Consider the following 57,671-nt stretch of genomic DNA (forward strand, 5'->3'; position numbering starts at 1 on the left):
ATGAATCCAATAAAGCAAGAATGAATTATCCATTATACAAAACGATCGGTGCCGGACTGATTGGTTCCGGCGCTATCGAATCAGCACACCGAACGATTGTCCAAAAAAGGCTGAAGCAATCCGGACAAAGATGGAGCCGAAATGGCGCCCAAAATATGTTGCATCTCAGAGTAACAAAGAAGAATCAACAATGGTCAAAGATTGTAGAACTATCCAAAAGGGAGTTTGTTAAGGTCGCAGCATAGCGAAAATCTGAAATGCACCCACCTTCATTCCCCGGAACCTATGGAATTCCGGTTTTTCTTGGCTTAATTTGTATGTGCAAATACCCGGTTCTTATATCGTTCATTTTGACCTGGACTCCTTTTTTGTGGCGGTGGAGATCCTGTTGGACCCTTCATTAAAGGGCAAGCCGGTCATTGTGGGCGGTTCGGCCAGCCGGGGGGTGGTGTCTACCTGCAGCTATGAGGCCCGGAAATACGGCGTTCATTCAGCCATGCCGATGCAGCGGGCCATGCGGCTTTGTCCGCATGCCGTGGTGTTGCGGGGGAATTATGAAAGATACAGCCACTATTCAAAAACGGTTACGGAGATCATCGCCTCTAAAGTTCCGTTATATCAGAAGGCATCCATCGATGAATTCTATTGTGATCTTACGGGTATGGACCGTTTTTTTGGCGTCAGCCAGTACACCCGCGAGCTCCGGGAATACATCATCAGGGAAACCGGCCTCCCCATTTCCTGCGGCCTGTCATCGGCAAAGTTTATCAGCAAAATGGCCACGAACGAAGCCAAGCCCAATGGGTTCCTGGAGATCCCCCACGGTAAGGAAAAAGATTTTTTGTGGCCACTGGGCATCGAAAAGATCAATGGGGTGGGCAAACAGACGGAGCAACGCCTGCGCAAACTGGGGTTGCATACCATTAAAGACATTGCCCTTACACCCAGGGACCTGCTGGTGGGACAGCTGGGGAAATGGGGGGAAGACCTGTGGCGGAAATCGCAGGGAATGGGAAGCGGCGAAGTGGAAGGCCGCTGGGATCAGAAAAGCATGAGCCACGAAACTACGTTCCATGAAAACCAGACGGATGTGGGGTTCCTGCATAAAAAGCTGGTAGCGCTTACAGAGCGGAATGCCTACGACCTGCGACAGGATCATAAATTAACCGGGTGTATTACGGTAAAGATCCGGTACAGCGATTTTGAGACCATCAGCAGGCAGGAGTCCATTGCTTATACGGCGCTGGACGATGAGCTGATCGGAAAAGCAAAAGCCATTTTTGATAAATTCTACCAGAAAGGCCGCCCGGTGCGGCTGATCGGTGTTCGCTTCAGCCAGTTGGCTGATGATGGCATGCAGATGGACCTGTTCAACCGGCAGGATGATAAACTGAACTTATACAAGGCGGTAGATGCGATCAAGAACCGTTTTGGAACAGGAGCCGTTTCCAAAGCGGCAACCAGCAAACGGCTGCCAAAAGATAAAAAATGATTTTCTGCCGGCGATTCTTTTCCTTTTAGCTGCTTTGCCCTATATTTGCGGCGGCAGGTCTCATACGGCCAGCTCCTACTGAACCTCCCCAGGGTCGGAAGACAGCAAGGATAGGTGGTTGTAGCGGCGCGATGTGAGTAGCCTGCCTTTTTTTCTCTCTCTATTTTTCCTAATTTTACCGTTGGTTTTCTGTTTTGATTTCTATTTGCAGCGTTCAATTGAAATCCTGTTATCTTTATGGATAAACAGGAAATTCTTTTTTTTAATATAAAATCAGTTTATAATGAAGTTTTTTATTGATACGGCCAATCTGGACCAGATCAAAGAAGCCAATGAGTTGGGGATCTTAGACGGGGTTACAACTAACCCTTCGTTGATGGCAAAAGAAGGCATTAAGGGCCATGATGCGATCGTAAAGCATTACAAGGATATCTGCGAAATGGTAGATGGTGATATCAGTGCCGAGGTAGTAAGTACCGAATTTAAGGATATTGTTGAGGAAGGAAAGAAGCTGGCGGCCATTCACCCGAATATCGTGGTAAAAGTACCCATGATCAAAGATGGCGTAAAAGCGATCAAATGGTTTACCGACAATGGTATTAAAACAAACTGCACGCTGGTGTTCAATGCAGGGCAGGCCATTTTATGTGCCAAGGCCGGTGCAAAATATGTGTCTCCCTTTGTTGGCCGCATCGACGATACGGGCTGGGACGGCGTTCAGTTGGTAGAACAGATCGTGCATATTTACGGTGTTCAGGGCTTTAAGACCCAGGTGCTGGCGGCCTCCATGCGCAGCCCCAATCATATCATCCGCTGTGCAGAGGTAGGTGCGCATGTGGTAACCAGCCCGCTGGAATCCATCCTGGGCCTGTTGAAGCACCCGCTTACCGATGTTGGGTTGGCGAAATTCCTGGATGATGCAAAGAAGCTTCAATAAATTAGCGGAAAAATAACAATCGCAGTTGAACACAGCTTCCTTCATTGCCCACCGGATCGCCTTTAATAAGCAGCGCTCCTTTTCGCGGTTCATTATCAGGCTGTCCATTGTGGCTACTGCTATCAGTGTGGCGGTCATGATCATTACCCTGGCTTTTGCCAATGGGTTCCAGCAAAAGGTGAGCGAAAAAGTATTCAGCTTCTGGGGGCATATCCGTATCCAGGAGATGACCCCCTATCAATATGTGGTATCGGAAGAAATACCCATAACCGCCAACCCCGCGCTTGTGGCGCAGATAAAAAAGAATCCGCAGGTAGCTACTGTTCAGCCCTTTGCTACCCGCTATGCTATCGTAAAAACAAAAGACGACCTGGAGGGGGTATTGGTAAAAGGCGTAGACAGTACGTACAATTTTGCGAACCTGCAGTCCTTTATGCAGCGCGGCCGCCCGCCCAGGTTCCCGGATTCCACTTACAGCAGGGAGATCATGATCTCCGCCTATACGGCAACACAGATGAAGCTGGACACAGGCAGCAGGGTGCTGATCTATTTCATCCGGCCGGATAATTCCCTGCGGCCGGACCGTCTTACGGTAACGGGGATCTATAAAACAGGTATTGAGGAATATGATAAGACCTTTGCCATTGGCGATATCAAGCTGATCCGCCGCCTGAATGACTGGGAGCCGGATCAGATCGGAGGGTATGAGCTCTTTTTAAAGGATTATAAAAAGATTGATGCCGTTACCAATGAGCTGGCCGGTTTGCCGCAGATGCCCGATGAATGGGATGCCCAGGACATTAAGAATTTTGCGCCCAATATTTTTGACTGGCTCAATATGCAGGATGTGACCCGGAATCTGCTGATCGCCATCATGGTGGTGGTTGCGGTTATCAACCTAATCACCTGCCTCATCATCCTGGTGCTGGAGCGCATGCGCATGATCGGTGTATTGAAAGCGGTGGGCGCTACCGACTGGACGGTTCAGCAGATCTTCCTGCGGCACAGCCTGCTGATCACGCTTACAGGTATTGTTGCCGGTACGGTAGTGGCGCTTGGTTTGTTGTATGCGCAGGTAAAGACGGGCTTTATAAAGCTGGATGAGAGCGCTTATTATCTCAGCCAGGCGGCGGTCAAAATTTCTTCCTGGGAAGTGGGCGCCATTTGCGCCGGTACCTTTCTTGTTTGTTTGCTGGTATTGATGATCCCCACTTATATTGTAAAAAAGGTCCAGGTGGTAAAAGCCATTCATTTCCGGTAGGAGGATGTTTGAAGTTTCAAGTTTCAGTCAGGTCCGTTTTTATACTTCATGACCCCCGTTCCCTGGTTTAGGTCAATGCATCTCACTGCTCACTAACCGCCGGCGGATGTAAGGGTTCCTGGTTAAGATCTTCTTGAACCTTGATGCGGGTGCTCCTTTCTTAAATTCAGCTCTCAAACCTGACCGCTACTTCAGATGCGACAACAAAATACCCGTGGCCACGGCTGCGTTCAATGATTCCGCGGCGCCGATCCGCTCAATGGTGATCTTATCAGTAAGCCGGACGGCTACTTCCGGCCGGATGCCTTTTGATTCATTGCCGATAACCAGGATGCCTCCGGCGGCCTGTACCCTGGTAAGAGGCGTTCCATCGAGCATGGCGCCATAGACCCGGGTATTGTTCCGGAGCGCCAGCCAGGCCGGCAGATCGGCGTAAGAAACGGGGATCCGGAATAAGCTGCCCATCGTGGCCTGAACCACTTTGCTGTTATATATATCGGCGCAGTCGTTGCTGCAAACGATACCGGGTATTCCAAACCAGTCTGCAATGCGGATGATGGTGCCGAGGTTCCCCGGGTCCTGTATCCCATCGAGGGCCAGCATCAGCTTTGACGGATCATACCAATCCGCATCCGGGGCTTTCCCTTTTTCAATAAGGGCAACCACCCCGCTGGGCGTTTTCAGCTGGGATATTTTTTCCAGTTCGAAAGCAGCTACCGCAATCATCGGCGTCCGGGGGTGCAAGGGCTGCATTTCCTGTACCCACCCGGCAAGCGCCCATATTTTTTTAACAACCGTTACCGGTGTTTTCAGGGCTTCATCCACTATTTTTGGCCCTTCGGCCAGATAGCAGTTTTCTGTGTCCCTGAATTTTTTTTGGAACAAACTTTGAATATATTTGATTTCAGATTTACTAAGCATCTTTTACTTAAATTAAAAATTTAAACCATATAATCCTGGTAAAAGCATTCAAAAATACATTTCTTCCGTTAGCCGTTGGTTTGGCGTTGCTGTTTTTATCTTCCTGCAGCGTTTTTACAGTGGTTAAAAAACATCCGGAGGGTGTGCCTTTTGTTTTTGAAACCAGGGTAAATGTAGAAGAAGCGCTCAGCAAGGAAGAAAAGAGCCGGCTGGAGGCCGGGCTCAATGAACAGCTGGATGACAGTATCCGTTCCAGGAGGGTTGACAAGATATTGTGGGCGGTTATCAAGGACCCGCCGAAGCTGGATACCAGTCAGATCAGCAAGACCATCCAAAGCATGCATTATTACCTGAATGCGCAGGGCTATTTCCGGGATTCGATCAGCTATACCACGGCGGTGAAGAACGTGGAAGATCAGCAACGGGCCACCATCCAGTTTGATGTATGGCCCAAAAAGGTCACCAAAATCGATTCCCTTGCGTATGTGCTTCCAAACGACAGCCTGCAGAAAGTGATCAGGGACAACCTGGAAAATGCATTCATCAAAAAGGGAAATCCGTTTGCCCAGGCACCGATATCGGCGGAAATGGACCGTATGGTGGATCTTTACCGCAATAATGGGTATCTGCGGTTTTCGCGAGGATTGCTGTTTGGTTTGTGGGATACGCTGGATGCCTCGCTGCTGGAGCTGTCTGTGGATCCGCTGGCGCAGGCTGCACAGCTGGAGCGCCTGCAAGACCGGCGCCTGAACCCAACGGCCAACCTGGAGATCCGGACAAGACCGATCGAGGACAGCACGGCTGTGCAGAAATATTATGTAGGCAATTTTACCGTCTACCCCAATAGCAACGACACCACAGGCGCCAACCGTAAAGAAACGGTGCTGGGTAATGTGACCGTTATCCAAAACAGGAATATTTTCAAACCCAAGATTTTTCCGCCCAATATCTATTTGAAAAAGGGGGATCCGTATGATCAGCGCCGCTACATACGAACCCTTAACCGCTTTAACGGCATCGGCTCCTGGCGCATGGTGGATATTACTCCGATGCCGCGAAGTGGTCAGGATACGGTGGATTTTGCCCTTAAGCTATTACCGGCTAAAAAATACAATTTTACAACAAATGTAGAAGGCAGTTTCAGCCAAAGCGTTCTTTCCGGGAATTTTGTTGGATTGGGGTTCAGCCTGGGGCTGCAGAACCGCAACTTTGCCCGCGCCGCCAACCTGATGAGCACAAATGTGAACTACCTGGTGGAGCTGGGACAGCTGACTGCGGGAGAGATCATACAGACGCAGCAGTTCAGCGCCACCAATACCATTTCCTATCCCCGTTTTATCTTCCCGGGAATGAAAGGGTTTAAAAATAATTTCCGCGGCAATTTCCGGTCATTGTTTACCCTGAGCGCAGCCAGTACCGAGCGGCGGTATCTTTTTAACCTCACGTCTTTCAGCAGCGCCTGGGGATATGAGTTTGGCTGGCGGGGCAGGGATTACAGCAGTAATAACCGCACCTTCAATCTTTCGGTAAAAGTGCCCAATATTGAGTATTCATACCTGATACGGCGGGACAGCCTGGACAGAATGATTGCCCGGAATCCGTCTATAAAGAACTTATTCTCTGATGGATTGATCACTTCATCGATCGTAAAGCTGATCATGCCCTGGGGCCGCATCAACGGGCGCAGCACCAACGTGATCCGGGCCAATTTTGAGGAATCGGGTTTGCTGACCGGGATGATCCGCAACAGTTTTTTTGACAAACACCTGTACCGCTTTGCAAAGCTGGATGTAGAATATGCAAAGCTGTATAAATGGACCAAGACTTCCCTGGTGCTTCGGGGATTTGCCGGCGTTGGATATGAGCTGGAATCGACCGCCAACCCGGAGAAACGGGCGCAGATGCCGTTCTTTAAACAATATTACAGTGGGGGACCCAACAGCATGCGGGCATGGCAGCTGCGGCGGCTTGGCCCTGGTTCTACCATTAAAAGTTTTGAAGGGGCCTACAGCTTTCCGGACCGCTTTGGCGACATGCAACTGGAGGCCAATATCGAATACCGGGTACCCTTATTTAAAATGGGGGGTATCCCCATTAACGGGGCCGTGTTTACCGATGTGGGAAATGTGTGGCTGCTCAAAAAAGAAGCGGGGCTGCCGGATGAGATCTTTAAGCTGAACCGCCTGGGCACCGATCTGGCCGTAGGATCCGGCGCAGGGGTCCGGGTAGACCTCGGGTTCTTTGTGATCCGGCTGGACTATGCATATAAAGTGAAGGACCCAAGCCCTTCTCCCGACAACCTTGCCTACCGGAACCGGTTTTTTGCATATCCGTTCATAAAAGGAAGTCAGCTGCAGATCGGGATCGGGTATCCGTTTATTTTTTAGCGATCGGGAGAATTTGAAAATGTGGGAATATGAAAATGTGGTGATGAGGGTTCAATATCCCCGTATGAAAATACGTTGGATATCAGACGATGGATGCCAATGGGCCGTCTCCCGCGATGAATTTCCATTTAATCGCGCTCATAATTCATAGAATATCAAACCTTAGATCAGCGGGAAGTAGTATATAAATGACCTCCTGCGGCGCCCGACCGGCCGAGACATGATTGGTTACCGGGGGCTTACCGGCGCAGCGCTTCGAGGAAAACCTGAACCGACTCAGGAAATTCCAGAGCATTTGAAGGTGGAAGTGGGATCCAACACCAGGCATAAAATTGATCTGACCTGGAACTTTGAACAGGGTTTAGTTATCGGCTTTGAGAGTTAAGGACCTAAATCGAGCGGTGAGCGTCGGGTATCAACCAGAACCTGCCTTGGAACTTTAAACGTGAAGCCCGGAACCTGCCCGTCAGGCGGGCTTTAAACATCCCCCTTTATGCCGGCAGTAAATGCTTCTATGGTAAGCGCATTTTCTACTAAGAAATCGCCGATACGAGTGCGGCGCAGACTACTGAGATAGGCCCCGCATCCCAGTGCCTGTCCAAAATCCTGCGCCAGGCTCCGGATATAGGTGCCGGTTGAGCAAACAACCTTAAAAGAGATCTCCGGCAAATGGGTCGCATCTACTTCAAAGCTGGAAATGCTTACCGGCCGGGGATCCAGCTGTACATCGATCCCTTTCCGCGCCAGTTCATATACCCGTTTCCCATCCTTTTTAATAGCAGAGTGAGCCGGTGGTACCTGTAAAATATCGCCTACAAATTTTTGAGTTGCGGCCTCTATATCAAAGATCGTAAGCTGATCATAAGGTTTAAAATCTACGGGTTCGCTTTCCAGGTCATAAGTAGGAGTAACGGCTCCAAGGGTAAAAGTGCCCGTATATTCTTTTTCTTTTGCCATATAGGCGTTGATCTGCTTGGTGAATTTACCGGTGCAGATGATCAGCAGGCCGCTGGCGAGCGGATCCAGTGTGCCCGCGTGTCCCACTTTCTTAATACGGACCAGGTTGCGCACTTTCCGTACGGCATCAAAAGAGGTCCAGTTGAGCGGTTTGTCGATCAGCAGTACAGCGCCTTCGGCAAAATCGATATTTTTTAGATCTTCTTTTTTCATCTGCCGCGAAAATAAGCATCCGGGACAAGAAATACGCAAAAGAGGTCAGAGATCGGAATAGGGAGCTGCTTTCAGAAAAACAACGTCAATATGGGCAACGTTTTCCTTATAAATTTCCAGCGAGTTCAGCCGCTTCCAGTCGGGGTCTTTGCCAAAGTTCTTCCAGTTCTGGTTGCGGGCATTCATATCCGCATGGGTGGTCAGGTACATCAGGTTGGGCATACGGGAGCCGGCCAGTACTTCGCCATAGAAAACAGCGTTAAATCCCAGCCGCTTAAAAATGCCGATCTCGTCGCCGTCATTAAACATTTTTACTTTATTATGAAACTGCTTTTCAGTGCTGCTTTCATAGCTGCGCAGTTCGTATACCCGCTGCGCCTTGTCGCCTTTCAGTCCGGGAACGTTCAGGACCGGTGCTTTGGCAAAGGACTTCAGCAGGATGGTTTCGATGCGGTCATAGATTCCTGCTTTATTGGGAGCATTGAGGTAATCTGCCGCAGCCTGCTGATACCGGCGGTCATTCTGCAGGCGTGTGCTGAGCCCCTGCCATTGCGCCAGTTCCCGGAAAGGGATCAGCACATATATTTTTTTATCGGATGCGGTATCGTTGCCAAGTGCCTGAAACACGCCGATCCGTTGTAGTCCGAAACGGTGCAGGGCGGGGAGCAGGGCCTGTTGCAGGTAATGGTCCAGCTGTTCCTGTTGCTGCAGGCGTGTATAATGAAAAACCTGCAACTGGAAATATTCTCTTACTGCTTTTTGAGGTTGTGCTGCAGGGCGGCCGGGAGCCAGCAGCACCAGCACAATGACGAAGATAGATACGCGTTTCATGAAAAAGTATTGTAAAAACGTAAAGATAACGGATGTGCGGTGTTATGCCTGCAATTAAAAAAACCGGTTTATAGTGTAACGGGATGATTGAAGATACGGTTGTCCGGTGGCCGACCGTCTGCTGCCGAATACGTACTTTTGGAGCATGAACGTGTTTTCGGGCTTTGATGATACAATTGCGGCGATAGCCACACCGCCGGGCATAGGAGCCATAGGGGTGATCCGGCTGAGCGGGAGGGATGCTATCTCCATAGCAGATGCCATCTTTAAGGGGAAAAGACTGTCCGGGCAGGAAACGCACACGGTTCATTTTGGGCATATCGTGGCTCCGGAAAACGGGGCGCTGATCGATGAGGTGGTGGTTACCTTGTTCCGCGCGCCCAAAAGCTATACGGGAGAGAATGTGGTAGAGATCAGCGGTCACGGAGCGCCTTATATTTTGCAAAAGATACTGGAAGCAGCAGTAGCGGCCGGCGCAAGGCTTGCCAAAGCCGGTGAGTATACCCAGCGCGCCTTTTTAAACGGCAAGCTGGATCTGGCACAGGCGGAAGCCGTGGCCGATCTGATCGCTGCAGACAGTCAGGCACAGCATCAGGCTGCCCTGCAACAGCTGCGGGGCGGTTTTTCGGGCGATCTTGCCAAGCTCCGCGACCAGCTGATCAACTTTGCAGCGCTGATAGAGCTGGAGCTTGATTTTAGTGATGAGGATGTGGAATTTGCAGACCGGGCCCAGTTCCGGACTTTAATCTCAAATCTCAAATTTCAAATTTCAAATCTCATCAATTCCTTCCGGTTGGGCAATGTGATCAAGAACGGTGTAAGCGTGGCCATCATCGGCAAGCCCAATGCAGGGAAAAGCACCCTGCTCAATGCATTGGTGAATGAAGAGCGAGCCATCGTCAGCGAGATCGCGGGAACGACCAGGGATACCATTGAAGAAACGCTCAATATTAACGGGGTGCTCTTCCGGCTGATCGATACGGCGGGTATCCGGGAACATACAACAGACCGGATCGAAAGCATCGGTATCGAGCGCAGCAGGCAGAATGCCGCGAAGGCAAATATCATCCTGCACCTGATCGACGTAACGGATCCGGATACTGCTGCTATCGGGTGGCTGGAGCCTTTTGCAGACAAAACGATTGTAATACTGAATAAAACAGATCGTGAGGAGGTGCCGCTATCAGACATTGAGCATCGAGCATCGGATGTAGCCATCAGCGCCAAAAAGAATACCGGTATGGAAGCGCTGAAGGAACTGATGTATGAACGCGCCGTTGGTGAGACCATCCGGACTGAAAATTCCATTGTGACCAATGCCCGCCACTACGATGCGCTTTCAAAAATGATGGATAGCCTGGCCGCCATAGAATCGGGTATGAACCAGAACCTGACCGGTGACCTGCTTTCTATTGACATCCGCCGGGCCCTGCATTATCTGGGAGAGATCACCGGGCAGGTAGAAGTAGACCGGGATATACTGGGAACGATCTTTGGGAAGTTCTGTATCGGAAAGTAAGCGGGTTATTTCAGTTGACGCAGTTTGACCTCATTTTACTAACTATTTGAAATACAAGTTATTACAAAGTTAAATTTACTGCATTTTACCTCACTTTTATGGATGTCTTGTACCTCTTTTGTACCTTTTCCCAAAAGTTCATTGAACAAAAAGGGTATTTTGGGAAGGTTGGGTAGAGGACGGCAGCCACAGGCAGTTCCAGTCATTAACTGGCAGTTCGTGGCAGTTCCAGTCATTTAGCGATCTACCGCGGATTGCCTTAAAAAAAAGGTAAAATGAGTACGAATATCCGCGTAAAAAAGATCTGCCAGGAATGCAAAAAGCCATTTATTGCACAGAAAACGGTCACAAAATTCTGCTCTCTTAAATGCGCCAGTCGCAATTATAAAAAGCGCGAGAAAGAGAAAAAGATCACACAGACCATTCTTGCCACCAATCAGCAGGCAATCGAGCAGTCTCAGGCTACTGCTCCTGCGGTTCAACAAGGGCCTGAAAATGGCCGTTTACACATGGAATGGCTTAGCATCCGTGACGTGTCTCAATTGCTTGGAATAGCTGAAAGAACGCTTTTCAGGCTGATTAAAGACCCCGCTTTCCCGAAATTAAAAATCAGAAGAAGGCTGCTGTTCAACAAACAGCAGGTTCTGGATTATTTCATCAGTAAAAGCGAAGGGTTATGAGAGGAACGTTAAGGAAGAAATTACTGAAATCCGGTAAGTACAGTCTGTTTATTGACTATTATCCGCCGGTTTGGAATCCGGCAAAGCAGGTTTACACGCGTCGTGAATTTCTGCGTTTGTTTTTGCACAAAGATCCTGTTACATCCCTGCAAAAGCGGGAGAACAGGTTGTACCAGGAAATAGCGGAAAAGATCTTTATTAAGCGTATGAAAGCGTTGATGCTTGAAGCAAACGGATTGTTTAATGTAGATGTGCTTGAAGCCGACTTTTATATATACGCCGCTTCTTTTATTCGCAATAAGCAAAAAGAAGATGTAGATACGACCCATTATGAAACGGCCGTAAAATATTTACGGAGATGGGTGGGCGACCACATGAAGTTCAGAGATCTGGACGACCGGTTCCTACAGAAATTTAAAGAGCATTTGCTCAGCTCAGCGACGTTGAAGTCCAAGAAATTCAAACTTAATCAGAATTCCGCCGCCTCCTATTATGACAAATTTGCCCTTATTGTTCACCAGGCTTTTTTAGACAGGTACCTGCCTGAAGACTTTACCATCCGGGTGCCGCGTATCAGCAACGTGGATACATTCAGAGAGATTATTGATGACGAAGAGCTGCAATTGCTGCTTGACAACCCGGTAGATGATCCGCTTGTTTTCAAATCTTCCCTGTTCGCTTTACTCACGGGATGCCGGTTCAGCGCTATTAAAATACTCAGGTGGAGCTATTTCCACTATTCAACCTCGCTGAAAGCCTGGTATATCTATTTCATTGACCCCAAGCCTGAACGTTGCTTTAAACATTACATCAGCGATGAAGCTGTAAAATTATTGGGCGAGATAAAGGATTCTGATGATCTGGTGTTTCCGGGGCTGGACTATCACCGGACCAGGGCCAAACTTAAAGAATGGTTTGGTTCCGTTGGTTTAAAAGATAAGGCCAAGTTCCATAACTGGCGGCATAAATATGCAACCACATTAATAGAAAAGGGTGAGGATATCTACATTGTCAGCAAAATGCTCAATCATAAAAATGTCAAGACAACGCAGATCTACGCCCAGGTTCCTGAAGCAAATAAGGCTAAAGCTGCATTCAAACCTACTTTAATAATAAAATCTGATTTATGAAACAATTAAATATTGAACAACGGCTGGAAAAAATTGAAGAAGAAATCGCTTCAATCAAAAAAGCACTGGAAAGGGTGCTAAATAAACCGCAAGCCTTGCAAGCGACGGGTAATGAACCTGAAATTATGACGGTCAAGCAGCTAGCGCAGTTTACAGGCATAGACGAAAATATGATCTATGCTAATTGCGCTAAAGGCGATATCCCTTATTTCAAGTTGGGCAAGCAGTACAGGTTCAAAAAGAAAGAGATCCAGGAATGGCTTAAAGAGCAGAAAGGCGCCCCTGAATTTTCAGTAGACCAATATGTTGACAGGTATCTGCAGAAAAACGTACTGAAAGCATAGTCTTCCGAAAATACTCTGGAGAGTTAAACAGTCAGGATAACTACAAAACAAGTGGGCAAATAATCTTTAAAATAATATACACATGGAAATCATTAAAAGTATTCAAAACCGGATCTATGAATTAAGGGGCTTAAGGGTTATGCTGGACAAGGATCTGGCTGCTCTTTATAATGTGGAAACAAAAGTTTTTAACCAGGCTGTCAAAAGAAACATTGAAAGATTTCCAGCCGATTTTATGTTTCAGTTGACTAAAGCAGAATGGGAAAGCTTAAGATTGCAGGTGGAGGCTATAGAGAAGAGCGCACCTTCAAGGTCACAAATTGTGACCTTGAACACAGCAAGAGGCTATAACTTAAAATACCTCCCCTACGCATTTACGGAACAAGGCGTTGCCATGCTTAGTTCGGTATTGCGTTCTACTTACGCAATCCAAATGAATATCGCCATAGTGAGGGCATTCGTTGAGCTGCGCAGAATATTACTTGACCAGTCAGAAGTTAAATATCAATTGAATCAACTGAAGGAGTGGGTTGGTTCGCATGATGTCCAACTAAGTGAAATCTACCAGGCTTTGGAAAATCTATTAGATGAAAAGGCTGCGCAGCGAAAATGGGAGGATAGAGATCGGATCGGGTTTGAGAAATAATATTGATATTATATAAATAATTGATTATTAATATACAATATTATATGCAACACCAGTTGTTGCAAAAAATGAAACAACTGGAATGGAACGTCGGCGATGCAATTTTATACGATCGGCAATAAGCAAAAAATACATATTTCGATTTTCGGACTAATAGAAAATGGTTTCTTGTTTCAGAATATATATCTGAATTAAGAATTTTTATCTAATTTTATAAACAGATTATATAATGGTAATAATCTCTAAAACAATCATCCGATCATTCGTTCGGAATCACTCGGATATAGAAAATGCCATTGAGAAATGGTACAGCGATACAAAAGCTGCTGATTGGAAAAATTTTAGCGAGGTTAAAACGACGTTTAACACCGCTGATAGTGTAGGAAATGACAGATATGTTTTTGATATAAAAGGGAATCAATACCGGCTGGTTGCCCTGATTATTTTTAAAGTAAGAACGGTGTTTATTCTTTTTATTGGAACTCATAAACAGTATGATAAGATAAAAGCGAATGAAATCACTTTTAAAAAATAGTATGTATGAAATACGAAATTAATTCTAACAAAGCCTATCATGAAACTATGCTGACGATATATAAACTAATGGACAAAGGGGAATCCAATCTCTCTACAGCGGAGCTTAAAAAACTGGCCGCTATGTCTACGGAGGCAGAAAGGTATGAAGACGAAGTGCTTGGACTTCAGCCCAAAAAACAGCCGGAAACAATTGTCGAGGTTGTGGAGCTAAAAATGTTTGAGAATAAGATGACGCAGGCAAAATTGGCTACTGAAATTGGTATTGGGCAATCGAAAGTTTCTGAAATTTTAGCAGGAAAAAGAAAGCCGGACGTTTCTTTTTTAAAAGGTGTATATAAAATATTAAAAATTGATGCTGACTTTTTGTTAGAACATGCATAAATTCCTAAATCCAATTATTGTCAAATTTTCTACAAAATCGGGCGTGTAGATGAATTGGGTTTAGGTTTCCAAAGATCTAAGGCTTGAGTTTCCGGATATGGAAGGTATTTTTGTTACTAATTTGAAAAAAGTCCTCAGCTTGGGGACGAATCGCTGGATACGGTTTGGGTGCAGAAAGACCAATGCTCTCTAAATGACGGGTGCGCATTTTGCATATTGCAAATTTTCAGGTTAATGGAATGCGATATTTTTGTATGCTTAAAGGGCAGTTATAACTTGTACTTTTTGAGTACTTGATGGTCTAAATGATGCTGCACGATGCTCTAAACGATGCTGTAAAAGTATGCTTGAGAGGTTTCCACATGCTTCGTTAAAGTTCGGTGAATCATTCGGAGAAAAGTGCGGAGATAATTCGGAGAAAGTTGGGAGGTCGGTTGGATGAAAAGTTGGGTGATCGGTTATGTAAAAATGGGTGATTTATTTTAGAAAAAGTATCGGCTGACCCAGGTGAACAATATAGTTATGAAACGGTTACTATTAGTGTTGATTGACGATCAACAGTATGAAGAGACAAATTAAACCCCTTGTAAAATGAAAGTTGTTTTGCTTTTTTTCACTTCACCAACTGGATACAGGAAAACAAAAGCATTGTATGAATTATTAAAAAATTGGTAGGTAAATTGAACACTACCGTTTTCTGTTTCCAATATTAATTGTCCGTCTTTTTTAAACTTCCTGCCATTGCAATAATCCTGGACAAAAGGCCAGGAAAATTCCAATTTATGTGGAAAGAGAATCTCTCCGAAATTCTTATTAAAATTTTTTGAGGCAAGATAATTTCTCAAGGTACAAAACGGATTCCTTTCTTTATTAAGATTCTCTAAAATAAGCAGTGCACATTTACTCTTGGAACTATCTATGTAACGTCGCAACGCAGCATGTATTGAAGCTCCAAAATGTTTCGCAAGGTGTATTGCTGCATCAATGCTCAGATTCAATTTGGAAACTTCCTCTATAAATCGATCATGCTGAAAAAGCGTGATGGAAGCGAAATAGTTCGCCTCTGCTTCAAATTCATCATTTTGATCGGGGCTTAATGTTAGATCATTATCTCCGATGATATCATGGGTTTTCCGTTGCCAAGGCAAAACACCATGAGCAGTTTCATGAAGTTTTACAAAGTTTCTTCGGTTAAATCCCTGAGATAAATCTAAATAAATGACTCGGCTTTTAAAAAGAAAAAGGCCCCGCACTTTTGATAGAGCATTTCTCAAAAAATCATTGGCGCGGTCCAAATAAGTCGGATGTATTTGAGATATATCCACGTCTGTTTTTACAAGAAGTTCAGCATATTCCACGATCCGGTCAACAGGCGTTGGAAACACATCAAGACTTTTACTTCCACGCAAAATCTCCAAAGAAATTCGATCGATATCAGTCTGGGCAAGCAGTTTAGTCATCGTTATTGCGCAGAAATTTCAGGTATTTTAAAAGCTGTTCTTCCTCTTCCACCGTCAGCTTTTCTGCAGACAGTGCAGCTGTGTTTAATAATTTGTTTTTTGATTCTTTGCTCTCTTGAATAATTCCAGCTGCTGCTAACAGGCTGTCAAGTTCTACGTTATATAGATTGGCCAGTTTGTACAAAACGTTTGCAGAAGGCTTTTTTATTTTATCGTTTTCTAACTGACTTAAATAAGCATTGGAAATGCCTACTGCTTCTTCAACCTGCCGTAGCGTAAATGGAATCAATTCACGGGCATTCTTTAAAGTTTTCCCGAGTGATTTCATGCTCATTTTTTATTTATAGTGCAAAGGTAAGGGTATTCTAAATATATCAAGCGAATTAAAGTAAAAAATAAATCTACCAAGATTTGCTTGATATATTTAGATTTTTACTACCTTTGAAAAAAAATAGTATGAAAAAGAATCAACATGTAGTAAAATATGGTAATAGCTGGGCTGTGAAAGGAGCTGGTAATGAAAAAGTTACTAAGGTGACTGCGACCCAAAAACAAGCGATTGAAGTGGCTATAAAAATTGCTAAGAACAACCGTTCAGAAGTAGTAATTCATGGCCGCAATGGACAAATTAGGGACAAGGACAGTTATGGAAACGACCCTATTTATTATAGAGACAAAAAATTTTGAGCCGATGAAATAAAAAGCCCAATTAACAGTGGCGCTGCGATTGGGCTTATGGGAACAATAAGTTTGGACGACTTTGGCTGAGGCTCATCACCTCAGGATAGCTCCCTTTTTCTGAGTGGTAAAAGTAAGGATTTTATAGTTACAAAACATCACTCGGATCGCCTGGACCAATTCTCCATTGGTCTTAAAGAAGCCGGAGAATTTTTTAATTATTAAATTTTTTTAAAATGCTTAAAGAGCAGAACAATTTACCAAAGGGCGGTCACCAAGGACGCCTACCACTCACTTTAATTATTGAAGGACGTGAGATTGAATGGACAAAACAGTATATATCTGGTAAAGAAGCCAGGCGTTTAGTTGGGCTTTCAGAGGATGCAGATCTTTACCTCGCCATTGCGGATCCTTGGGACGACGAACCTGTAGGATTGGAAACGGAGGTAGATTTAGCAAGAGAAGGTATTGAATCCTTTTATGTACGGCGTCCTCTTGCTTTAACAATTGAAGGGAAGCAATATCAATGGAAAAAACAGTATATCACCGGCGTTGACATCCGCAAACTCGCTAATTTGGAAGCTGAGGATGAAATATTGTTAATGTTGCAAAGACCTTATGAAGATGAAATCGTCAAGGATAATACTCAGGTAAATCTGGCAAGAGAGGGTATTGAACATTTTCGAGTAAGGAAGAAAGATCATGATATTTCCGTTACTATTAGGATTAATGACAGGCCTTTCTCTGTTAAAAGAGGGCCGGTTAAAGTATCTGAGTTAAAAAAGCTAGCTGGCGTGTCATTAGCAGATGAACTTTCTGAACTAATAAAAGGGAAATTAATACCCCTGGCGGACGATGCAACGGTATTGATTAAAGGTGGGGAAGAATTTTTTAGTTGTAAACGTGAAGGTACTTCTTCTTAAATCTTATCATATATCATGTTTCCGCAAGATCAGATTGAAGAATTGAAGCGGATAGCCCCTAACCTCTGCTTTGCAGAGGAGGGGGGCTATCCTTATATTTTAATTGAACAGCTTCAGCTTCCTGACGGATGTCAACCGGCTATGGTAGATGTTTTGTTGTGCCCTAAACCAAGAGATGGCTATAAATCACGCCTCTTTTTTCCTCAGGTCATTACAGGAATACCTGCTCGTAATTGGAACGGCAATATCAGGGTATTGGAACGCAATTGGTGTGCCATGTCATGGCAAGTTCCTGAAGGTTTGCGTTTGGCTGAAGTATTATTGATACATCTTAAAGCACTTAAGTTATGAGTCTTACAAAGAATAAGCCATATATTATTTTTCGTATTCCCCAGGAATTGCGATCAGAAATGGAGCAAGATTTGCGGCGCCCTCACTCTTACGCCTGTGAGAGAGTAGGTTTTCTCTTCACTAAGTCAAAATGGATAGATCAAAACAAAATACTAATTGTTGCTATTTCATATCAATGCGTAGCGGATGAGCATTACATTGAGGATCCAACGGTTGGAGCGAAAATAGGTTCTGAAGCAATACGATCAGCAATGCAAACGATGTTCGACATGAAAAGCGGTTGCTTTCATGTACATCTGCATGATCATCAGGGAAGGCCTGGCCCCAGTGCGACTGACAAAAAGGGGCTTCCGGGAGTTATTGAAAGCTTCGCTAATATTGCTGGCGGCCAGCCAACGGGGATTCTAATTTTAAGCAAGGACAATTTTTTCACTGCTATTAAGGTAACGAGCAATAAAAGGTTATATCCTGCCAGCTTGGTATCTGTTGTGGGATTCCCGATGCGTTTCTGTTTTAATTCCAGTAGAACAGTGATACAGGATAACGTATTTAAAAGACAATCCTTTCTCGGCCCTAGTGCTCAATGGCTTTTTGAAAATGTTCGTATAGGAATCGTTGGCTACGGAGGAGGAGGTTCACATATAGGTCAACAATTGGCACATATCGGAGTTAGGCATATTGCTATATTTGACGGGGATCATATTGAGGATTCAAACTTGAATCGGTTGATTGGCGGACAGAGGAAGGATATTCTTAAAGGACTTGCCAAAACTTCGATTGCACGGCGCACTATTAAGGCCATACTTCCAACAGCCAAAGTGACAATCATAAATAGCCGATGGCAAGATGCTCCTGATATGCTTCAGCAATGCGATTTAATAATTGGGGGAATAGACACGTATGCAGAAAGGCAGCAATTGGAAGCAGAATGTCGTCGATATTTAATACCATATTTAGATATTGGTATGGACGTGTATCAAAGCGGAGAGGAACCCCCGACGATGTCCGGGCAGGTTATGCTTTCTTTGCCTGGCAAACCTTGCTTTTGGTGTTACGGATTTCTATCAGAGGAAAAATTAGCTAAAGAGGCAGCAAAGTATGGTAAGGTTGGTGGCCGCCCGCAAGTTGTTTGGCCAAATGGCGTTTTGGCATCAACAGCGGTAGGAATTTTAGTCGAACTAATTACCGGCTGGACTCAAAGAAAAGACGCACACATTTACCTGGAGTATGACGGGAATATAGGTCAAATGAAAGACCATGTCCGAATACGTTTTTGTGATAAAACCTGTTCTCATTATCCTTTACAAAACACAGGCCCCGTTCGTTTTAAATCAGTGTAAATCATCTGTCTTAATAAGAAACAGCAAACGTTAAGGGTAAATCCTTATCGATTGCTGTTTTTTGCTTATCTTGGTAGACAGAATAAATATATTTCATCCTATATATGGAAATTGATTGAAAAAGACAAAATCAAAACTGACGAATCAACATCCAATGGGTCAAAGCCGATTAGAAATAAAAATCATTAAAGACAAAACGAGTGCAGATGTCGATATACAGGCAATGTCGCTAGAGGCTGCGCAGGCATTCGTCGTCCTGCTTGAATCTCTTACCAATATTGTTGAGTTAACTCCTGACAATAAAAGTATTAAAATTCAAATCACGTCAGGTTCTGCCGTCATGGCAGCAGAAGGAGAACCGGTCACAAAAGTGCAAAAAGAGTTTGACAGAATTCTTGAGAATAAATCTGCTAACGGAGAATTGGTTGAACAATGGCGGCGAATTCAAAGAGTATTTACTCTAAACGGGTTACAATATGATGCATGTTTTTACGATGGAGAAATTAAGACGCCCATTTATAGTATATTAAGAAACCGACCAAAACTTAGGGTAAAACCCCTCACACACAAAACTTTCAAAACTGATTTAGAATTCATAACCGGCAAATTAATCGCAGTTGGCGGAAAAAACCCTAACATCCATGTAGAAGTAGATGGCAAAGCTCTTTCTCCTATTTCATGCACAGAAATGAATGCGACCAAAGCCAAGGCATATTTATATCAAACCATTCGATTTAGTGCATGGTCAAAAATGACTTCAAAAGGAAAGCAGTTAACACTTTGTGATTCGTACGCTAACGAAGAGAGCTTTGAAGAATTGAAAAGCTTTGTAAAGGATTTCTCTTCCAAGGGGGAAATAGAAGCATTGAAAAAACTACACTACCAAATCCGGAGTTATTTAGACGTACAAGGATATGGAAAATTACATAGGTTTTTACGTTTGTTTACTCATGATGGAACTGACATTAATATTTTAAAAATAATTCTAATTGTCACTCAAACTGTAAGAGATAACGAAAGGATAAAACAGCAGATTCAAACCCTTCATGAATTGTTTAATAAACGGTTTAAACAACTTAATAAAAAAATTGAACAAGGTGAATAATGATCAACTACTAATTGCGTTAAACTCAGAGGGAATCAATTTATCCGACAATACCATTGCTGCGGCAGTAGTTGTTGAAGCCGGCGAGCCATCACATGCTGCATTAATAATAAAACATAATGGCGAAACGCGTATATTTCATTTTTTCGGATCAATTTTATTGGAATCACCAAAGAATGCAATCGAAGAAGGCCAGCTGATTTTCGTAAAAGAACTGAACTTTATACCATCTTTTTTGATTTCCAGTTTTGTGGCTCATTGTGAACTTATACAAAAGGAGGCAAAACCCCAATACGGATTCTTTTACAACCCAAAATCGTTTTATGATGCTGATGGGAAGTTTCAGAACCCAGGATCTTTTCCAGAGTATTTGACATGTGTTGGCTTCTGTTTGACTGTTATCCAATCGTATCTTGTAAACGAAGACTTTCTTTACTATGCTGACTGGGATCATACTTCTTTAGATGTTCATCTTGAGCGAACGGCATACCAGATGCTTGAGATAGCACGTAACTACCCTCAGATTAGTCAAGAGGAGTTGAAAAGTTCAGTTCGGAGAATTCTACCGTTAGAATATTTTTGTGGTGCATATTCTTCGATCAGACCTGTGCGAAAATCTTTTACTGATAGTCTTTCGGAGAAATTAAAAACAGAAATATCGCAGAAAGTAGCTTAAGTTAGTAGAATTATAATAAGAAGTAGAAAATAACAAGATAGTTATTTTTTGGTTTGAGTTAAATTCAATTTGTAAAAACCGAACGATTATCTTCTTTTTACAACTAAATTTTCTCTCTCCGGATCATTCAGCACCTGCTCCATTACCGCATCTATAATATCCTGCGCATCCTGCTTTATCAGTAGATAGTTGTTATAGATGTTGTTCCGGTCAATGCTCCGGACTTTAGGCAGTGGGATAAAATTCTCCTTTTCTTTTTTTATAACCTTATGGTCGTTGATAATCCGGGCATGAAAAGCTTTCAGCTCAATCGGCTGATCGGGGTTATCAGCCACGATACCCACGAACTCCCCGGAAGATAAACTGGAAATGGTGCTGGCCGGAACGGACTGCTCTAAATGCTTTGACCGGGATATGGAGGTATCACTGCTGTTAATGGAAATACTTTCCCGATCCTGGAAAGTTTTAGAGAACCGCTCGCTTAATAATTTAGCGGTTTCACCGCTCACCTGGCCGCTGATGATATTACCGGTAATATTAAAGATTGTTTCCGCTTCCTCACGGGAATAAATAAGTTTCAACTGGCTATAATCCTGCACTGCGATCACAGTTATGATATCATTTGACCTGCCGGTAAAAATTGTTTCCATGACGGTGGAGGCCCTGGCGCTGGCGAACTCATCCAGTACCTGGGCGCAGCGGTATTTTCCGGGTTGATTGATGATTTTATTCAGCCGGTCAATATATAATGACATGATCGGCGCCAGCGCTTCCTTTGCCAAAGGATCATTGCCCAGGCAGAATATTTTGGGATTTTTCGGATCGTTAATAGCCAACGTAAAATCATCGCCGGATAATACATAATAGAACTCCGGGGTTGAGATACGCCCCAGCGGTATCTTCACGCTGGCCATTTGACTGTTCAGGGTTTCCATTTCGCCGTCAATAAAAGCCTGGATAAATGGATTGATCAGGGTGCTGATCTCTGTCTCCGTTTGCAGCACTGTAAAGAGCTTTTCATAAGGCGTATGGATCAGTTCTATGGCATGGGGCAGCGTACAATAAGCACCATCCTCGTATTTACGCAGAAAACCAATAACAGCAGCCAGCAAATTAATTGGTGATTCCACGAAAAATTCGCCTTGCCTGCTGGCCCAGCTACGGTTCATACTTATAAGCAAAGACTTTGCGGATTCAATTGCGGCGGTAAGGTTGCGCAGTGTTGCCGGATGGATGGGGTTACACCGATGCGAAAGTTCAGGATTTGTAAAATTGACGCACCGGAACACTGTATGGGGCGGGTATTTCTTACGATGCTTTAAAAAATGGTTATAAGTGAACGTGGTAAGCTCCGGGAACTTGTGATCGAATACAAACAGAGCCTGGCCGCCTGCAGTCAGTTGTCGAAGCAGGTTTTCAATAACAAAATAGGTCTTGCCCGATCCGGCCGATCCCATCACGAGAATCGACCTTCGTGCGTTCAGAAAATTAATATACGAGCGACGGGTTTTACCCCTGAAAGTATAAGTGGCAGACAGGTTTAATGAGAACTGATCCGTCAGCAGCCGTTCTTCCTGCGGGAAAGATTCACCGGCTTTGTTAAATACTTCCCCGCTCAATTTCTTTTTGATGATCCGGGTAAGCAATGATCCTCCCGTCATTACCAGTATAAAACCCAGCCCGGTAATAAACATATAGCTCACTGCCAGGACTTCCGGGCCAAGCGAGTACCATAATAAAATAAAGTAGCTGGAATAATAAAGTACAAGACCGATCAGAAAATATCCGAATGCAGTCCGGTAGCTCATTTTTTCATCTTTCCGTCCTTTAATGCCCATGAGTGAGATCAATAGAAAAACAAGGGCGATTGACTTGGATTGTAAAAAACCTGACAGCAACCCTGTTTTATGGATATTGTTCAGTATCCGGTCTGATATGTGGGACGTACAACCCCATATCTTAAAGGCCATATAGCAATTATCATAACAATGAATGAGTAGTACAACAATTGCAATAGTACGGGTCATGTCAATGATCTTTCTTAACCCCTGTTCATTCTCGCCTGTTCTGACTGACATAACAAATCTTTTTTAGTGACGTAATTTTTTCTTTCGTTTCTTTTTCAGTTCTTCTCTCAGCATTGGGTTCAAGCTGGCTTCTCTTTCCGGACCCAGGACTTCCTGAAGGGCGGTAATAATAGGTTGCTCCTGCTGTTTGCCTTCTGCAACGGCGTTCTCTTTTTGTGAAGCGGAATGTGTTAAACCCTCCTTTAGTTCCTGCTGTTTTGGTTTTTGTATTGGCTCAGGGCCGAGGCGCTTCAGGAGCTGGTGGGCGCTGTATTGTTTATCAATATCGCTGCCATTAAAAACGCATTTGGTCTGGTGGTCAACGTAGGTCATTCCATATACCACGCCCTTGTCATTCCTGCGAACAACAAGCTGTATCCTTTCTTTTTGAAGCGCTGCTGTTAATTGCGATAAAGAGCAACCCGGTTTTTTGACAAAAGCGAGTTCAATAGCATTTTTTATCCGCAGTTTATGTGGCTGCCGTAAGGTTTTATTTTTCTTAAATCGCTGTTCTAAAAACTGAAGCGTTGGTTTATTATAAAAATCACTGGCTTTAATGGGCACTCCAACCTTTTCTCCCTGTTCATTCAACACCCGGTAAACCAGGCCGCTGTTTTTGTAAAGCCTGGATTCTTTACTGCCCCGGTCGGCCATCATGTTATATTGCTTCAGGACGGCGTTCAGTTCCGGCAGCGATGTGTATTTATATTTTTCCAATACGGCGTCCAGCACATTGGTCATGGCGCGTTTGGTTTCAGAGTGGCCATACTGCACTTTTTGGGCATTGATGGGCTTGATGTTAAGAACCCTTTTAAGCTGTTCGCGCTGGGCAGGGACCAGCTTAAATTCTTTTTCGATTTCCAGTCGTGCTTTCTCTGACTGATTGCGGCCGATATTGTGCAGTTTGATATAGCTGCCATCGTTCTTTACATTCGTGGTCACCAGGTGGATATGCGGGTGCCCGGCATCGTTGTGTTGATACACCAAATAAGGCTGATCGCCAAACCCTATTTTCTGCATATAAGTGTCTGCAATCTGGCAAAGCCTGTCCTTAGTAAGTCTTTCGGATGGGTCAAAATTTAAAGAGATATGGAGCGTGTTTGTTTTGATCTTTGGGTTCAATTCGATTTGCTTTTCAAAGCGGCGGAGCTTGTCGGTAAAACCCAGCTTTTCCATATCCTTTGCAAAGCCGTTTGCATGGATCAGCTCCGCCTTATTTTCTTTCAATTTATTTTCATTATAATGAAGGGCGCGTCTCAGGCTGCCCGATGCTTTTATTACTGCAACCATTGGTCATTAATTTGATTGATTTTTGATTTGATCTCTGAAATTTTTTGAAGCAAAACCTGGTGGGTATTTTCATTCGTCAGCAACCATATTTTTACTTCCGGCACCTCTGAATAAATATGCAGTTTTTTAACCGCCTGGTTATAATTATTGCCTATCGCATTGAGCTCTTTTCTTAGTAGTATCATCTCCGACATAAAGTCATCTAAGGACTGGTTTCGGTGCAGCATTTTTATTGGTTTATCCAGTACTGCATAGCGCAGGAAATCGCTCATCTTTTTAAAGGTGGAGCGCGATAATCTGGAATGGATACGCCGGTATTCATCCGGTGTCAGACGTGCCTGGACGATGCACGTACGGTTGCTTTTTTGGTCATTCATCACTTAAATCATTTTCACATTACTATTAAAAACCAGCTCAAAATAACCGCCAGCGACCTCGGAGCGACCGGCGGCAAGATCCGTTGTCATACAACGGTACATCTTGCCGTCCGCAAGCGTCGCGGTGCGGACCCCGGCCGGCGGCTTTTTCAGTTGTCAGGGCATTACCTCTTGTCTTTTTCTACCCTTAACTGGTCAAAAGGAAGTCAGGGCTTTTGCCTCAACTGCTGCTTTTGATGATTTCCGATATGCATAAGCCAGTCGTTCAGGTCGCCGTAATTTTTATATAACCGGCTTTCATCAATAAATTTTTTATTGTCTAACGCAAGCGCTTTCAGGGTGCAATTTTGTCCGGTCTTATCATTGTCCATATATAAATGCACCTTGTCATGTTCTCGCATTTTGGGCAGGCTTTTTTCAAAAAATGCAGTAGAATTTAAGATCATAAAATTGCTTTCCTGCTGCTCCTGTTTGTAATACATTGTCAGGTAAGAAAGGAAGTTAAATGAGCCTTCAAAAACGGCCAGCTCTTTCGCCCCGTTGTCAATGAATGTAACGTCTTTGGGAGAGCTGCTGCCCTTAAATTTTTCATTACGCAGTTCATAGCCCCCGCTGTCATTTTTAAAGCCCAGGGCGTAATAGGTTCTGTCCCCCAACTGGTACCGTACTTCGCTTAAATATTGTTCTGCAATAGCAAGCGGAATGCGCCGGTAATGCAGGTAACGCACCAGGCTAAGTGAGTTAACCGGGTGGGCAGAAAGTATCTTTATCGTTTTGTTATTTTCCGGCTTGTCTGGCAGCCGCTGATGTGCATTTAGTTTTACAGATGGCCCGGACAATTTTTGTAAAAGGTCGGATATATTGCACTGGTGGTACAGGATACCGAAATCAACCAGGTTGCCGCCTTTGCCTTCGGCAAAATCGTACCACCGGTTCAATTGCCGGTTTATTTTAAAGGAGGGTGTTTTGTCTGCATGTAAAGGGGAATGATACCAGTAACTGTTGCCGGATACTCTTGCCGGTTCATGCCCCAAGCTGGAAAGGTACTGTACCATATCCAGCGCTTTTGCTTCGTCGATATTCATACTACACTGTTTTCAAACTTCACAAATCAACTATCGAAAACAAAGGTATGTATGACAACATCGCGAACCGTTACCCCTTTAAAAACTAAAGAGGTTTAGATAAATGTTGCTTATTCGTGAATGCCTAAGAAGGGTTTCCTTCCTCTTGTGGCGGGCGTTGCCGCGCGTTCAGGTAGTCATCAGTATAATCAATACAAATTTCTACCCACATAGGTAAATGATCAGACATTTGATGCGTGCGCCAATAGGTTTTATAATAGGTGCTTTTATTAGTGCGTGGCGTTCCTGCCGCGGTGGTGTTATAGGCTTCGCCCATATCCTTGATATATTCGGCTTCATCTTCTGCCCGGAACACTACATCATAGTAATCGAATACACCTGCTTTACCGGTAGTATTAAAACGCCCTGGCCTTACTTTAAAAGCGATCTGGTCATAAAACTTATTCTTTAAAGCGTTTGAAGGCAGGTGCTGCAACTCCGGCGGGATAACAAATCCTGCATTGGCAATAGCCCCATAAGTGGAATCAGCAGGATCGTAAATATTGAAGTCGCCTAACAGGATATTGTTATTAGACCATTCTGTCTTGCCATCCGCCCTTTTGGAAAGCGTTTCTGCAATGGTCTGGATTTCTTGTATCCTGTCTGGATTATTAGGCGTGGCGTCTCCGTATAAAATATGGACGGTGGTCAACTGAAAGTTGGTCCAACCAGCGGTAAAGCCACAGGTATAAGGCGTGCGGACGAGCTGCTGCACCGGTTCGTAGATCGTTTGCCCGGTCTCGGGGTCTTTTTTCTGAAAGGGAGGCAGCACCAGCTCCCCGGCCAGCCCGCCGAATTTTACTTTGCGGGTATCAAAAACAAAAGCCAGCCGTTCTTTATTTCCCTGGCTGCCTGCGGTCACATCGGTAATTACATAATGCCAATGGCTACCTAAGATCTGGACAAGTTTTTTGAGTGCCTTTAAATCATCTCTTACTTCCTGTATGGCGATGATATCAAAGTGGGAAACGATCTCGGCGATATAATAAAAAGATTCCAGCAGCCTTTCACCATAAGCAGGAGAATCAAATTCCCGGATATTCCAGGTCGCCAGCAGCAGGTTGCTTTCCAGTTGTTTGGTGGGTACTTCGGCTTTCAGCTTTTGGCGCAGTGCCAGCAGGCGCTGCAACGTGCGCTTTCCTGCGGGCGTACCGGCCTGGATAAATTGATAAAAAGGCATAGCAGCAATTTTATACAAAGGTAGCAATTCGGTTACTCAACCTCTTTACATTCTAAAGGGGTTGTTTGGGTGCAAAACAAAAATGCGAAAGTATTTTTACAGCGTGAACAGGATCAGTGGAAATTAAAAAGTGAACTATGTTAAGTGAAAAAGAATTGTTGTTGTTATTTGAAACATTGTTAAGCACACCCGGTATGAATGATGCTGTAAAAATAGACCTTCGTATCCCGCGTAAAAATGTGCTGCTGCTGGCTAAAGTGATTGAGAACGGGCTGCAAAACAGGCCCGGAGATGCGCTGGATGGATTGATCAGGGCAGCCGGGGCAGATAGCCGGGAGGATTTGCAGCAGATCGGCGTCGAGTTATTGCAAAAGGCCGGGCTTGCCGATATGAACAGCAAGCTGCATATTTTGCAGCCGCCCGCCAAAGAAAAATGAGAAGGCTATTTTATCAGCTTCCATATCCAACGCAGCAGTACCAGGAGTAGTGTCGCTACCCCCATTAGCAGGCTCCCTGCCAGTCTAAACAGGCTGGCGATAAGATACAACAAACCGGAAACAAGCTGCCCGCCATTGTTGCGGGCGGCTTTACCAGGTACAGGATAATAATATCCCCTTGAATCATCATCGCTAAGCTCCCAAAAAGTCATACTGTAAGGTAAAACAGTTGGGCGGTTCCAATGCCATCGCAGTGCCATTTTTCCGGTTTAAAAATTAATTACAAATCCGTCCTGACAATCACTGACTTCTTCAGTTGCCGCTTCATACGTCTCGAACGACTTTACGTTTCCTTCTTCGTCGAGTACAAATTGCGGGTAAGGGAATTTTTCTATCACGTAAAACGTTTCCGTTACTTCAGGTGCGGTTTCATCCTGCTGTAAATGATCTGCTAAAGCCGCGCTACTGTAATCGTCCAGTTCTGTAAGCAGCGCTTTTACTTCTTCAGGATAGTCATCTCCTTTCAGGATGCCGGTAACTTCAATGCCATGCTCGCGTAAATGAATTTCTTTTACGGCTGCATACTGAACATAACCATATTTGCTGTAAAAAGGAAAATCGGGAACGTCATCATAAATGTCTACTGTCCATTCTTCATCTTCATCGCCGGTGGCAGAAAAAAGTATAATACTTTTCTTGTGCATGACTATCCGCCTGATCGTTTGTTGTGCGGCTTCTCTTACTGCATTTAACTGCTCTGTAAATGATTTTTTCATGGTGGTAATAATTTAGAGTGATCAATATTTAAGTTTCTTTAATGCTTCCCTTATTTCCTGGTCTCCGGGTTCGGGGTCATTATATAAAGTGTACAGGTTATCGCTGACGCCGTCAGGCTCAAAAGGCCCGGATACAGGCGATGCGTCGTTATCTATATTGTCATAGTCAACTAAAACATAGCGCAGATCCACATTAGATAACACAGCGGTGAGGTTACCGCCCCTGATCTCGATAATTATTTTGATAGTGTTCATTTTTATAGCATTTAATTTTTAAGAAATAAAGTTTTTAGAATAAGCCGGACTGGTTGTTACCAGTCCAGCCGTTTGGCGATCTCGTTTACTTCGTTCATGGGTATTTTGTGGCATCCCACAGTAAAAAAATCGGGGGTTACTGAGGTTACCTTAAACCCGTCAATGTGGTAATTAAAGTTCATGGCATTTTTTGCAAGCGCTGCTTTGATAAACCGCCAGGTGTCATAACCCTTTTCAATGGAAAGCCGGATGCCTTTGGAAGTTTGAATAATTGTCTGATCTGTGTTAAGGCGCAGGTATGCCAGATTAGCGTCTATACCCGGCGCGCTGTGGTCAAAAGTTTCTATTCTGCCTGCTTTCCATTCTGTAATCTCTTTGTTATATTTTCTCCTGGCGTTGGCGATCCTTTTTCTTTCTTCCCGCTGCTGCTTTCTTTTCTCCTCCTGCTTGAACTGCCGGAGGGCTTCAATGGACGGACTGTTCAGCAGTTGCTGTAAGGTTGGATCCAGGGTTACACCCATTACCTCTGCAAACCTTGTTAACCGGGATAGTGCGGTTTCAGTTTGGGAAAGCAATGACCGGCGACGGGGGTATTTTTCATATTCATTAAGCGCCATTTCTATTTGAGCGATCCAGCAATCAAGGTTCTCTTTTTTGAACAGCTCGCTTGTTACGTCGCCGGTTTGGGGAAGCTCCTCCACATAAACAATGTTCTTGTGTGAAACGGCGGACAGCGTAATATTCTTGTGCAGGGTGGTTGTAAGGCTGCGGGATTGCAGGGTAAAGAATACATTATGCCCATCCAGCACAGCTATTGGGAAATGATAGCCGTAACTGTATATCACAGGGCCTTCAAAATAAAAATTACTGGCGTGCCCTTCATCATATAACTGGTGCGCCCATGCGTGTGCGCAATTCGCCTGGCAGTTGAAATACTTCTTTGTCCTTTGTGATAAATGTTGCTGTTGCATAACCAAAAAGTTTTAAATCGTGAATGATCAGCGGGAAACGCCCCGCTTTTTTCTTTTTGGGCAGCAGCCCTTATTGCTCCGCAGAGGGGAAAACAAGTTTTGTATAAAAAAATACGCTCCGCCACAACACTCTCGCCGGAGGCGGCCAAAGCGGAGGAAGATTTTTTTATAACAAACTTGCCTGACTTGTTTGGACCGGCGCGGTGCAATAGCTTTGAGAACCGTCAGGAAATAACGAGAGTAAACCATTTATAAAAATGGTCGGTTTTTATAAAATAAGCGCCATCAGAGCGCCATAAATATGTCTTGAAAGCAGGAATAAAAATAAGAGCACAAATTACTTTCAATCTGTACCAGCAAAGAAGAATTGTTACAGCGCAGGATATTAAGAAGCTCGATTAGTGTCTTATCAACTTTCCGAAGATATCAAAATGATGTGGAGGAGATTTTATAACCTCATGGCTATTCTGCGTCCTAAACCGTAAGAGGTATATCGTGCTTTTTCTGATTATTGTTAGAAAAATCTTTATACATATAGAAGCCATCTCAAGGTTTTTGAGATGGCTTCTATAATTATTAATGGCAGTATTACTTAGTCGAGATAGGTATTTCCCGATTAACAATATCTGTTTTTTACTGTTGCATTCATCTTAAAGAATATTCCTGAATCATCGATGGCTATTGCCATGGCCGAACTTCGTTGTACGTCCGACCAACCCTTAATTGATCGTATAAGATAACATGGCTCCTGGTGTAACTTGCTTTACGGTAAATACCGAACTTTTCATTAATACCATTTTCGTTGTTTACATTAGTGTAGCCAATCGGCCCTCTGTAAGTATAGAGATGCGTAGAGCTTGGGGCATCGATGTCATGTCGGTATACATCTACTTCTCCGCCGCCATTTATTCCAAATTTCCATCTAACAATGAAATCGATCCACTTGTTTGTTGGCAGGTCGATATATTGAGTGGTGGTATCATCCTGTCGAAACACATATGTTGGGTGCTCCCCACCAGCCTTGTTTACACCATATCTGATGCATAGCCCAAGCCTTGAAGAATATCCTGGCATAAGCATCAGAGCGATGGGAGGACCCTCTGGAGCTGATTGATGCCATTGGTGAAAAGTAAACCATTGATTGAGAATATTAGGCTCTATTGTTTCACTGGTTGAAGGGATATAAACGCTAAATCCTGAGTAGAACGCCGTATCGCTATGTCGGGCGAGATTTCCTCCGCGAACCAGGTGCGACTCTAAACGATCGCTATTGGGTTGGTCATAATTAACTATTGAATCCCTGGCAGGCAGGTTAAATCTAAGCCCGTTACCCCTTCCTGTCCGTCCATAAGTCACTTTTAGCAACGGGCGAACTGAATTGTTTGTTGATGAATTATAGTATAAATAACCACTGCCTCCTTCAACAGTGAGGTTATAAAAGCCGTTGACGCGTATATTATTGTCAGGCATAACTGCATCGCCGCTCAGATCCATTGTAATACTGTTGGGCATAGCTGAAGGTATAACGCTCCGGGGTACTGTAGCCAATAGCGTCCCATCCTCAAATGGAGCATATTCAGCAATTTTAGTACAAGATAATGTAGCAAAAGGGATGAATACAGCAATTATCAGTAGTCTTTCATTATTATCCATATAATCTCTTTATTAAGCAAAAAATTAAATTAATTGCAACAGATCCTGTTGTTACTTAATTCTATTGACCGTTTAAAAGTAGTTTAAGGGCTACCAGGGTTTAACGTCATTAAATGTATCACCAAGCTTTAATTGATCATAAATAACCTTGTGATCACTTGCGTAACCTGCTTTCCTGTAAATACCAAATTTTTCATTTATGCCTGGGCTCGTAACACCGCTATACCCGATTTGACCGGTGTAATCAAAGATGAGTGTAGAATTTGGTGCATCGATTTCATGTTTGTAAATTTTCAATTCTCCATTATTCCCTGAAATATCGAATTTCCACCGTACGACAAAATCTATCCATTTATTTCGAGGCAAGTCAATAAACTTATCGCCACTGGCATCATCCTGCCTGGTAAGATACTGATATGTATGGTTATTTTTGTTCACACCTTTTCTGACCACAACTCCTAATCTTGCATAATAATTGGGTCGTAGTTCAAATGCAATGGGAGGGCTTTCGCTGTTTTGAGCTGTTTGCCACCACTGATGAATTAAAAACCACTGATCGGGCTCGATCACATCTTTGCCGGATGGTATATATATACTAAAGCCCGAATAGTGAGCGGTGTTGCTATAAGTAGGTATGTCGCCATTCTTCAATAAGGTGGTTTCAAGCCTGTCCTTGGTAGTATTATCATAAGTTCCCCCAACTATTCTTTTTGGTACATCGTAGCTAAGCCCATTTCCCGTTCGCCCATACGTGGTTTTAATAACAGAGCGGACAAGCCACTTATTATTTACTGAATCGTATCCGCTGTAACCATTACCATCTTCATGAGTTTCATAATAGATACCTCCCGAGCGAACATTGTTATCTAAAGGCATTACCGCATCATTAGGTTCATCCATAGTAATACCGTTAATTACAGACATCAAAGCCGGGGCTGTTGAGCTATTCAATTTTAAATCAAGCGGGGCTTCATTTTGAGTTTGCAACTCTTGTTGTGCAAGTTTTGTACATGACATAACAAAAACAGCAAAAAGTATAAAGATATATTTCATCTTATTTTGTTTTAGATTAAGAATACTGATATGTGCAGGTGAATTCCTGACCTGTGATATAATCATGTTTTAGAAAAATGTATAACCAGAGATTGGCCGTAGTTTGAGCGGCTCTTTTCGCTTCACTACAAAAATGAGAGGTCCTTGTTTTATTATTCCATCTACAGCTGCCAGAAGCAGTAATTTAATTTGAGCAAGCATGGTTTATTTAAATTTAATCGTTAAAAATAGACGCTAAAAATAGCGAGGAGTAAAGTTTTACACTGTAATGGTTTTCTCAAATGCTATATCTATTTTCTCAAAACCTATCTTGCATTCCAATAATGAATTTTCACATTCCCTCTTTATGCAGAATATCATTTTTCAGTCATGTTTATTTTTATAACAATTTACTTGTCAATTTATATTACTCTGCTTTAAAATGGACTACATTCTCATGAATGCTTTTTTGTTCTGTAACCTTACCAGCGGTTACATCTTTTAAAAATATATTTTTAACCGGGAGCTCTTTTTGTGCCAGAATCCTGGATATGAATTTTACCTCAGATGCTTTGACATGATTCAGGTGAACATCCCGGATAGGCGTCAACCTGCGTTCATAAGTGGGCGCCAGGTCGCGCCACTGATACAGCACGTTGGTTTCAATGCCTAGTATGCCTGAATCAATTTTACCCGCTTTGATATCTGAAGCATAAATGTTTTTGACATACCCGCCCATGCGCTCATTGGTCTTGATAAACAACAGGTGGTTAAGCCTGGCGCCATCCATCACTTTGCAGTTGGTGACGAAAACATTTTCTATACCTCCTGAAAGCTCGCTGCCAATGGCTACCAGCTGGTGCCCGTTTTTTACGATATTGTTTCGTATCACAATGTTTTTCGAGGGCACTTTGAGTCTCCATCCTTCGGGATTTCTTCCTGATTTGATGGCAATAGCATCATCACCCTGGTCAAATACACAATCTTCGATTAATACATTCCGGCTCATCTCGGGATCTACGCCATCATTATTATGCCCGTGCGCATATACCCGTACTTTCCTGATCACTACATTTTTGCAGAGATAAGGGTGTATGGTCCAGAAAGGGCTGTTGGTGATCTGAATACCTTCCAGCAATACATTTTCGCAGCGGTTAAACTGGATGAAATGCGGACGGAGGTGTGCTGTATCATTTACCATTTGCCTGCTTTCGACCGGTGTGCGCTCCCAGGCAAGGTTGTATAAGCGTTTAATACTGGCCATGTGCGCCGGTGGGCGGGAGAACCAGGTTTGCCAGGTATCCATTTTTGCTTTTATCTCCCCTTCGCCACTGATAGCGATATTTTTACACTGGTAGGCATAAATCAGTGGCGAATAGTTATAGCATTCCATTCCTTCCCAAGTGGTAGGAACAGCCGGTAAATAATCGGCCGGATCGTCTGAAAACAATAGTATTGCCCCTTTTTCTAAATATAGGTTTACATTGCTTTTAAAATGAATTTTTTTAGTAAGCCATTCGCCTGCGGGAATCACTACCGTAGCGCCGCCTGCAGCATTTGCTTTGCTGATGGCCAGGGCAATGGCCTCGGAGGTTTTGTCTTTATCTCCCCGTACTGCGCCAAAATCCACGATAGAAAGCTTTTTTGTTTTACTGAAATCGGGCACACTTATAGGAGGCATTGCAAAAGGCGCGGATACTTTTATCTTTTTAACAGGAAAACCGCCTGTAAAAGATACCGACAGGAATGCAATCATTGCTGCAAAAACTATAGGGGTTCTTCCTCTCATCATTGTTATTAATTATTTATCAGAATCACGGCTACTTAACCGCAACTCAAGAGTAGATTGTAACCGATATCTGCACACTGGCTACGTGAGATATACGCTTATCTTTTGCAAAGAAGCATTTAATAATTAATAAAAAAATATTCGATCATTCATTATTTACTACTAACAGCTAATAGCCGGGGTTTTGCTTTAAGTTTGGATTAGAGTTAATTTCAATCTGAGGAAAAGGGTATACAAGCAAATGAGAGGCCGATGGTGCATCCGGATTCGGTTTCAAATGATGTGTATCGCTTAAAAATTTTCCGAAACGAATCAAATCAGTGCGATAATTTGACTCAAAGGAAAATTCACGTGACCGTTCTTCCAAAATATCTTCTAATGTCATATTAAGAAATGGCTTCGGTGTTACAAAATTTCTGGCTCTTACATTATTTACGATTGTTTGAGCTTCGCTGTTGTGTCCAGTTCTATATAAACACTCGGCTTTCATTAATAAAACATCTGCATAGCGCAAAAAAACATAATCGTTACGCGCGTTCGCACCTTGAACCAAAGGATCAGGTTCATATTTATTAATTCTAATACCCGCGTTCGCAGGAGCATTATAAAGATTTGTTATAGGTATTAAATTTAATTGAACCCCTGTCTTGGGATCAAGCAAAGGGCGTCCATCTTTATAATATTGAGGTCCGGCAAGAAAGAAAGTTTTTCTTAAATCTGAATCATCAAACTCGTTATAATGTTCTTCTAAAACAGATGTGCCGCCATACGGAGGGCTCGCCAACCCATAAACCAACTGGTGGAGTGGGTCCAAACTATAAATCATGTCCACATTTCCCTCAACCAATGCATCATTATTACATGCTCCAATAAGCATATTTTCAGTTGAACTCTGATTCTGTATAGTAAAATTTTCAGCAATGCTTTTTGTTAACGAATAAGCGTTGGAGTTAATAACAGCATCACACTGTGTAATACAATCTGCCCATCTTGCTGTGCCTGTATAAACTTCTGCATTGATATATAACTTAGCCAGAACTCCCTGAGCGGTTTCCTTCGTAAAACGTCCATAATAATCAGCATCAACATCTTTTTTGGAAGGCAAAACTTTAATTGCATCTATTAGCTCATTCTCTATGAATGTGAAAACATCTTTTCTTGAAGTATTTTTGGGAGGATTGCTTGGATCAATGCGGGCAACAGTTACCAAAGGTACTGGCCCATACAAATCACATAAAATTAAATAAGAATAGGCACGTATTGCTTTAACCTCGGCAATCACCGGGTCTAACCCCGGAACTGTTTGACTGGCAATCTGCATATTTTCTATTAGCGAATTACAAACGCCAACGGTTTTAAATTCTGCTTGCCAGTTCTGGCGAATAATATCCTCATTGGGAGTCCAGGCATGTAAGGTAAAGGGCTGCCATCCAACCCACCCACCATTCGATCGTACAGGTACAGTTCCGTGATGTGTAGTCATCTCCTGGAGAACCCAGATATATCTCCACCTGTTTGCGTCTCTCATGGAGCGATAAGCCTTTGCTAACCCCGTTTGAATCTCATCATTGGTTTTATAAAAATTGCTGGCACCCAGTCGATCAAATAACGTTTCATCCAGGTTTGTACAAGAGATAGAAAATAAGCTTATACATAACATCACACTATATATATTTTTTTTCATTATTATAATTTGAAGTTTTTAAGTAAATCTCAATTAAAATTGTAATTGTAAGCCTAAGGAAATAATTCTGGGACGTGGGTACACGTTATAATCAACACCTCTCGACACTTCAGGATCATACCCTGTATATTTTGTTACAACAAAAAGATTCTGGCCGGCAATGTAGATATTTGCTTTTTTGATCCAGTTAGCGTTACCTGTTTTAATATTATAGCTAAGCTGAACATTTTCGAGCCTTAAAAAAGAGGCATCTTCGATATATTTACTCGAATAAATATTTGGTGTAGCTCCGAAAACCAACCCATCATCAAGAGCGGGTTTAAGTATGTTCATGGGTAATTTTGTAATAAGACGATTCTCCTGTGCTGTAGCATTGTATAAATCTACACCTTCAACACCTCTTAGAAAGACATCAAGCCTGAATCTGCTATAAGATAAGTTGGTTCCAAATCCATAGAAAAAGTCGGGCTGACTTTTTCCAATCATTACCAGATCTGGAATTTCGTCGTGGTTTTCATCAAGATAAGACTCTTTCCCATTTTCATCAGGCCCAAGATACTTTTTGCCGTAATAAGTTCCGAAAGGCTCTCCAACTCTGATAATTTGGGTAGTTGATCCTCCGTTAGGCTCTCGGTCGGTTGCAATATCTTTGGCAAACCATTTATCGTTGGATAGGGATAATACTTTGTTTCTATTTCTGCTGAAATTCCCATAAATATTCCATTTAAACTTAGCATTATCCAATACCCGTGCATTCAGCGCTAATTCAATTCCTTTATTCTCAATGCTCCCAACATTGGCCACTGTACTATTAACTTCTGATGGTGATGGCAGAGAAAAACTCAACAGCAGATCAGATGTTTTTTTGTAATAAAGATCAACCGTTCCTGTAAACCGATTTTTAAGGAAACCAAAGTCAACTCCAATATTCGATTGTGCGGTACTTTCCCATTTTATATCGGGATTACTGTATTGATCCGCACCTATAGCTGTAATAATTTTATTGCCAAACATATAACGCTGTGTTCCTGCGGACAATGTTGGTATTGATATATAATTGCCAATATCCTGATTCCCTGTTACACCGTAGCTTAAGCGAAGTTTTAAATCTGAAATAGTACTATTGTTCTTTAAAAAATTTTCTTCTATAATCCGCCAGGCAAAAGCCGCAGAAGGGAAATATCCCCATTTATTGTTCGCTCCAAAACGTGAAGATCCGTCCCGGCGTACTGTTACGGTTAATAAATATTTCTGGTTTAAGTTATAATTTGCTCTTCCGAAAAATGAAATCAATGTATTCCCGTATTTACCGGATATAGGTGCGTAAAATACAGTTCCGGCATCCAAATCATTATATGATGTAGCATCGGAAATAAAATTTTGTGATTGTGCGAATAAGTTTCGATAGACAAAATTTTGGAATGAATAACCCAATACACCGGAAATCACCTGATCTTTTCCAATCGCTTTATTGAAATTAAAATTAGTCTCTAACAATTTACTACTGCTATGATTTGTCTGTTGTGTGGCACTTCCGTTATATTGCGCTCCGAGTAAAATAGATTTAGGCATATAAGTTCCCCTAAAAACATTCTCTTCTGTAATTCCTGCATTAACACGAAAGGTTAAATAATCTGTCAGCTTCAAATCTGCAGTAATATTGCCCAGCATCCGTTTGATATCCGTATTATCCTGAATCTGTGTCGCTTCTGCAACCGGGTTGTTTAGGAATATTGAATACTCAGCAAATTTTCCATCCGCATTCCTGACCGGAGAAGTGGGATTAAACCGTAGCGCATCTTTTATGACGCCTGTATATGCATCTGCACCAGAAGTTTCAGGGTTCGGAACATTATCCTGATTTTCAAGTACGTTAGCAAGGTTAAAACTCATTTTTAACCTGTCGTTAAACGTATGATTAATGTTAACTCTGCCTGTTAACTTATTCATGCCCGAACTGATAATAATCCCTTTTTGATTAAAATAGTTAATTGAGGCTCTGTAATTCGTTTGGGAAGTTCCTCCTGTCATAGCAACATCATAAGATTGGGCAGGAGCATTTCTGAATATTTCATCCTGCCAATCGGTGGACGCTCCATAATCAGTCCAGTTCTTTACTTCCGGATGCTCTTCCAAAGCAGACCGGTATTCGTCTGCACTTAACACCGGCAATTTTTTTCGCAAAGATGAAACAGATCCATACACGTCTATATCAATAGTATTTTTCCCTTTTTTACCCTGCTTTGTGGTAATTAAGATTACTCCGTTTGCCCCTCTTGAGCCATAGATTGCTGTTGCAGAAGCGTCTTTTAATATATCAACAGACTCAATATCTGATGGGTTGATCATATTTAGCGGGTTGGAGGCCGACTTTGTCATAACCTGGGCAAAGTTCGGGTTAGCAGCAGATGTAAAGTTGTCTTCTGAAAAAGCTACCGGAACACCATCAATTACATAAAGGGGATTATTTCCTGCAGTAATAGAGGTTCCCCCGCGAATACGTACTACTGCATTAGCACCGGGCTGCCCGCTATTAGGTAAAATATTTACTCCAGCAGCTTTGCCTTGTATGGCTGAAGTTAAAGCGGCATTTACTCCCGTATTCAAATCACCTGATCCTATGGACGAAACAGATCCGGTTAAATCTTTCTTTTTAACAGTGCCATATCCGATAGATATAATTTGTACTTCGTCCAAACGGGACACCTGAGTTGCTAAATAAAAAGCAAAAACATCCGTACCAGATCTGATTATTTTGCTATCATTAATAAAAATTGTCTGCCCTTCTTCAAGGGCCTTTAATTTTGCATAGGAAATTTCTAAAGTGGAATAGCCAATAGCTGAAATGACTAAGATATCGCCTTGATTAATCTCTGATATTGTAAAATGACCAGAAGCATTAGCCGACACACCTTTCATACTGCCTTTAATCTGAATATTGGCGGAAGGCACTGGCGCCCCATCTGCATCCTTTACATCACCAGTAATCGCTGACAACTGCTCCGGCCACAAGTTCATCTTTTTCACTTTCGGAGCCGTTACAGGTGAAACTTTTGCTGAAAGCATTATAGTACGACCCTGAATGGTATATTCCAATTGCTGGTCTTTAAGTACTTCATTCAGGGCCTGCTTTAACGGTGTATTGCTGAGCGACAATGAAACAGGCTTAGAATTATAAAAGATTTCTTTTTTCCCAATTACTACATAACCCGTTTGCCTTTTTATAGAACCAAAAATTTGCCTGAGGGTTATGTTCTTACCAGACAAGCTAACAGTTTGTGCCATGCCTAAAGCCTGTGCCTGAATAAAAAAAACAGCTAATAAAATAGCAGTTAATCGCATTACCGAAATAATCTGTTGCGATTCTCTAAAAACCGGGGATAGCTTAAATTTTTTTTCCATGAACTTGCAAGCAATTTTATTGTTAAAAAATGGGGTTAATTGATTGGTTTAAATCAAGTAAATCTTTACCGTCACTGCACGAACTATGAAAGCTCTTATCAGGACAATTAATCTTTTTTACCTGTACTTATATGAGAAGGTGATCCATCTATATACGAAAGAAAACCGGCAGACAATACTCTTATTTTCATTGTTTCGTTTGCATACAGTCTTTACATTATGTATATTCCTGAAATCTTAATTTATAATTAATTTTCGTCCCGCTAGTCTGCAATGGACTCCTAATTTTTTCAGGAAAATCATTAAGCCCTCCAATGTTACATCTTTGGTCATCTCCCCGCTTAGTTCGATAGCTGGCACTTGGTTTTCATAAACAACATCGATATTATACCAACGCTCTAATTGTCGCATGGCATCAGCAAACGAAACATCTTCAAAATTGAACATGCCGTTTTTCCATGCCAATACCTGTTCCATATTGGCAATAGGGCTTACTGTTAATTGCTGGTTTCTCGCCACTGCCAACTGACCTGGTTTAATATTTGCTTTTTGGTGTCTCTGATCAGTCACTGTTATTGATCCTTCTATTAAAGCAATCTTTACAGATGGCTCATTCTTATAAGCATTTATGTTGAAATGAGTCCCTAAAACTTCTGTGTTCGTGCCATTTGCTGACACCAAAAATTTTTTATGTACATCTTTGGCAACTTCAAAATAGGCTTCACCACTTAATGCTACTTTTCGTTCATTTCTGTTAAACAAGACCGGATAAGTGATGGAACTTCCCGAATTAAGCCAGATATGAGAACCATCGGAAAGAACAATGTCAACAACCCTACTACCAACCGGGTTAGTTAATGTATTGTATTGCAGGCTCTCTGAAATTTCTCCGGTTGCATTCTGGTAAGCTAAGCGACCATTATCCAGCTTTGTCAACTTCGCGTTTCCCTGATGTATCAATTGCCCGCTTTTCAGGCTATCCAGAGATATCGCCCTCCCATCAGCCAACGTAACAACCGCATAACTCTTTTGAGGCGCAGTCAATTCATTAGACTTAACAGAAATATTTTGTGATTTTTTATAGGAGACAGTGTAATAAAAATAAGCGCTATAGCTGAACAACAAGATAATTAATACGGCAGCTGCAACGGGCCATCTCTTCATAAAAAGAATTTTACGGGAAGAAGTCATATTAACCGTTTTTCGGATACCGGCTGCATGCTGCTTCATAACTGCTTCTATCTTTCGAAAAACCCGATCCTGGGATTGTTCCTGCTCTCTATATTGAAAAGACAGCAACATTCGTTTAAGTTGCTCATCGTCGTTAATCTTATCAAAAAACGCACGGTGTTGCACTGATTCAGCCAACCATACTTTTAGCTCCCGCCTTTCGCTGCCTGATAAATCTCCTGATAAATGTTTTAGAAGTATGTCCGATATTTTGTTTAAGTCCTTCATTCCTTAATACAACGATCCTATTTCAAAAACGTACTAAAGAATTCAGTGCTTTTGTAAAATTTATACCTAATAATCAAAATATCGGGTAATTACGCATCAAATAGGCGCTCCATCAATACGATTAAAAGCACCAGTGATGGTTCATTGGACAGGGCGGATTTTATTATCCTCAAGGCGGTTACCTTTTGATTCTTTACTGTTTGAACATTCAGCCCCAATTTTTTTGCAATTGCTGCAGGCTTTAAACCTTCCTGATAGGAAAGAAGGAATATCTCTCTCATTTTCGGAGGCAGTCTTTCAATCTGAGAAAATATTTTTTTAACTAATTCAACCTGCAGATCTTCCATTGAAAAATCACCGACCTCTGTTTCGCTTAGCTGATTCAATAACTGCCGATGATGCTCCGTTCTTATCTGTTGTTGTTTTAAAAGATCAAAACACTGGTTACGTATTGCAACATGCAAAAATGCTTTGACAGAATCTATTGTATCAAAATATTGCCGTCGCTTCCATACTTTTAAATAAGCTTCCGAAAGAATATCTTCCACATCCTGGGGGTCTGAAATAAACCTGCGACCAAACCAATAAAGGCGCTCATAACATTGACGAAAAATATGCTCAAATGCTTTCGCATCACCCGACTTAAACCGCTGGATGAACTCTTTTGTTTCATATAATGAAATCGCTTCAACCAAGATAGTTACATAAATACTGCTAAAAAATATAATTCATTAAATCAAAGCAATTAGTAAATGGGGTATATACTATTTCTTTTTAAAATCGCTGAGATACTTCGTAATGCTTTCAAAATTTGCCGTTCTGTCGCCGACTGATATTTCATCAATATATAATACTCTCTTTTTTATACCAGAATCAGAAGGGCATTTCCATGGCCATTTGTAAATTCCAATATCAAGATCTGTTCTTTCAGAGCAATTATACCCTATCCTTATTTCCTGTTTATCGACAATTTTCCGATATCCGGCCCCGTCATTTATCCAAGCTTGTAAAAAACCATCAGGGGTTAACGGAGAAAATTTAACATGGAAAACCCAATCTATCCATTTTCCCTTCTCTGCTTTACCCGACCACGCTTTCATTGTACCGATAGCAGATCTTTCAGATACGTCTGCCACATGGGGATCGATATCTGAAAATCTATAAATAATATCAAAAGTGTCATTCTGCGAATAAATAGCAAGCATTGGCGAAACTGCAATATCATTATGCATTTGAAAAATCAATTCAGGTACAGCATCAGTTTCCCATTTATCATCTCCTTCATTTGACAAATAACAGCTAAAACTTACCCATCTTTCCTCTTTGGCCTTTTGGAGTTGTATGCCAGCTGGCAGCAAATTATATCTGAACATCGCTTTATGCCCCACACCGCCATTTGAAACATCCAGGGTCAGTTTACCAGAATGCTTACCCCTTCTATATTTTTCAGCGTTTATTTCTGTATATGCATTAGCTTTAAGTTGAGGTAGAGTACATCTTTGGGGATTGGTTTCACCAACCCTAATATAAGGTTTCCACTGATAAAAGGAATCATTCGTTTGATTCCCCTTCACCTCCAGGCCATTTTCAAAATTCAAATGAGTAATATTCTGGGCATACAGATTATCGGCTCTTCTGCAAAAAGCAAGTAAGATAAAAAAAGCGAAAAATAAGCGTCCCTTGTCCATAATGCTTACTTGTCATTTAAGTGGATGCAAACTCATATTACTAAAAACAAATCCGGGAGAAGTAAAATATATCTTTATTGAATTTACACTTTTGTTTCTAAAAAATTTACTTTGTGTTTTTGCGCTTATATACCCTTGCAATACATTTTTATCCCAGGCGGGCGTATCAGCCTCTACTTTCAGGTCAACCCATTTAGCCGGTTCATTATTTACAGATATAGCATACCCCATATCACAGCCCTCGTACAACGGGAAGACAGGCAATGCTCTAATTTGAATCATATAATCATCTTCTGTTAACCCTGATATTTTATATTCAATAAATGGCAATTGCGTAATATCTTTTGGTACATCCTCCGTCACAGGTAATACTGTCAACCCCACACCTGCAATACCAAGCCCTTTTACTGTTGATATTTTCATACCCCGCCTATTAGTAACATAAAATTGAGAGGGTGATACTTTTAAAACCTCGTCTTTTGGTGTAGTTGGCTCTTTTTGCAGCGTTTTTATATCTTTAGCCGATGCTATCTTCGGCATTTTAAAAACTTCCTGCTCGCGGGGATGCCAACTCATCATCCCATCCCATTTGCCTGCCGATATTTCTTTATTATAAACATTAGTTATTCTTTGAATTTCTTTAAATGCTTTCTTTGACCGGTCAGAATAATTTAAAGCCGAAGAATCCCCTTTATTTGCATAAAGCCAACTAAGTTTTGCACATAAAACTTTTTCATTCATAAGCATAGCACCTGTAACAGGATATTCTATTAGCTGAAAAAATGCCGCCCTTAATGTCTCCGGTATTTTTGATTTTATTTTATAAACCTTTGCAAATAATTGCTTGTATGCCTGGAGCCGGAGTTGCATCTCAGATTCAGAGAAATTAATATCAAGTATATGTTCTGGCTTTCCGGATGCCGCTAAATGATAATATTCATTTTTAATGGTCGCTATTTCAGTTGCCAGATTTTCTCCAAAAGTTTCTTTGGCCCAACTATATGTGTAACCAAAAGCCTTTTCAGTTGGCCAGGCATTTATATTCCACGCCAGGTCCAATGCGAACTGTAATTCCGCTTCCGCTGGCTTAATATCTCCAACATTAAATATCCATAATTTGTCTGCTCCCAATTGATAGGCTTTAGTCATTTCATTTGAAATCAAAACAGGGGAAATACTGGACAACCACAAATAATCTTTCGGTCTTCCCCAATAAGAAAGATGATAATAAACACCGCTGCCTCCTTTTCTACCTCTTTCTTCGCGATCTGATAGCTGCCGGATATAACCATGATTATCATCAGACCAAACGATAGTAATATCTTCGGGAAGTTTTAAACCTTCCTGGTAAATATCCAATACTTCTTTATAAGGGCAAAAAATTTGAGGAACCTGAATCCCTTTGTTATACCTGTTTAATAAATATCGCTGATCGGTAATTATCTTTTCAAGAAGTATTTTTTTTAATTCAATAGAATCGGGGCCGGGCATACTCCCATCATGTATGCCACGCATCCCAACGGTATAAACCGCTTCATTCCCTGAAGCTTGCTTTACTCTATCCTCCCAATATGTATAAATTTCTCTGCTGTTGACATCATATCTCCACGCTCCAGGTTTCTTTCCATACTCTTTTTCAAAATTCTCGGACCATTCAAATACATTATTTCTTAGCATTGGTTCACAATGACTGGCACCAAGAATTATACTATAATCTTTCGCTATTTCCGCATTCCGCTTATAATACCAAAAAGCTTTAGTTGATGGATGCATGGCTGGCCAGATATAATTTGCTTTTAACCGCAGTAACAGCTCAAATACTTTTGCATAAGTATTAGGACCAATATCCTGTATGTCCGTATCCATTTTCCTTGCGGCCCATGGTTGTAACCCCCAGTCTTCATCATTTAAAAAAACACCTCGGTATTTAACAGACGGACTTTCACCGATATGCTGCCCTGCTTTAAAATAAAGCTTACTTCGTTTTTGAGGAACGACATCGGCCCACCAAACTAACGGAGAAACACCTATCCGACGGGATAACTCAAATAGTCCGAAGGCTAGTCCTCTTTTATCACTACCACAAATCACCAATGCCTTTTTGACTCCCTTGAACGGTCTATCGACCAAACATATTGTAAACGTCTCCCATTTACCTGTTAGGTCCCGAAATAAACCGTTCTCGCTTTGTATTTTTTTAATAAAATCTGACTGATCAACGGTACCTGCAATGATCATCAAATCCGTTGGTGGATCTTTTTGACTTCTTAATAATGGTTTATAACCGGTTACGGACTCGATATCCTTAGCAAATAGCCCGGCTACAATATGAACGACTTTCTCTTCCTTCTCATCAACATATACAGGGGCCACCTTACTACCATCTGCTAAAGGAAAAGCTCCCGGCAAATTGGCATTAATAATAATGCTATCTTTTATTATAGTATTGGGAGCAGCAAACAAAGGTTGCAGACAAGACAGGAAACAACTAAATAGTATGGCTTTACTGAACTTCATATTTATATAACGCGTAAGAATTGGATTGGGGAAGTGCAAAAGAAATGCTTCCCCCTTCACCTGCAGTTGCGGCAAAAGACTTCCCGCTTCCCAAAACTGAAATAAATTTAACTCGGGCACCTTTCTTCAACCATGTATTCATTATACATTTACCCTGTTTGTTATTCTCCCGATAAACTATAATATATCCCTTTTTGTCATTGTCCGACTGGAAGCCTGTCCAACTTACTCCGTCCGGTTCAGCTCCAATAGGAAATATGTTACCTGCATGAATATCTGATTGTAATTCCCTGTATTTTTTAACAGTAGGGGCAATCCCAAATGCATCTTCCGGCAAACCGGATGCTTCAAACCAGGCCAGGGGTTGCGCCATCATAGTTATGGCAAACAGGTATTCAAAAGACATTTTTCCGGGGGCAAGGTCATCATCGTCAGGATACTTGTCTTTATTTCTGTAATTATTCAAGAACTCTATCTGCAGATTTTGAGGCGGAACATACCGGGACAACATCCACAGATTACGCAATGTCCAATAAGGATAATAATTTCCGTAATCCGTATAACGATTCTCTAAAAATATGTTACCATATTCATTGAAGTAATGATAGCCGTATCTTTTACCTGCAGTAACATCCAAATTAAAGGCTGCCTGTTTTTTTGTTACAGCCATTACGGTATCCAACATTTTCCTGAGATTGGTCTCACAGTTCTTATTACTTACCTGTACGCCGTCTATTTTAAATGTCCTGATACCATAGCTCTTATTTAATTTTATAAGGGCGGCTGCATCTTTTCGCCAATCGGCATAGTTATCTTCTTTACTTGGGTTAAACCACAAACACACTTCAATACCGGCTTTTCTACCTGCTTCAACAACTTTATGTAACCCGTTTGGGAACTTATCTTTATCCGGCTCCCAGTAGTCAGGATTGCTCCAAATATTTTTAAAGCTCCCGCCGGCAAAAGCAGAATTTCCTGATTTGCCCGACTGCCAGCCATCATCGATCTGGAAGTGGGTAATGCCCAGTTTTTTTCCTGCTTCGATCTCTTGCAATGCAAAAGCCTCATTTACACTTTTATCCTGATTTCTATCCCCCCAGGTGTTCAGCAAAATCATATCATCCCGCCGGGGTAAATGTGTGCGAAGTTTCTTCTGATATATTCGCAACGCAGACAGTTGGCTATACTCATCTTTCATAGATACGCCAACTGCATATCCATAACATTTAGTCCATACATCCGGTTTGATTTCTTTTGAATCAATTCCAACGCCAACCGTTTTTATTTCTCCTACACGAATCGAAAAGTCGAAGCCAGGATAATTTATTTGCGCTACTGAAGTGGGCGCCTCTTTTAATATAAATAAACTATTCGGACTATCCTGATTGGATATAAACAGCAGATTGCCTGACAATCGACTTTCTCCTCTATATGCTAATTGAGAGCGGGCATTTACTAAATTGTTATTTCTATCTGTGACATCAAAAAACTCGACAGCTTTTACGTTCCAGTTGTTGCCTGGCAAATTAAGCCGGTTGAGCATAGAAGTAGCAATTTCTCCATCAGCAATAGCAGCCTTAGTTTCAATATTACGCAACTCTCCCTGGTTCGTAATATTGGTTTCCCAACTGCGCGACACTTTCCCTTTCAAATACAGATCAGAAGCAATCACCGGGCAATTTGGATAAATTCTTAATACGCGCTTTAATGAAAACCCGCCCAAAGAAACAGTAACCTCTGCTCTTAAAAAGGATGGAGAAACAGGCGTTGCCAGTTGTTTGGTTAGTACAAGTTTACCGGCGTCAGGTTTTTGCTCTCCAATAAAGAACTGATCCGGTTGCGTGTTCTTTAGCTTCCAGGTGTAATCAGCACTTTTATCAGTTATTGAAACACTTATTAAGTAGCCATTGTTCCACAAATATTTGTAACAAACTTTTTCATTTTCCACGCGAAGTGTATCGTTAACAAGTATAACACTGCAACCGTCAAGCTCTTTCTGAGCTAAAGACGCAGCACTAACCAAATTCAGGATCAACATAAATAAAACCCTGTTCATGCTACCAATTGGGATTTTGCCCGCCAAAATCTTTATTCAAAGAAAGTTCTGATTGGGGTATGGGAAGCAATAAATGTCTTTCGGAAGCTGCAGAAAAACGCGAAGCCACAATTACTTTTCCAGGCCATGCCGGGCCTGATGTTACGCCATTTTGATTTACATCTGTAACCTCATCAGCCATAACCTGGAGAAAAATACCCCAGCGCATCAAATCCATCTTCCTTATACCCTCGAACGCTAATTCTTTAAACCTTTCATTCTGTACAAGCGTCAGAAAATCTGCTTTGCTGGTACCAGCAGGCACATCTACCGATACATTGGGGGTATTTACATCGACTCCTACCGCTCTGCGTCTTACCCTATTTAGAGCTTCGAGCGCCTCCTGATTGGGAGCCCCATTCACTTCGTTGCTTGCTTCAGCGTACATCAACAGCACATCGGCATAACGCAACAGAGGAAAATTAGTAGAGCCCAAATATTGCGCCTTTGGTGTTAGCGTTTGATAATCTCTCCTATATTTGGCTATATACCTCCACTTGTTATTTGAAGGATAATTACTGGTACTGGTACCTCTGTTTCCTACGTAGGTGTAAGTAGAAATAATCCAATCTCGCCTTAAATCATCGTTCGAAAAGGCATTATAAAATTTTGCCGTAGATAAAACCAAACCCTGCATATATCCAACGGGATTAAGATCTGCATTATTCACACCAAAAGCCGATACATAATTTTCAGCTTCATTTACAGAAGTGCCAATATTGTTTCCCGAAAACTCAGCTTCCCAAATACTTTCTTTTATATCATACTTATCCTGTAAGTAATTAATAAAAATTTGCTTATAGTCTGGATTTAAAGAATGCAGATTCGATTTGATTAACTTATCTGACCATTGCAACGAAAGTTCATATTTTGAAGGATCGTTTAACCTTCCGGCCGCATGCAGGCATACTTTTGCAAGAATACCCCTTACTGCCGATTTAGATACCCGACCACCAAAATTGTACTCTGTTATATCTTTTACCAAACCCTCAGCTGTAGTCATATCGGCGATGATCTGGTCGTAAATTTCTGCTGCCGGAAATTTTTTTGTGGAAATTTCAGATAAGGATCCGGCGGGCGCTAACTTTAGCGGAACATCGCCCCAGTTCGTAACTAAAATAAAATAATAGTAGGCTCTCAAAAATAACGCCTGTCCTCTTATGACTTCTTTTGAAGCTTGTGAAGCATCTGCTTTATCAATATTAGCGAGCAATAAATTAGCCCTTTCAATCCCCTGATAGCAGCTTGTCCAACATGCCAGAACAATAGGGTCTGCAGCATCGTGATTATAAAAGCAGGGCAATACGCCGGTGCTGGCTCTATTGAATCCCTCATCTGTAGTGATTGACAATTCAAAAGAAAGATTGCGCCTGTAAAGACCGCTCGCTCCCAATATATCATAGACGCCTGTCAAAGCAGTATTCAAATCAGATTCTGTTTTATAATATGTTTCCGGAGCTATGAAATCTTCGGGTTCTGTATTTAGAAATTTGGAACAGGATTGGGTTAAAAAGCCAACAAGTATGGTTGATATAATTAATATTTTTTTCATAATAAAATTGATTAAAAAGTTAAGTTTAAACCCAATACAATCGTTTTGGGACGTGGATATGCTGAAAAATCAAACCCCTGAACGATAGCCGAACTAAAAGTTGATACTTCAGGGTCAGAACCGGAGTATTTAGTCCAGGTCAGCAGATTCTGAGCAGACGCATATATCCTTAGCTTTTTAAATCTTATTTTGCTAATAAGTTCATAAGGAAGGTTATAACCAAAAGAAATTGTTTTCAATCTCAGATAGGAGCCATCTTCAAGCGTCCTGGTAGAATAAACCCTTGGCCCGCCCAAAGCTGTAGCATAATACATATTATTCTGGTTTTCAGGAGTCCACCGATTCGAATAGGTGTCATACATGTTTAAACCAACAGTGCCTATAAGACCTTCCAGCATCAGGCGGTTTGTATTCATTATATCATTCCCGTAAGAAAATTGTAAGAAAACATTGAGGTCAAAATTTTTGTAGTTAAAATTGTTGCTAAAGCCCCCGATAAATTTTGGATTAGGATTGCCGATCACTGTTCTGTCAGCATCATTTACTATTAAATCGCCATTAAGATCTTTATACTTTATGTGTCCTGGCTTAACAGCCGATGCCGCAATATTAGGAACGTCTGGTTTAAGCGTATAAACGCCGGGAGAAGTTTCATTAAAATCTGCATATTGGTAATTCCCTTCCCAAATGTACCCATAAAACATACCTATCGGTTGTCCAATTTGTGTAATATAAGTAGGCGCACCGTTGTATCGGGTATCAAAACTTACAGTGGTTAAATAAGAATCCTGATTATCAGTTAAAGCCAGGACTTTATTCCGGTTAAACGAAATATTGAAATTAGTTTCCCATTTGAATGATTTAGATACGATATTCTGTGTATTGAATGTCAACTCCAATCCTTTATTCTCCACCGAACCGATATTTCTATAGGCACTCCTATACCCGAAAGAAGGGGGTAATTGTGCCTGTAATAAAAGATCATCCGTTCTTTTCCTATACACCTCAGCAGTCATAGCCAGCCTTCCTTTAAAAAAGCTAAGATCTAACCCCAGATTTAGCTCTTTAGATGTCTCCCATTTCAAATCAGGATTACCTATCTCAGAAGGAATAATTCCCTTAGAAGGAGGGTTTTCATTATTAAAGCCGTAACTGTTAACAATAGGAAGAGAGAGGGCGCTCAGATAGGCGAAATCAGAAACCCTGTTATTGCCGATTGTACCATAACTCACCCTCAATTTCGCATCGGAAATAGTTGCACTATTCTTCAGGAATGCTTCCTTAGAAATATTCCATGAAAAAGCGGCTGAAGGGAAATAGCCCCACCTGTTGCCTCCGGCTCTAAATTTTGAGGAACCATCTGCCCGAAAAGAAGCAGTTAAATAGTAACGTTCTTTATAATTATAATCTAACCGGCTAAGAAAAGATTGCAAACGGCTTTTTGAGTTTGCTGCGGTTATCGAAAAAGGAATACCTTCATCCAGGCCACTTAAACCCAAACTTTCATTAGGAACCTGGATAGCTCCTCCTCCAAATCTATGAAGCATCGTAGATTGAAGAGTGTACCCGGCAAGGGCATTTAGATTGTGCGCCTGATTGAATGATTTACTGTATGTAAGTGTATTTTCATTTGTAAAATAGTCCAGATTGGTATAAGTGATAGAGCCGTTTACTCCATTAGCGCCCGCTGCTGTTAGCGGGCTTCCGGATCTTGTTTGAGAATTATTAAAAATATCATATTCAAGAACGCTCTTTTGATAAACCCCGGTGGCTTTAAAAATCAAACCACGCAAAATATTGTACTGAAGATAGGTATTTGCTGAAAAGACAGTATTAATTCTATCCCTAAGTTCATTTTGAGCGCTTAATACAGGGTTCCAGCGAAAATCTGTAGGCAGATCAACACCGCCTTCAATAAGATCAGTTAAATTATCAGTCCCATTCGTAGGCCTGCGAGACCAGATGTTATACATTAAAGAATTTGAACTGGCCACTGCGGTGGGAGTTCCATAACTTTTAGTAGAACTATAATTAATATTAACGCCGGTTTTAAAGGACTTGCTGATAATTTGATCAATCGCCGCACGCCCCTGGTATCTTTTCACTCCTGAATATATAATTATACCGTCTGATGAAGAGAGGGACCCCGAAAGAGAATATTTGGTATTATTCGCCCCTCCCCGCACAGAAACGGCATGATTCTGCATCGGAGCTGTTTGATACATCAAATCTTCCCAATTTATTGTGGGTTCATTACGGTAATCTTCCAGCGTTTTTCCATTAGTTAAATAAATGCCCGAAGCGTATGCAGAATCAATCTCCAGCTGATATTTTACAAACTCATAGGAATTCATGGTAGCTACTCTTTGAATGACCTTTTGGGCGCCGGTATAGAAATCGTAATTCACTACCGGTGCGCCCGACTTACCTTTCTTCGTAGTAATTATTATAACGCCGTTTGCACCTCTCGATCCATAAATAGCAGCTGAAGAGGCGTCCTTTAAAACTTGTATGGACTCTATTTCTTCAGGATTTATTGCATTATTATCCGGATTTTCAATTGGGAAACCATCGATTACATATAAAGGAGCATTTTCTTGCGTGATAGAGCTTTGTCCACGTATAACGATATTGGGCGCACTTCCCGGCTGCCCATCCGGTGACGTCACCTGAACCCCGGCAACACGCCCCCCTAATGCATCTTCAAATGAAATAACCGGGGCTTTCATCATATCTTTCATATTAACCGTTCCTACAGATCCGGTAAGATCCTTTCGTCGTACTTCTCCATATCCTATTACCACCACTTCATCTAGTTTGTTTATTTTCCTGTCTAAGATGACATTCAGTTTAGTTCTTCCTTCTAATTTGACTTCCTGCTCTATAAACTGGACTCCCGAAAAAATCAAAACGGCATTAACCGAACCGACGGAAATTTTAAAATTTCCATTAACATCTGATACCCCTTTTTGCTGCGTTCCCTTTTCAGAGACGGTGACCAATGCGACAGGTTGATGATCCGGATCTAAAACGGTACCCGAAACCGTAATATCCTGCGACAATGCTTTTAAGTAACATTGTAACAGGAAGAGAAGGGTCAGCGAAAAAAATCTCATAAAAGATATTAGCCGCCATTTTTTAAAAAATGAATAAACAAGCATTCGTAATTCCTGGTTCATAATTGTATTTGTTTTGGATTATTTTATATGGTAATAAATACAGTAATTGGTTATTAATTTCCACCCGTTATTCCCCGCCAGTCATCCGTTCGAAAAGGCGAGGCTAGCATACCATCCTTGTTTGTCAGATTCGCTCCTGAAGGATTTTGTGCCCATGCATACCTTACGGCAACAGGATGAGCAATCGTTTCATTCCAAACGATCAATTTACCATTTGCTATTTTTGTTTTGGCCCATTTAAAAATTTTATCATCACCAGCGATAGAAAACTGGTTTAATACCTTTTCAGAGGGCAGTAATTTTTCATTAAAAGTGATTTCGATCTCTTTGCCAACAATTTTCATTGATTTATATCTGAGACCAGCAGCATCAGCGTGAAGATTGCTATAAATCAAATTCTCAGCTAATAAAAATAATCTCTCACCAACATCCTTTTTGTTCGAAGGATGAATATCATTCCACTCTCCAATATCATATGTTATAGCCATTGCTGTATTGGACAGCTCTAACGCCATTGCCTGGGCCTCTCTAAGCTCTGCCCAATTGTTTTCTTCGGGTTCCGAAGGTGCGCGGCCTATATTGGGTAGCTGAACAAATAAGAAAGGAAGATCTCCTTGTTGCCACTTTTTCCGCCAATCTTTTATCATTACTTTAAACAGTTTTTGATATTGATGCGCCTGTGCTACATTAGCTTCGCCCTGATACCAAATAACCCCTTTAATGCTCATCGGTAATAAAGGAGCTATCATCGCATTATACAACACGGTAGGCTTCCGGCTAAAAGAGGTGATACTTTCCCGGGGAAACGGCAACGATTTGTAGCCTACTTTATAATACCAGGTTCCACTAAGATCAATAGATTGACCGTCAATAATGAATTTGTAATCTTTTCCATTCAAAAAACCTCCTTTCCCTTCCATGTCGACAATGCGTATCACTATCGTGTTTAAACCAGGCTTCAACATACCGGGCTCTATTTTATATCGCCTTGCCATATATTTACTGGTAGTAAAACCAACTCTCTGCCCGTTTAAATAAGTTGAATCCTGATCATCAATGAGGCCCAATAATAAAAGCCCATTTTTTGACGCTATATTTTCAGGAACATAAAATTGTCGATAATACCAGACTACTCCATCCAAATCCTTTACTCCAGCGTCTTCCCAATATCCAGGTACTTTAATTGAATCCCATGCTTTATAATTTGTTTGATCATCCTGCCATTTTAGTGAAGAAGTAGTACCGCGATCGTTTATTTTAATATTTCGAAACCAGTCAGCAGTTATCAGGCTATCTTTTAATTTTATTGCATTGACCGTTATCGGATTTTCCAGCGAATCATTTATAGCTAATAAGTCCGGGAATTCCTTCAGCGCCTCTTTACTAATCCAGGATTCTATTGGAGTGCCGCCAACGCTACTTAAAATAATCCCTATAGGTATTTGATACTTTTCATATAAGGCCCTGCCAAAGAAATAAGCAACAGCCGAAAAGTTCATAAGGTTATGAGGATTTGCAGGCCTCCACTTTTGTTTTGATTGCATGTCATCCAAAATGACAAAACTCCATGTTGAGTTTACTGCAAACTGGCGTATCCTATTATTAGTACTGTTAGAAATTTCCTCAGCGTACCTGTCTTCTACGCGATTCATTCTGAATTCCATATTCGATTGGCCAGAACATACATATACATCTCCGAAAAGAATATCCTTTAAAACAATACTATTATATCCTGAAACAGTTATTTCATATGGCCCCCCAGCTTTTGTGGGTGGAAGTTCAATACGCCACTTTCTATCTTTCGTAGTGATTGACTCATAACGTTGTCCTTTAAAAGTAACTACGACTTTCTCATTAGGTTCAGCCCAACCCCATATATTTACCGGCTTATCTCTTTGCAAAACCATACTGCTACCAAGTATTTCAGGCAATCTTACATTTGCAGCAACGTGTACACTTACCAATAAAAATAGCATACAATGAATCGCTGAAAACAATACTTTAATATCTGTTTTTTCTAATATCATATAGCAATTGTATTTATTGTGGTTCTTTTATTTATTCTAACAATCTTTTCAATTTTACTATCTCGATACCAGCAAGTATTACAGGCCCAAGACCATGAATATCATTGAATGGTGTAGGTCTGTCATAATAATATTTCAGACTTGTATTGGTTCCTGTACCTTTTGATATATTTTTCACCTTCCCATCCGGAGTAATCATAGTTTTAATCCCTTCCCACCCGGACAAGGCCAGGTCGGCGTACATCTTATTGAGCCACCCTTTATTGATTCCCAGAGCAACGGCATAAGTGAACATGGCCGTAGCTGAAGTTTCTAAGAAAGAGTCGCTTTTGTTCAATATCTGGTGCCATAATCCCGACTTGCCTTGGTATTTAGACAACCCGATAATTTGCCTGGTATAATTTTTAATAAGAGAATCTTTGCCCGGATAATTGTCTGGAAGTAAAGAAAGTAATTCAGATTGGGCTAAAAGGCACCACCCATTGGCGCGTCCCCAAAATGCCGGGCCGTTTTCACAAACATTGTCATAATAGCAATGAAAAAAAAGCTCATCTTTAGGTGAATACAGGTGCTTTGTAAACAGGGCAACCTGTTGTATGCAAAAATCAAAATACTTGTTATCGTTAGCCAGTACAGCATACCTTGCCATAAATGGTACACTCATGTATAAATCATCGAGCCACACAGTTTTATTCTGTGGCCATGTTCTTGCCAACGTGCCATCAGAAAGACGATATTCATCTTTGTAGATGTAGTCGGCAGTTTTATCGATATAAGCTCGAAAATCACTTCTGGGATGATTCCTGTATATATCTAAGAGATCTGCACCCATTGCGCCACAATCATCCAACAACTCATGCTTAAAAAATTGCTCCATACCCTTTAGTTGCCCTTTAAGGGTCATTTCCTTCATTATGGCAGCATGGTCAAAGGCAAAAGAAACATTTTTATATGCATAATTAGCATAGCACTGCTCTTTGGTGAGCAAAGACAATTGCTGCATGGCAATCCCCAATACGCCATTCCAGTACCGCCACTCGTTGTAAGGATTAGTGAGGTAAACTCCGCTAAGGGCTTTGGTTAAATCATTAACAATTTTGCCAGATTCTTTATGCTTAAACTTAAATGTAGTTTCCTCAATAATACCATCAGCCATCTTTTTAATAACTTGTTCATCTGAAATTTGCGAAAAACTGCGGAGGGGAATGATAAAAAATAAAATGATTGTCGGAAGCAATGAGAAAATCTTAGAGTTACACTTCATATGCCTTATCGTTATTAAAGGCAAATGTCTGTCACTTCATCATCAAAGACTTTATCTCTTTTCTCAAATAGTATAACTAATGTCTCAATTTAGGTGGAAGCAAATTCTAATTAATTTAAAATCAATTATTTATTCTTTTCCGTATACTCGGTAGGTGTGACTCCGTAAATTTCTTTAAAGCATTTAGCAAAATAAGATGGTGAGGTAAATCCTACCTCATAACAGATTTCTGATATGTTCAGTTTACGCTCAAGAATGAGCCTGGCGGCATTTCTAATGCGAACGATGCGTATAAACTCCTTAACCGTTTGATTGCTCAAAGCCTTAAATTTTCGATACAGTTGCGCCCTGCTTACATTTAGGTTTTTGGCTAAAAAATCAATTCCTATTTCAGGATCTGATAAGTTTTCTTCAATTAGTGAAATTGCCTTTTCAATAAATTCATCATGAACTGTATCCTTATCTTCCTCCTGCTGAGGATCAGGTTGGCTCATTTTAGCACTCCACACATCTCTTAACCGCCTCCTGGTCATAATCAGGTTATGACTTTTTGCTAATAAAAGCTCTAGTTCAAATGGTTTATAGATGTACTCATCTGCACCTGTTTTAGTGCCGGTAATATTATCAGAAACGGTCGCTTTAGCAGTAAGGAGTATAACAGGTATATGAGCAGTGAGCGAATTGGATTTCAACCGATGACAAAGATTCAAACCACTAACTTTCGGCATCATAATATCGGAAATAACAAGATCAGGAAGCAGCTCTTCTATTAATTCCAAGCCACTTTTTCCATCTTTTGCCCCATAGACTTTGTATTTATCTTTTAAACTATCCATTAAAAACTCCCGCAAATCGTAATTGTCTTCAACAATTACAACAATAGGTTTTTCGGCAGGAGCATACTCTTTTGTTTCAGGGATTTTTGAGGAAGTTTCGGCAGACGATTCAATTATTTCGTTCTTCGGGTTATACTTATAAGCGCCTGAATGTTTTTTAGGTAGCTTAATAGTAAAGCAGGTGCCAATTTCATCAGTGCTGGCTACAGCAATATCACCTTCATGTAATAGTACAAGTTCTCTGGTTAAGGCTAAACCGATGCCCACGCCCTTTTGAAAGGAGTAATTACCCGTATCAGCTGTATAATATCGTGTAAAAATATTTTTCTGTTCTGTTTCTGGAATGACTTTGCCGTTATCTATTACATCAATTACAATGTAATCATCCATTCCTGTAATATTAACTTCTATCCGGCCCCCATTATCGGTAAAATTTACAGCATTGGATAAAAGATTGAAAATTATATTTTCGACTTTTTGCTTATCAAATTGCATGAATATTTCGGAGTGAGTAGAATGGAATACAAAATGAATTTGTCTGTCTTTAAAAAATTCATCATATGAGGTACACACATTTTTTACCCAGGAAACTATATCGGAATATTCAGGATTAAAGGAAACATTTCCAGACTCTAACTCTTTAAAATTCATCAATTCACCAATCAGCCGATACAATCGATCAGCATTTCTATACATAACTTTATGAATCTTGTTATATGCGGTATTGGGTTTCTCTTCTTTAATAATTTTACTAAGGGGCGATAGGATAAGCGTTAAAGGCGTACGAAAATCGTGAGAAATATTGGTAAAAAACCTCAGTTTAGATCGGTTAACTTCATTAATAATTTCCTGCTGATTTTTTTCGTAAGCAAGTTGTTTTCTATAGGCGCTTCTTCCCATAACAATTTTATATATTCCCCAGGCCAAGGCTGCCAAAAAAACAAGGTAAATTAGGTAAGCCCACCATGTATTCCATGGAGCGGGTTTTATGACGATACGAACACTTACAGGTTCACTCCACTTATCGTAATGGTTGGAGGCCATGATCTCGAATTCATACCGCCCTGACAAAAGTTTTGCAAAAGTCACACTTCTCTCTGTGGCTCCTGTCTCTATCCAATCATTACTAAATCCTTTTAACCTGTATTTAAACCTATTGTATCTTGGTGACGCAAAATGTAACGCTGCAAATCTGAAACCAAATGTATTTTCATCATACTTTAATATAATCTCAGACTTATTGGACAAACTGGAATCAAGCAATACCCTGCCATTTACTTGTTTTCCAATATCTACGGGTTTATTAAAAAGTAAAAAGTCTGTTATCTTTACGGCAGCAGGATATTCATCGTCAACAACCTTAGTTGGATCAAAGTAACTGATTCCGGATATCGTTCCAAAGTATAAAATGCCATTACTGTCTTTTAGAAATGCATTATGCCTGAATTCATTGTTAGATAAGCCATCTTCTCTATAGTAGTTCGTGATTTTGAAATCTTTACTGCCTATTCGGTTAAGTCCATAACTTGTGCTTACCCAAAGATCCCTGTGGTTATCCTGTACAATTCCAAGAACAATATTATCACTTAACCCCTGTGTTTCAGTAAATCTTCTGAATCTAAAAACCCCGGATGAGTCTCCAAGAAATAAATTTACTCCTCCGCCTGCTGTTCCTACCCATACTCTTCCATCCACGTCTCTCAAAATATTATTGATTTTGTTTGACCCTATTGAATAATTATCCTTTTGGTTGTAAAATATCTTTTTGATTTTACCCGTACTTAAATCCAAAAGGTTCAGTCCGTTTTTGGTTCCTATCCATAATTTATTATCTTCTCCAATCTGTATACAGAGGATTTCATTAGAACTGATTGTGCTGTTTTCAGCGCCATCAGTTGAGTATCTTATTACACGGGCAGGCACTTTTGTTTCTTTGTCAAAGAAAACCCTGAACAATCCATCGCTATTAGTTCCTATCCAAATATCATCTTTACCCGTCTCCAGAAAACACGACCCGGCAACATTCGACAGGCCAAAACGCTTACTGAGAAAATCACCCATATCATATAATTCCTTACCAGCCCTGTCTATATTTAAAATTCCTTTTTTGCTGTTAACAGAACCAATCCAATAGGAATCATTTTTTGCATGATAGGCGCTTAGCACTGACAGGCCGCCTCTAAGCACCTTAAATGTTTTTTCACAAGGTTTTGACAAGCAGTTTGTATGATAAAGTCCTGCAACAGCAGA

At 41.5% G+C, this 57,671-nt stretch carries 47 protein-coding genes, 1 other RNA gene and 1 pseudogene (1 of these 49 running past the window's edge); 20 read left to right on the top strand and 29 right to left on the bottom strand.

Going from position 1 to position 57,671, the window contains the following annotated elements; all coding sequences use genetic code 11:
• The 5 genes and pseudogenes from B160_RS32140 to B160_RS0119210 form a co-directional block, all read left to right on the top strand.
• Window positions 1-245: pseudogene (locus B160_RS32140) on the top strand (hypothetical protein); the annotation flags it as partial.
• A 74-nt stretch (window positions 246-319) separates the two neighbouring features.
• The gene (gene dinB / locus B160_RS0119200) at window positions 320-1,492 is read left to right on the top strand and encodes a DNA polymerase IV (protein ID WP_040680185.1); all 1,173 of its coding nucleotides are present in this window, start codon (window positions 320-322) and stop codon (window positions 1,490-1,492) included.
• Between the two features lie 51 nt (window positions 1,493-1,543).
• Window positions 1,544-1,643: signal recognition particle sRNA small type (gene ffs, locus B160_RS31205), an RNA gene on the top strand.
• A 132-nt stretch (window positions 1,644-1,775) separates the two neighbouring features.
• On the top strand, window positions 1,776-2,429 hold the full coding sequence (fsa, locus tag B160_RS0119205) for a fructose-6-phosphate aldolase (RefSeq protein WP_018629552.1): 654 nt from the start codon (window positions 1,776-1,778) through the stop codon (window positions 2,427-2,429).
• 25 nt (window positions 2,430-2,454) lie between these two features.
• Window positions 2,455-3,690, top strand: coding sequence for an ABC transporter permease (locus tag B160_RS0119210; protein WP_018629553.1), 1,236 nt, complete (start codon window positions 2,455-2,457; stop codon window positions 3,688-3,690).
• 186 nt (window positions 3,691-3,876) lie between these two features.
• Here B160_RS0119210 and B160_RS0119215 read toward each other — a convergent pair whose 3' ends face one another.
• Complete coding sequence (locus tag B160_RS0119215) at window positions 3,877-4,611, bottom strand: TrmH family RNA methyltransferase (protein ID WP_018629554.1); 735 nt, start codon at window positions 4,609-4,611, stop codon at window positions 3,877-3,879.
• 143 nt (window positions 4,612-4,754) lie between these two features.
• On the opposite strand from B160_RS0119215, the gene tamL reads away from it, so the two are divergent.
• Window positions 4,755-6,998 carry a translocation and assembly module lipoprotein TamL gene (gene tamL, locus B160_RS0119220; RefSeq protein WP_245562247.1) on the top strand — a complete coding sequence of 748 codons (2,244 nt, stop codon included), beginning with the start codon at window positions 4,755-4,757 and terminating at the stop codon, window positions 6,996-6,998.
• 477 nt (window positions 6,999-7,475) lie between these two features.
• Here the strand turns inward: tamL and truB are convergent, their stop codons facing one another.
• Complete coding sequence (gene truB / locus B160_RS0119230; protein ID WP_040680158.1) at window positions 7,476-8,168, bottom strand: tRNA pseudouridine(55) synthase TruB; 693 nt, start codon at window positions 8,166-8,168, stop codon at window positions 7,476-7,478.
• Window positions 8,169-8,213: 45 nt separating this feature from the next.
• Window positions 8,214-8,999, bottom strand: coding sequence for an NIPSNAP family protein (locus B160_RS0119235; protein ID WP_018629558.1), 786 nt, complete (start codon window positions 8,997-8,999; stop codon window positions 8,214-8,216).
• Between the two features lie 145 nt (window positions 9,000-9,144).
• On the opposite strand from B160_RS0119235, the gene mnmE reads away from it, so the two are divergent.
• From mnmE to B160_RS0119270, 7 genes are all read left to right on the top strand, one after another.
• Complete coding sequence (gene mnmE / locus B160_RS0119240; protein WP_026309877.1) at window positions 9,145-10,518, top strand: tRNA uridine-5-carboxymethylaminomethyl(34) synthesis GTPase MnmE; 1,374 nt, start codon at window positions 9,145-9,147, stop codon at window positions 10,516-10,518.
• A gap of 275 nt (window positions 10,519-10,793) precedes the next feature.
• Window positions 10,794-11,198, top strand: coding sequence for a helix-turn-helix domain-containing protein (locus tag B160_RS29705; RefSeq protein ID WP_018629560.1), 405 nt, complete (start codon window positions 10,794-10,796; stop codon window positions 11,196-11,198).
• Window positions 11,195-12,328, top strand: coding sequence for a tyrosine-type recombinase/integrase (locus B160_RS0119250; protein ID WP_018629561.1), 1,134 nt, complete (start codon window positions 11,195-11,197; stop codon window positions 12,326-12,328). The genes B160_RS29705 and B160_RS0119250 overlap by 4 nt, the downstream gene beginning before the upstream one ends.
• The gene (locus tag B160_RS29710) at window positions 12,325-12,672 is read left to right on the top strand and encodes a helix-turn-helix domain-containing protein (protein ID WP_018629562.1); all 348 of its coding nucleotides are present in this window, start codon (window positions 12,325-12,327) and stop codon (window positions 12,670-12,672) included. Before B160_RS0119250 ends, B160_RS29710 begins: the two co-directional genes overlap by 4 nt.
• Before the next feature lie 82 nt (window positions 12,673-12,754).
• Window positions 12,755-13,318 carry an ORF6N domain-containing protein gene (locus B160_RS0119260; RefSeq protein ID WP_018629563.1) on the top strand — a complete coding sequence of 188 codons (564 nt, stop codon included), beginning with the start codon at window positions 12,755-12,757 and terminating at the stop codon, window positions 13,316-13,318.
• A 229-nt stretch (window positions 13,319-13,547) separates the two neighbouring features.
• On the top strand, window positions 13,548-13,853 hold the full coding sequence (locus B160_RS0119265) for a type II toxin-antitoxin system HigB family toxin (RefSeq protein ID WP_018629564.1): 306 nt from the start codon (window positions 13,548-13,550) through the stop codon (window positions 13,851-13,853).
• A 5-nt stretch (window positions 13,854-13,858) separates the two neighbouring features.
• Window positions 13,859-14,236, top strand: a complete 378-nt coding sequence (locus tag B160_RS0119270) for a helix-turn-helix domain-containing protein (protein ID WP_018629565.1) — start codon at window positions 13,859-13,861, stop codon at window positions 14,234-14,236.
• 575 nt (window positions 14,237-14,811) lie between these two features.
• Here the strand turns inward: B160_RS0119270 and B160_RS0119275 are convergent.
• Window positions 14,812-15,696 carry an ImmA/IrrE family metallo-endopeptidase gene (locus B160_RS0119275; RefSeq protein WP_018629566.1) on the bottom strand — a complete coding sequence of 295 codons (885 nt, stop codon included), beginning with the start codon at window positions 15,694-15,696 and terminating at the stop codon, window positions 14,812-14,814.
• A complete protein-coding gene (locus B160_RS0119280) occupies window positions 15,689-16,030 on the bottom strand; it encodes a helix-turn-helix domain-containing protein (protein WP_018629567.1) in 342 nt (113 codons plus the stop codon). The genes B160_RS0119275 and B160_RS0119280 overlap by 8 nt, the downstream gene beginning before the upstream one ends.
• A gap of 122 nt (window positions 16,031-16,152) precedes the next feature.
• Here B160_RS0119280 and B160_RS0119285 point away from each other — a divergent pair, with 122 nt between their 5' ends.
• The 6 genes from B160_RS0119285 to B160_RS0119310 all read left to right on the top strand — a co-directional run bounded on the left by B160_RS0119285 (window position 16,153) and on the right by B160_RS0119310 (window position 20,769).
• Complete coding sequence (locus tag B160_RS0119285; RefSeq protein WP_018629568.1) at window positions 16,153-16,383, top strand: DUF2188 domain-containing protein; 231 nt, start codon at window positions 16,153-16,155, stop codon at window positions 16,381-16,383.
• A gap of 227 nt (window positions 16,384-16,610) precedes the next feature.
• Window positions 16,611-17,297, top strand: coding sequence for a multiubiquitin domain-containing protein (locus B160_RS29715; protein WP_018629569.1), 687 nt, complete (start codon window positions 16,611-16,613; stop codon window positions 17,295-17,297).
• Between the two features lie 15 nt (window positions 17,298-17,312).
• Window positions 17,313-17,648, top strand: coding sequence for a hypothetical protein (locus B160_RS0119295; RefSeq protein WP_018629570.1), 336 nt, complete (start codon window positions 17,313-17,315; stop codon window positions 17,646-17,648).
• Window positions 17,645-18,988 carry a HesA/MoeB/ThiF family protein gene (locus B160_RS0119300; protein ID WP_018629571.1) on the top strand — a complete coding sequence of 448 codons (1,344 nt, stop codon included), beginning with the start codon at window positions 17,645-17,647 and terminating at the stop codon, window positions 18,986-18,988. Before B160_RS0119295 ends, B160_RS0119300 begins: the two co-directional genes overlap by 4 nt.
• A 115-nt stretch (window positions 18,989-19,103) precedes the next feature.
• The gene (locus B160_RS0119305) at window positions 19,104-20,093 is read left to right on the top strand and encodes a hypothetical protein (protein WP_040680159.1); all 990 of its coding nucleotides are present in this window, start codon (window positions 19,104-19,106) and stop codon (window positions 20,091-20,093) included.
• Window positions 20,086-20,769: a hypothetical protein gene (locus tag B160_RS0119310; RefSeq protein WP_157558141.1), complete on the top strand. Its 684-nt coding sequence runs from the start codon at window positions 20,086-20,088 to the stop codon at window positions 20,767-20,769. The genes B160_RS0119305 and B160_RS0119310 overlap by 8 nt, the downstream gene beginning before the upstream one ends.
• Before the next feature lie 86 nt (window positions 20,770-20,855).
• Here B160_RS0119310 and B160_RS0119315 read toward each other — a convergent pair whose 3' ends face one another.
• From B160_RS0119315 to B160_RS0119335, 5 genes are all read right to left on the bottom strand, one after another.
• Entirely contained in the window at window positions 20,856-22,847 is a 1,992-nt protein-coding gene (locus tag B160_RS0119315) for a YWFCY domain-containing protein (RefSeq protein WP_026309878.1), read from the bottom strand.
• Window positions 22,848-22,859: 12 nt separating this feature from the next.
• A complete protein-coding gene (locus B160_RS0119320; RefSeq protein WP_018629575.1) occupies window positions 22,860-24,125 on the bottom strand; it encodes a relaxase/mobilization nuclease domain-containing protein in 1,266 nt (421 codons plus the stop codon).
• Window positions 24,113-24,502, bottom strand: a complete 390-nt coding sequence (locus B160_RS0119325; protein WP_018629576.1) for a plasmid mobilization protein — start codon at window positions 24,500-24,502, stop codon at window positions 24,113-24,115. The genes B160_RS0119320 and B160_RS0119325 overlap by 13 nt, the downstream gene beginning before the upstream one ends.
• A gap of 206 nt (window positions 24,503-24,708) precedes the next feature.
• Window positions 24,709-25,587: a toprim domain-containing protein gene (locus tag B160_RS0119330; protein WP_018629577.1), complete on the bottom strand. Its 879-nt coding sequence runs from the start codon at window positions 25,585-25,587 to the stop codon at window positions 24,709-24,711.
• A gap of 124 nt (window positions 25,588-25,711) precedes the next feature.
• Window positions 25,712-26,806 (bottom strand): endonuclease/exonuclease/phosphatase family protein, encoded by a 1,095-nt coding sequence (locus tag B160_RS0119335; RefSeq protein WP_018629578.1) that lies wholly within the window; start codon window positions 26,804-26,806, stop codon window positions 25,712-25,714.
• Between the two features lie 137 nt (window positions 26,807-26,943).
• Between B160_RS0119335 and B160_RS0119340 the strand changes: the two genes are divergently transcribed.
• Window positions 26,944-27,243 carry a hypothetical protein gene (locus B160_RS0119340; RefSeq protein ID WP_018629579.1) on the top strand — a complete coding sequence of 100 codons (300 nt, stop codon included), beginning with the start codon at window positions 26,944-26,946 and terminating at the stop codon, window positions 27,241-27,243.
• A 5-nt stretch (window positions 27,244-27,248) separates the two neighbouring features.
• On the opposite strand, the gene B160_RS0119345 is transcribed toward B160_RS0119340, so the two are convergent.
• The 19 genes from B160_RS0119345 to B160_RS0119445 all read right to left on the bottom strand — a co-directional run.
• The gene (locus B160_RS0119345) at window positions 27,249-27,503 is read right to left on the bottom strand and encodes a hypothetical protein (RefSeq protein ID WP_018629580.1); all 255 of its coding nucleotides are present in this window, start codon (window positions 27,501-27,503) and stop codon (window positions 27,249-27,251) included.
• Window positions 27,504-27,512: 9 nt separating this feature from the next.
• Window positions 27,513-28,019 carry a hypothetical protein gene (locus B160_RS0119350; protein WP_018629581.1) on the bottom strand — a complete coding sequence of 169 codons (507 nt, stop codon included), beginning with the start codon at window positions 28,017-28,019 and terminating at the stop codon, window positions 27,513-27,515.
• Between the two features lie 21 nt (window positions 28,020-28,040).
• On the bottom strand, window positions 28,041-28,274 hold the full coding sequence (locus B160_RS0119355) for a hypothetical protein (protein ID WP_018629582.1): 234 nt from the start codon (window positions 28,272-28,274) through the stop codon (window positions 28,041-28,043).
• Window positions 28,275-28,330: 56 nt separating this feature from the next.
• Window positions 28,331-29,245: a hypothetical protein gene (locus B160_RS0119360; protein WP_018629583.1), complete on the bottom strand. Its 915-nt coding sequence runs from the start codon at window positions 29,243-29,245 to the stop codon at window positions 28,331-28,333.
• 678 nt (window positions 29,246-29,923) lie between these two features.
• Complete coding sequence (locus B160_RS0119370; protein ID WP_018629584.1) at window positions 29,924-30,898, bottom strand: heparin lyase I family protein; 975 nt, start codon at window positions 30,896-30,898, stop codon at window positions 29,924-29,926.
• A gap of 90 nt (window positions 30,899-30,988) precedes the next feature.
• The gene (locus B160_RS0119375) at window positions 30,989-31,951 is read right to left on the bottom strand and encodes a heparin lyase I family protein (RefSeq protein WP_169540106.1); all 963 of its coding nucleotides are present in this window, start codon (window positions 31,949-31,951) and stop codon (window positions 30,989-30,991) included.
• A 406-nt stretch (window positions 31,952-32,357) separates the two neighbouring features.
• The gene (locus B160_RS0119385) at window positions 32,358-33,722 is read right to left on the bottom strand and encodes a glycoside hydrolase family 28 protein (RefSeq protein ID WP_157558142.1); all 1,365 of its coding nucleotides are present in this window, start codon (window positions 33,720-33,722) and stop codon (window positions 32,358-32,360) included.
• Window positions 33,723-33,888: 166 nt separating this feature from the next.
• The gene (locus tag B160_RS0119390; RefSeq protein ID WP_018629588.1) at window positions 33,889-35,403 is read right to left on the bottom strand and encodes a RagB/SusD family nutrient uptake outer membrane protein; all 1,515 of its coding nucleotides are present in this window, start codon (window positions 35,401-35,403) and stop codon (window positions 33,889-33,891) included.
• 33 nt (window positions 35,404-35,436) lie between these two features.
• Window positions 35,437-38,805, bottom strand: coding sequence for a TonB-dependent receptor (locus tag B160_RS29720; RefSeq protein ID WP_018629589.1), 3,369 nt, complete (start codon window positions 38,803-38,805; stop codon window positions 35,437-35,439).
• A gap of 237 nt (window positions 38,806-39,042) precedes the next feature.
• Window positions 39,043-40,263, bottom strand: a complete 1,221-nt coding sequence (locus B160_RS29725) for a FecR family protein (protein WP_018629590.1) — start codon at window positions 40,261-40,263, stop codon at window positions 39,043-39,045.
• An 89-nt stretch (window positions 40,264-40,352) separates the two neighbouring features.
• On the bottom strand, window positions 40,353-40,958 hold the full coding sequence (locus tag B160_RS0119405; RefSeq protein ID WP_018629591.1) for an RNA polymerase sigma factor: 606 nt from the start codon (window positions 40,956-40,958) through the stop codon (window positions 40,353-40,355).
• Window positions 40,959-41,027: 69 nt separating this feature from the next.
• Window positions 41,028-41,951: a heparin lyase I family protein gene (locus B160_RS0119410; protein WP_018629592.1), complete on the bottom strand. Its 924-nt coding sequence runs from the start codon at window positions 41,949-41,951 to the stop codon at window positions 41,028-41,030.
• A gap of 12 nt (window positions 41,952-41,963) precedes the next feature.
• Window positions 41,964-44,468, bottom strand: coding sequence for a glycosyl hydrolase 115 family protein (locus B160_RS0119415; RefSeq protein ID WP_018629593.1), 2,505 nt, complete (start codon window positions 44,466-44,468; stop codon window positions 41,964-41,966).
• Window positions 44,455-46,524, bottom strand: a complete 2,070-nt coding sequence (locus B160_RS0119420; RefSeq protein WP_018629594.1) for an alpha-galactosidase — start codon at window positions 46,522-46,524, stop codon at window positions 44,455-44,457. Before B160_RS0119420 ends, B160_RS0119415 begins: the two co-directional genes overlap by 14 nt.
• A gap of 1 nt (window position 46,525) precedes the next feature.
• Window positions 46,526-48,115: a RagB/SusD family nutrient uptake outer membrane protein gene (locus B160_RS0119425; protein WP_018629596.1), complete on the bottom strand. Its 1,590-nt coding sequence runs from the start codon at window positions 48,113-48,115 to the stop codon at window positions 46,526-46,528.
• A gap of 11 nt (window positions 48,116-48,126) precedes the next feature.
• A complete protein-coding gene (locus B160_RS0119430) occupies window positions 48,127-51,294 on the bottom strand; it encodes a SusC/RagA family TonB-linked outer membrane protein (protein WP_018629598.1) in 3,168 nt (1,055 codons plus the stop codon).
• Window positions 51,295-51,347: 53 nt separating this feature from the next.
• Window positions 51,348-53,321: a sialate O-acetylesterase gene (locus B160_RS0119435; protein WP_018629599.1), complete on the bottom strand. Its 1,974-nt coding sequence runs from the start codon at window positions 53,319-53,321 to the stop codon at window positions 51,348-51,350.
• 31 nt (window positions 53,322-53,352) lie between these two features.
• On the bottom strand, window positions 53,353-54,585 hold the full coding sequence (locus B160_RS0119440) for a glycoside hydrolase family 88/105 protein (protein ID WP_018629600.1): 1,233 nt from the start codon (window positions 54,583-54,585) through the stop codon (window positions 53,353-53,355).
• 125 nt (window positions 54,586-54,710) lie between these two features.
• On the bottom strand, window positions 54,711-57,671 hold the 3' portion of the coding sequence (locus B160_RS0119445; RefSeq protein WP_018629601.1) for a two-component regulator propeller domain-containing protein. The gene runs 1,077 nt beyond the window's last position; the window shows 2,961 of its 4,038 coding nt (coding positions 1,078-4,038); its start codon lies beyond the right edge, outside the window; the stop codon is at window positions 54,711-54,713.

Source organism: Niabella aurantiaca DSM 17617, from assembly GCF_000374125.1.
Classification (GTDB): domain Bacteria; phylum Bacteroidota; class Bacteroidia; order Chitinophagales; family Chitinophagaceae; genus Niabella; species Niabella aurantiaca.

Excerpts from the sequence above, each read along its gene's own strand:
- B160_RS0119215 (WP_018629554.1), bottom strand. The coding sequence starts at position 4,611 with ATGCTTAGTAAATCTGAAATCAAATATATTCAAAGTTTGTTCCAAAAA.
- B160_RS0119275 (WP_018629566.1), bottom strand. The coding sequence starts at position 15,696 with ATGACTAAACTGCTTGCCCAGACTGATATCGATCGAATTTCTTTGGAG.
- B160_RS29710 (WP_018629562.1), top strand. The coding sequence starts at position 12,325 with ATGAAACAATTAAATATTGAACAACGGCTGGAAAAAATTGAAGAAGAA.
- B160_RS0119250 (WP_018629561.1), top strand. The coding sequence starts at position 11,195 with ATGAGAGGAACGTTAAGGAAGAAATTACTGAAATCCGGTAAGTACAGT.
- B160_RS29720 (WP_018629589.1), bottom strand. The coding sequence starts at position 38,805 with ATGGAAAAAAAATTTAAGCTATCCCCGGTTTTTAGAGAATCGCAACAG.
- B160_RS0119235 (WP_018629558.1), bottom strand. The coding sequence starts at position 8,999 with ATGAAACGCGTATCTATCTTCGTCATTGTGCTGGTGCTGCTGGCTCCC.
- B160_RS0119425 (WP_018629596.1), bottom strand. The coding sequence starts at position 48,115 with ATGAAAAAAATATTAATTATATCAACCATACTTGTTGGCTTTTTAACC.
- B160_RS0119370 (WP_018629584.1), bottom strand. The coding sequence starts at position 30,898 with ATGGATAATAATGAAAGACTACTGATAATTGCTGTATTCATCCCTTTT.
- B160_RS0119260 (WP_018629563.1), top strand. The coding sequence starts at position 12,755 with ATGGAAATCATTAAAAGTATTCAAAACCGGATCTATGAATTAAGGGGC.
- B160_RS0119295 (WP_018629570.1), top strand. The coding sequence starts at position 17,313 with ATGTTTCCGCAAGATCAGATTGAAGAATTGAAGCGGATAGCCCCTAAC.
- B160_RS0119385 (WP_157558142.1), bottom strand. The coding sequence starts at position 33,722 with ATGATGAGAGGAAGAACCCCTATAGTTTTTGCAGCAATGATTGCATTC.
- B160_RS0119390 (WP_018629588.1), bottom strand. The coding sequence starts at position 35,403 with ATGAAAAAAAATATATATAGTGTGATGTTATGTATAAGCTTATTTTCT.
- B160_RS0119410 (WP_018629592.1), bottom strand. The coding sequence starts at position 41,951 with ATGGACAAGGGACGCTTATTTTTCGCTTTTTTTATCTTACTTGCTTTT.
- B160_RS0119335 (WP_018629578.1), bottom strand. The coding sequence starts at position 26,806 with ATGCCTTTTTATCAATTTATCCAGGCCGGTACGCCCGCAGGAAAGCGC.
- B160_RS0119300 (WP_018629571.1), top strand. The coding sequence starts at position 17,645 with ATGAGTCTTACAAAGAATAAGCCATATATTATTTTTCGTATTCCCCAG.
- B160_RS0119355 (WP_018629582.1), bottom strand. The coding sequence starts at position 28,274 with ATGAACACTATCAAAATAATTATCGAGATCAGGGGCGGTAACCTCACC.
- B160_RS0119315 (WP_026309878.1), bottom strand. The coding sequence starts at position 22,847 with ATGTCAGTCAGAACAGGCGAGAATGAACAGGGGTTAAGAAAGATCATT.
- B160_RS29725 (WP_018629590.1), bottom strand. The coding sequence starts at position 40,263 with ATGAAGGACTTAAACAAAATATCGGACATACTTCTAAAACATTTATCA.
- B160_RS0119325 (WP_018629576.1), bottom strand. The coding sequence starts at position 24,502 with ATGAATGACCAAAAAAGCAACCGTACGTGCATCGTCCAGGCACGTCTG.
- B160_RS0119420 (WP_018629594.1), bottom strand. The coding sequence starts at position 46,524 with ATGAACAGGGTTTTATTTATGTTGATCCTGAATTTGGTTAGTGCTGCG.
- B160_RS0119330 (WP_018629577.1), bottom strand. The coding sequence starts at position 25,587 with ATGAATATCGACGAAGCAAAAGCGCTGGATATGGTACAGTACCTTTCC.
- B160_RS0119265 (WP_018629564.1), top strand. The coding sequence starts at position 13,548 with ATGGTAATAATCTCTAAAACAATCATCCGATCATTCGTTCGGAATCAC.
- B160_RS0119350 (WP_018629581.1), bottom strand. The coding sequence starts at position 28,019 with ATGAAAAAATCATTTACAGAGCAGTTAAATGCAGTAAGAGAAGCCGCA.
- B160_RS0119285 (WP_018629568.1), top strand. The coding sequence starts at position 16,153 with ATGAAAAAGAATCAACATGTAGTAAAATATGGTAATAGCTGGGCTGTG.
- B160_RS0119415 (WP_018629593.1), bottom strand. The coding sequence starts at position 44,468 with ATGAAGTTCAGTAAAGCCATACTATTTAGTTGTTTCCTGTCTTGTCTG.
- B160_RS0119280 (WP_018629567.1), bottom strand. The coding sequence starts at position 16,030 with ATGAGCATGAAATCACTCGGGAAAACTTTAAAGAATGCCCGTGAATTG.
- B160_RS0119360 (WP_018629583.1), bottom strand. The coding sequence starts at position 29,245 with ATGCAACAGCAACATTTATCACAAAGGACAAAGAAGTATTTCAACTGC.
- B160_RS29715 (WP_018629569.1), top strand. The coding sequence starts at position 16,611 with ATGCTTAAAGAGCAGAACAATTTACCAAAGGGCGGTCACCAAGGACGC.
- B160_RS0119430 (WP_018629598.1), bottom strand. The coding sequence starts at position 51,294 with ATGAACCAGGAATTACGAATGCTTGTTTATTCATTTTTTAAAAAATGG.
- fsa (WP_018629552.1), top strand. The coding sequence starts at position 1,776 with ATGAAGTTTTTTATTGATACGGCCAATCTGGACCAGATCAAAGAAGCC.
- B160_RS0119340 (WP_018629579.1), top strand. The coding sequence starts at position 26,944 with ATGTTAAGTGAAAAAGAATTGTTGTTGTTATTTGAAACATTGTTAAGC.
- B160_RS0119320 (WP_018629575.1), bottom strand. The coding sequence starts at position 24,125 with ATGGTTGCAGTAATAAAAGCATCGGGCAGCCTGAGACGCGCCCTTCAT.
- B160_RS0119375 (WP_169540106.1), bottom strand. The coding sequence starts at position 31,951 with ATGAAATATATCTTTATACTTTTTGCTGTTTTTGTTATGTCATGTACA.
- B160_RS0119435 (WP_018629599.1), bottom strand. The coding sequence starts at position 53,321 with ATGATATTAGAAAAAACAGATATTAAAGTATTGTTTTCAGCGATTCAT.
- truB (WP_040680158.1), bottom strand. The coding sequence starts at position 8,168 with ATGAAAAAAGAAGATCTAAAAAATATCGATTTTGCCGAAGGCGCTGTA.
- B160_RS0119440 (WP_018629600.1), bottom strand. The coding sequence starts at position 54,585 with ATGAAGTGTAACTCTAAGATTTTCTCATTGCTTCCGACAATCATTTTA.
- B160_RS0119270 (WP_018629565.1), top strand. The coding sequence starts at position 13,859 with ATGAAATACGAAATTAATTCTAACAAAGCCTATCATGAAACTATGCTG.
- B160_RS29705 (WP_018629560.1), top strand. The coding sequence starts at position 10,794 with ATGAGTACGAATATCCGCGTAAAAAAGATCTGCCAGGAATGCAAAAAG.
- mnmE (WP_026309877.1), top strand. The coding sequence starts at position 9,145 with ATGAACGTGTTTTCGGGCTTTGATGATACAATTGCGGCGATAGCCACA.
- B160_RS0119345 (WP_018629580.1), bottom strand. The coding sequence starts at position 27,503 with ATGGCACTGCGATGGCATTGGAACCGCCCAACTGTTTTACCTTACAGT.